At 73.6% G+C, this 56269-nt stretch carries 53 protein-coding genes, 2 pseudogenes and 1 riboswitch (2 of these 56 cut by a window edge); of the genes and pseudogenes, 26 read left to right on the top strand and 29 right to left on the bottom strand.

All coding sequences use genetic code 11. The features are described from left to right. From CRP29_RS17610 to CRP29_RS17600, 3 genes and pseudogenes are all read left to right on the top strand, one after another. Positions 1–2578, top strand: the 3' portion of a protein-coding gene (locus CRP29_RS17610) for a bifunctional [glutamine synthetase] adenylyltransferase/[glutamine synthetase]-adenylyl-L-tyrosine phosphorylase (RefSeq protein ID WP_217991645.1). 536 nt of this gene lie to the left of the window's left edge; the window shows 2578 of its 3114 coding nt (coding positions 537–3114); its start codon lies off the left edge, out of view; its stop codon occupies positions 2576–2578. A gap of 77 nt (positions 2579–2655) precedes the next feature. Beyond that, positions 2656–3392 (top strand): annotated as a pseudogene (locus CRP29_RS17605) (aquaporin). A 70-nt stretch (positions 3393–3462) separates the two neighbouring features. Continuing rightward, the gene (locus CRP29_RS17600; RefSeq protein WP_245852983.1) at positions 3463–3777 is read left to right on the top strand and encodes a CDGSH iron-sulfur domain-containing protein; all 315 of its coding nucleotides are present in this window, start codon (positions 3463–3465) and stop codon (positions 3775–3777) included. A 12-nt stretch (positions 3778–3789) separates the two neighbouring features. On the opposite strand, the gene CRP29_RS17595 is transcribed toward CRP29_RS17600, so the two are convergent. Then, on the bottom strand, positions 3790–4803 hold the full coding sequence (locus CRP29_RS17595; RefSeq protein ID WP_097196487.1) for an iron-containing redox enzyme family protein: 1014 nt from the start codon (positions 4801–4803) through the stop codon (positions 3790–3792). A 76-nt stretch (positions 4804–4879) separates the two neighbouring features. On the opposite strand from CRP29_RS17595, the gene CRP29_RS17590 reads away from it, so the two are divergent. The 5 genes from CRP29_RS17590 to CRP29_RS17570 all read left to right on the top strand — a co-directional run bounded on the left by CRP29_RS17590 (position 4880) and on the right by CRP29_RS17570 (position 8564). Next, positions 4880–5740: an SDR family NAD(P)-dependent oxidoreductase gene (locus CRP29_RS17590; protein WP_097196338.1), complete on the top strand. Its 861-nt coding sequence runs from the start codon at positions 4880–4882 to the stop codon at positions 5738–5740. A gap of 257 nt (positions 5741–5997) precedes the next feature. Beyond that, the gene (locus tag CRP29_RS17585; protein WP_141437161.1) at positions 5998–6411 is read left to right on the top strand and encodes a hypothetical protein; all 414 of its coding nucleotides are present in this window, start codon (positions 5998–6000) and stop codon (positions 6409–6411) included. Positions 6412–6434: 23 nt separating this feature from the next. Continuing rightward, positions 6435–7163, top strand: coding sequence for a glutamine amidotransferase (locus CRP29_RS17580; protein WP_097196336.1), 729 nt, complete (start codon positions 6435–6437; stop codon positions 7161–7163). 26 nt (positions 7164–7189) lie between these two features. Further along, the gene (locus CRP29_RS17575) at positions 7190–7528 is read left to right on the top strand and encodes a hypothetical protein (RefSeq protein WP_097196335.1); all 339 of its coding nucleotides are present in this window, start codon (positions 7190–7192) and stop codon (positions 7526–7528) included. Positions 7529–7913: 385 nt separating this feature from the next. Further along, on the top strand, positions 7914–8564 hold the full coding sequence (locus tag CRP29_RS17570; protein ID WP_097196486.1) for an SPFH domain-containing protein: 651 nt from the start codon (positions 7914–7916) through the stop codon (positions 8562–8564). A gap of 665 nt (positions 8565–9229) precedes the next feature. Here the strand turns inward: CRP29_RS17570 and CRP29_RS17565 are convergent. The 6 genes from CRP29_RS17565 to CRP29_RS17540 form a co-directional block, all read right to left on the bottom strand. Further along, entirely contained in the window at positions 9230–9805 is a 576-nt protein-coding gene (locus CRP29_RS17565; RefSeq protein WP_097196334.1) for a thiamine phosphate synthase, read from the bottom strand. Next, entirely contained in the window at positions 9802–10614 is an 813-nt protein-coding gene (locus tag CRP29_RS17560) for a thiazole synthase (RefSeq protein WP_245852981.1), read from the bottom strand. The genes CRP29_RS17565 and CRP29_RS17560 overlap by 4 nt, the downstream gene beginning before the upstream one ends. A 2-nt stretch (positions 10615–10616) precedes the next feature. Further along, positions 10617–10823, bottom strand: coding sequence for a sulfur carrier protein ThiS (thiS, locus tag CRP29_RS17555; protein WP_245852979.1), 207 nt, complete (start codon positions 10821–10823; stop codon positions 10617–10619). Continuing rightward, positions 10820–11932, bottom strand: a complete 1113-nt coding sequence (gene thiO / locus CRP29_RS17550) for a glycine oxidase ThiO (RefSeq protein WP_097196332.1) — start codon at positions 11930–11932, stop codon at positions 10820–10822. The genes thiS and thiO overlap by 4 nt, the downstream gene beginning before the upstream one ends. Beyond that, positions 11929–12561 (bottom strand): thiamine phosphate synthase, encoded by a 633-nt coding sequence (thiE, locus tag CRP29_RS17545; RefSeq protein WP_097196331.1) that lies wholly within the window; start codon positions 12559–12561, stop codon positions 11929–11931. The genes thiO and thiE overlap by 4 nt, the downstream gene beginning before the upstream one ends. Further along, on the bottom strand, positions 12558–13910 hold the full coding sequence (locus tag CRP29_RS17540) for a purine-cytosine permease family protein (protein ID WP_097196330.1): 1353 nt from the start codon (positions 13908–13910) through the stop codon (positions 12558–12560). Before CRP29_RS17540 ends, thiE begins: the two co-directional genes overlap by 4 nt. Then, positions 13900–14012: riboswitch (TPP riboswitch) on the bottom strand. Its footprint overlaps the gene before it by 11 nt. A gap of 43 nt (positions 14013–14055) precedes the next feature. On the opposite strand from CRP29_RS17540, the gene CRP29_RS17535 reads away from it, so the two are divergent. From CRP29_RS17535 to CRP29_RS17500, 8 genes and pseudogenes are all read left to right on the top strand, one after another. Beyond that, positions 14056–14652, top strand: a complete 597-nt coding sequence (locus tag CRP29_RS17535; protein WP_097196329.1) for a TenA family protein — start codon at positions 14056–14058, stop codon at positions 14650–14652. Continuing rightward, a complete protein-coding gene (locus CRP29_RS17530) occupies positions 14649–15290 on the top strand; it encodes a TenA family protein (RefSeq protein ID WP_097196328.1) in 642 nt (213 codons plus the stop codon). Before CRP29_RS17535 ends, CRP29_RS17530 begins: the two co-directional genes overlap by 4 nt. Then, positions 15287–16105, top strand: a complete 819-nt coding sequence (gene thiD / locus CRP29_RS17525) for a bifunctional hydroxymethylpyrimidine kinase/phosphomethylpyrimidine kinase (protein WP_097196327.1) — start codon at positions 15287–15289, stop codon at positions 16103–16105. The genes CRP29_RS17530 and thiD overlap by 4 nt, the downstream gene beginning before the upstream one ends. A gap of 891 nt (positions 16106–16996) precedes the next feature. Beyond that, positions 16997–19672, top strand: a pseudogene (mobF, locus tag CRP29_RS17520) (MobF family relaxase); the annotation flags it as partial. A 208-nt stretch (positions 19673–19880) separates the two neighbouring features. Next, positions 19881–20096: a helix-turn-helix transcriptional regulator gene (locus CRP29_RS17515; RefSeq protein WP_097196325.1), complete on the top strand. Its 216-nt coding sequence runs from the start codon at positions 19881–19883 to the stop codon at positions 20094–20096. 32 nt (positions 20097–20128) lie between these two features. Next, positions 20129–20383, top strand: coding sequence for a hypothetical protein (locus CRP29_RS17510; protein ID WP_097196324.1), 255 nt, complete (start codon positions 20129–20131; stop codon positions 20381–20383). Next, a complete protein-coding gene (locus CRP29_RS17505) occupies positions 20380–20703 on the top strand; it encodes a hypothetical protein (RefSeq protein WP_097196323.1) in 324 nt (107 codons plus the stop codon). The genes CRP29_RS17510 and CRP29_RS17505 overlap by 4 nt, the downstream gene beginning before the upstream one ends. 49 nt (positions 20704–20752) lie before the next feature. Next, on the top strand, positions 20753–21898 hold the full coding sequence (locus tag CRP29_RS17500; protein WP_097196322.1) for a site-specific integrase: 1146 nt from the start codon (positions 20753–20755) through the stop codon (positions 21896–21898). A gap of 21 nt (positions 21899–21919) precedes the next feature. On the opposite strand, the gene CRP29_RS17495 is transcribed toward CRP29_RS17500, so the two are convergent. Further along, positions 21920–23572, bottom strand: a complete 1653-nt coding sequence (locus CRP29_RS17495; RefSeq protein ID WP_097196321.1) for a DUF262 domain-containing protein — start codon at positions 23570–23572, stop codon at positions 21920–21922. A gap of 333 nt (positions 23573–23905) precedes the next feature. Next, positions 23906–25342, bottom strand: coding sequence for a type I glutamate--ammonia ligase (gene glnA, locus CRP29_RS17490; RefSeq protein WP_097196320.1), 1437 nt, complete (start codon positions 25340–25342; stop codon positions 23906–23908). 163 nt (positions 25343–25505) lie between these two features. On the opposite strand from glnA, the gene CRP29_RS17485 reads away from it, so the two are divergent. Both CRP29_RS17485 and CRP29_RS17480 read left to right on the top strand, forming a co-directional pair. Beyond that, entirely contained in the window at positions 25506–25925 is a 420-nt protein-coding gene (locus CRP29_RS17485; protein WP_097196319.1) for an RDD family protein, read from the top strand. A gap of 79 nt (positions 25926–26004) precedes the next feature. Next, positions 26005–26538 carry a GNAT family N-acetyltransferase gene (locus CRP29_RS17480; protein ID WP_097196318.1) on the top strand — a complete coding sequence of 178 codons (534 nt, stop codon included), beginning with the start codon at positions 26005–26007 and terminating at the stop codon, positions 26536–26538. 52 nt (positions 26539–26590) lie between these two features. Here the strand turns inward: CRP29_RS17480 and CRP29_RS17475 are convergent, their stop codons facing one another. The 3 genes from CRP29_RS17475 to CRP29_RS17465 form a co-directional block, all read right to left on the bottom strand. Then, complete coding sequence (locus CRP29_RS17475) at positions 26591–27358, bottom strand: DUF4191 domain-containing protein (protein ID WP_097196317.1); 768 nt, start codon at positions 27356–27358, stop codon at positions 26591–26593. Positions 27359–27429: 71 nt separating this feature from the next. Further along, a complete protein-coding gene (gene lipA, locus CRP29_RS17470; RefSeq protein ID WP_097196316.1) occupies positions 27430–28404 on the bottom strand; it encodes a lipoyl synthase in 975 nt (324 codons plus the stop codon). Between the two features lie 83 nt (positions 28405–28487). Then, positions 28488–29606 (bottom strand): hypothetical protein, encoded by a 1119-nt coding sequence (locus CRP29_RS17465; protein WP_141437160.1) that lies wholly within the window; start codon positions 29604–29606, stop codon positions 28488–28490. Between the two features lie 114 nt (positions 29607–29720). On the opposite strand from CRP29_RS17465, the gene CRP29_RS17460 reads away from it, so the two are divergent. Beyond that, positions 29721–30650, top strand: coding sequence for an LLM class F420-dependent oxidoreductase (locus CRP29_RS17460; RefSeq protein ID WP_097196314.1), 930 nt, complete (start codon positions 29721–29723; stop codon positions 30648–30650). Positions 30651–30659: 9 nt separating this feature from the next. Here CRP29_RS17460 and CRP29_RS17455 read toward each other — a convergent pair whose 3' ends face one another. Beyond that, complete coding sequence (locus CRP29_RS17455; protein WP_245852977.1) at positions 30660–32948, bottom strand: putative bifunctional diguanylate cyclase/phosphodiesterase; 2289 nt, start codon at positions 32946–32948, stop codon at positions 30660–30662. A gap of 270 nt (positions 32949–33218) precedes the next feature. Here CRP29_RS17455 and leuS point away from each other — a divergent pair, with 270 nt between their 5' ends. Further along, positions 33219–36134, top strand: coding sequence for a leucine--tRNA ligase (gene leuS, locus CRP29_RS17450; RefSeq protein ID WP_097196312.1), 2916 nt, complete (start codon positions 33219–33221; stop codon positions 36132–36134). Positions 36135–36166: 32 nt separating this feature from the next. Further along, complete coding sequence (locus CRP29_RS17445) at positions 36167–37198, top strand: GNAT family N-acetyltransferase (protein ID WP_097196311.1); 1032 nt, start codon at positions 36167–36169, stop codon at positions 37196–37198. A gap of 9 nt (positions 37199–37207) precedes the next feature. On the opposite strand, the gene lipB is transcribed toward CRP29_RS17445, so the two are convergent. Both lipB and CRP29_RS17435 read right to left on the bottom strand, forming a co-directional pair. Continuing rightward, positions 37208–37867 carry a lipoyl(octanoyl) transferase LipB gene (gene lipB / locus CRP29_RS17440; RefSeq protein WP_097196310.1) on the bottom strand — a complete coding sequence of 220 codons (660 nt, stop codon included), beginning with the start codon at positions 37865–37867 and terminating at the stop codon, positions 37208–37210. Next, positions 37864–39120 carry an NAD(P)/FAD-dependent oxidoreductase gene (locus CRP29_RS17435; RefSeq protein ID WP_097196309.1) on the bottom strand — a complete coding sequence of 419 codons (1257 nt, stop codon included), beginning with the start codon at positions 39118–39120 and terminating at the stop codon, positions 37864–37866. The genes lipB and CRP29_RS17435 overlap by 4 nt, the downstream gene beginning before the upstream one ends. An 83-nt stretch (positions 39121–39203) precedes the next feature. On the opposite strand from CRP29_RS17435, the gene CRP29_RS17430 reads away from it, so the two are divergent. Further along, the gene (locus tag CRP29_RS17430; RefSeq protein WP_097196484.1) at positions 39204–40757 is read left to right on the top strand and encodes a serine/threonine-protein kinase; all 1554 of its coding nucleotides are present in this window, start codon (positions 39204–39206) and stop codon (positions 40755–40757) included. A 10-nt stretch (positions 40758–40767) separates the two neighbouring features. Here the strand turns inward: CRP29_RS17430 and CRP29_RS17425 are convergent, their stop codons facing one another. The 3 genes from CRP29_RS17425 to lpdA all read right to left on the bottom strand — a co-directional run bounded on the left by CRP29_RS17425 (position 40768) and on the right by lpdA (position 45054). After that, positions 40768–41676 (bottom strand): TIGR01777 family oxidoreductase, encoded by a 909-nt coding sequence (locus CRP29_RS17425; RefSeq protein WP_097196308.1) that lies wholly within the window; start codon positions 41674–41676, stop codon positions 40768–40770. Between the two features lie 72 nt (positions 41677–41748). Further along, positions 41749–43629, bottom strand: coding sequence for a 2-oxoglutarate dehydrogenase, E2 component, dihydrolipoamide succinyltransferase (gene sucB / locus CRP29_RS17420; RefSeq protein ID WP_097196307.1), 1881 nt, complete (start codon positions 43627–43629; stop codon positions 41749–41751). 45 nt (positions 43630–43674) lie between these two features. Next, entirely contained in the window at positions 43675–45054 is a 1380-nt protein-coding gene (gene lpdA / locus CRP29_RS17415) for a dihydrolipoyl dehydrogenase (RefSeq protein WP_097196306.1), read from the bottom strand. 165 nt (positions 45055–45219) lie between these two features. Here lpdA and CRP29_RS17410 point away from each other — a divergent pair, with 165 nt between their 5' ends. Continuing rightward, on the top strand, positions 45220–45573 hold the full coding sequence (locus tag CRP29_RS17410) for an oxidoreductase (RefSeq protein ID WP_217991642.1): 354 nt from the start codon (positions 45220–45222) through the stop codon (positions 45571–45573). A 4-nt stretch (positions 45574–45577) separates the two neighbouring features. On the opposite strand, the gene CRP29_RS17405 is transcribed toward CRP29_RS17410, so the two are convergent. After that, on the bottom strand, positions 45578–47089 hold the full coding sequence (locus CRP29_RS17405) for a leucyl aminopeptidase (protein WP_097196305.1): 1512 nt from the start codon (positions 47087–47089) through the stop codon (positions 45578–45580). 35 nt (positions 47090–47124) lie between these two features. Between CRP29_RS17405 and gcvT the strand changes: the two genes are divergently transcribed. Then, positions 47125–48243 carry a glycine cleavage system aminomethyltransferase GcvT gene (gene gcvT, locus CRP29_RS17400; protein WP_097196482.1) on the top strand — a complete coding sequence of 373 codons (1119 nt, stop codon included), beginning with the start codon at positions 47125–47127 and terminating at the stop codon, positions 48241–48243. Positions 48244–48249: 6 nt separating this feature from the next. Here gcvT and CRP29_RS17395 read toward each other — a convergent pair whose 3' ends face one another. Genes CRP29_RS17395 through CRP29_RS17380 form a run of 4 tightly spaced genes read right to left on the bottom strand, consistent with a single transcriptional unit; the run spans position 48250 to position 50426 of the window. After that, positions 48250–49392, bottom strand: coding sequence for a YihY/virulence factor BrkB family protein (locus CRP29_RS17395; protein ID WP_097196304.1), 1143 nt, complete (start codon positions 49390–49392; stop codon positions 48250–48252). A 10-nt stretch (positions 49393–49402) separates the two neighbouring features. Beyond that, positions 49403–49705: a DUF4235 domain-containing protein gene (locus CRP29_RS17390; RefSeq protein WP_097196303.1), complete on the bottom strand. Its 303-nt coding sequence runs from the start codon at positions 49703–49705 to the stop codon at positions 49403–49405. Then, positions 49702–49977, bottom strand: a complete 276-nt coding sequence (locus CRP29_RS17385) for a DUF3618 domain-containing protein (protein WP_097196302.1) — start codon at positions 49975–49977, stop codon at positions 49702–49704. The genes CRP29_RS17390 and CRP29_RS17385 overlap by 4 nt, the downstream gene beginning before the upstream one ends. After that, positions 49974–50426 (bottom strand): phage holin family protein, encoded by a 453-nt coding sequence (locus CRP29_RS17380; protein WP_097196301.1) that lies wholly within the window; start codon positions 50424–50426, stop codon positions 49974–49976. The genes CRP29_RS17385 and CRP29_RS17380 overlap by 4 nt, the downstream gene beginning before the upstream one ends. A gap of 106 nt (positions 50427–50532) precedes the next feature. Here CRP29_RS17380 and CRP29_RS17375 point away from each other — a divergent pair, with 106 nt between their 5' ends. Beyond that, a complete protein-coding gene (locus CRP29_RS17375) occupies positions 50533–50745 on the top strand; it encodes a hypothetical protein (RefSeq protein WP_097196300.1) in 213 nt (70 codons plus the stop codon). Between the two features lie 38 nt (positions 50746–50783). On the opposite strand, the gene CRP29_RS17370 is transcribed toward CRP29_RS17375, so the two are convergent. From CRP29_RS17370 to CRP29_RS17360, 3 genes are read right to left on the bottom strand one after another with little or no spacing between them, the layout of a single operon-like run. Further along, entirely contained in the window at positions 50784–51773 is a 990-nt protein-coding gene (locus CRP29_RS17370; protein WP_097196299.1) for an aldo/keto reductase family protein, read from the bottom strand. Continuing rightward, positions 51740–52567: an MBL fold metallo-hydrolase gene (locus CRP29_RS17365; protein ID WP_097196298.1), complete on the bottom strand. Its 828-nt coding sequence runs from the start codon at positions 52565–52567 to the stop codon at positions 51740–51742. The genes CRP29_RS17370 and CRP29_RS17365 overlap by 34 nt, the downstream gene beginning before the upstream one ends. Before the next feature lie 12 nt (positions 52568–52579). Beyond that, complete coding sequence (locus tag CRP29_RS17360; RefSeq protein ID WP_097196297.1) at positions 52580–53197, bottom strand: DUF3043 domain-containing protein; 618 nt, start codon at positions 53195–53197, stop codon at positions 52580–52582. Between the two features lie 141 nt (positions 53198–53338). Here CRP29_RS17360 and CRP29_RS17355 point away from each other — a divergent pair, with 141 nt between their 5' ends. After that, on the top strand, positions 53339–53710 hold the full coding sequence (locus CRP29_RS17355) for a HesB/IscA family protein (protein WP_097196296.1): 372 nt from the start codon (positions 53339–53341) through the stop codon (positions 53708–53710). Between the two features lie 53 nt (positions 53711–53763). Here CRP29_RS17355 and asnB read toward each other — a convergent pair whose 3' ends face one another. The 3 genes in view from asnB to CRP29_RS17340 are tightly spaced (at most 49 nt apart) and all read right to left on the bottom strand, a layout consistent with a single transcriptional unit that may run on beyond the window. Further along, positions 53764–55695: an asparagine synthase (glutamine-hydrolyzing) gene (asnB, locus tag CRP29_RS17350; protein WP_097196295.1), complete on the bottom strand. Its 1932-nt coding sequence runs from the start codon at positions 55693–55695 to the stop codon at positions 53764–53766. A 49-nt stretch (positions 55696–55744) separates the two neighbouring features. Further along, positions 55745–56095: a DUF3817 domain-containing protein gene (locus CRP29_RS17345; RefSeq protein WP_097196294.1), complete on the bottom strand. Its 351-nt coding sequence runs from the start codon at positions 56093–56095 to the stop codon at positions 55745–55747. Further along, positions 56085–56269 carry the 3' portion of a metalloprotease gene (locus CRP29_RS17340; protein ID WP_097196293.1) on the bottom strand. It continues 181 nt past the right edge of the window, so 185 of the gene's 366 nt are visible here — the last part of the coding sequence; the start codon falls outside the window, past its right edge; it ends in the stop codon at positions 56085–56087. The genes CRP29_RS17345 and CRP29_RS17340 overlap by 11 nt, the downstream gene beginning before the upstream one ends.

Below are 56269 nucleotides of genomic sequence, written 5' to 3'. Positions count from 1 at the left end.
CCGGCTGGCCTACCGCCGGGCCATCCTCTCCCTGGCCGGCCGCGACCTGGGCGACAACCTGCCCGCCGAGGACGCCGCCGCCGAGCTGGCCGACATCGCCGCCGCGGTGCTCACCGCGGGGATGGCCCTCGCCGTCGCCGAGCAGCCGGCCGACGCCGCGGCCTGCCGGCTGTCGGTGATCGCGCTGGGCAAGACCGGCGGCCGCGAGCTGAACTACGTGAGCGACGTCGACGTCGTCTTCGTCGGCGAGCCGGTGGACCCCGAGGGCCGGGCGGTGGAAGGAAACGCAGAGAGCGCCGCCCTCGGCAGCGCCACGCGGGTCGCCGCGGCTCTCATGCGCATCTGCCGCGAGGCCGCCTGGGAGGTCGACGCCGCGCTGCGCCCCGAGGGCAAGGCCGGGGTGCTCGTGCGGACCGTCGCCGGGCACTCGGCCTACTACGAGCAGTGGGCCAGCACCTGGGAGTTCCAGGCGCTGCTGAAGATGCGCCCCGTCGCGGGCGACCCCGACCTCGGCCGGGCCTACGTCGACGCGTTGTGGCCGCTGGTGTGGCGGGCCGGGGACCGCCCCGGCTTCGTCGGCGAGGTGCAGGCGATGCGGCGGCGGGTGGAGGAGAACATCCCGCCGGCCCAGGCCGAGCGCGAGCTCAAGCTGGGCCGCGGCGGGCTGCGCGACGTCGAGTTCGCCGTCCAGCTGCTGCAGCTCGTGCACGGCCGCGCGGACGCCACGCTGCGCCAGGGCGGCACGCTCCCGGCCCTGCTGGCGCTGTCCTCCGGCGGCTACGTGGGCCGGGACGACGCCGCCACCCTCATCGCCTCCTACCGCTTCCTGCGCACCGTCGAGCACCGGCTGCAGCTGCTGCGGCTGCGGCGCACCCACCTGCTGCCGACCGACGAGCAGCAGCTGCGTTGGCTGGCGCGGTCGCTGGGCTACAAGCCCGACGCCCGCGGCGGCGCGGTGGACGTGCTCCAGGCCGAGCTGGCCCTGCACACCCGCGAGGTGCGCCGGCTGCACGAGAAGCTCTTCTACCGGCCGCTGCTGTCCGCGGTCGCCCGGGTGCCCGGGGAGCACCTCCACCTGGGCTCCAAGGCCGCCGGCGACTGGCTGCGCGCCCTCGGCTTCGGCGACCCCGAGGCCGCGCTGCGGCACCTCGCGGCGCTGACCGGAGGCGTGTCGCGCTCGGCGTCCATGCAGAAGTACCTGCTGCCGGTGCTGCTGCAGACCTTCGCCTCCTGCCCGAACCCCGACGCCGGCCTGCTCGCCTACCGGCAGGTCAGCGAGGCATTGGGCGGCAACCAGTGGTTCCTGCGGCTGCTGCGCGACGAGGGCCAGGTGGCCGAGCGGCTGGCGCAGCTGCTGGGCTCGAGCCAGTACGTCGCCGGGCTGCTGACCCGCACGCCCGAGGCGCTGCGGCTGCTGGCCGACGACGCCGAGCTGGAGCCGCGCGGCGTGGCGGTGCTGACCAGGTCGTGGGGGCTGGCGGCCGCGCGCGCCGGTGACCCGCAGGCCGGGATCCGGGTGCTGCGCGGGCTGCGCCGGCAGGAGCTGCTGCGGATCGCCTGCGCCGACCTGCTGGGCCGGCTGGACGTGCTGCGGGTCGGGGAGGCGCTCACCGACGTCGCCGTCGCCACGCTGCGAACCGGCCTGGACGTCGCCCTGCGCGCCCACGCGCTGGAGACCGGCGTCCAGGTCGCAGACCTGCCGATGGACATGGCGGTCATCGGCATGGGCCGGCTCGGCGGCGGCGAGATGGGCTACGGCTCCGACGCCGACGTCCTCTTCGTGCACCGCCCGCGGGTGGGCGCCGAGGAGGGCGCCGCGACGACGGCGGCGAACGCCGTCGCGCACACGCTGCGGCGGCTGCTCGCCGAGCCCGCGCCCGACCCGGCCTTCGAGATCGACGCGGACCTGCGGCCCGAGGGCCGGCAGGGGGCGATGGCCCGCAGCCTGTCCGCGTTCCGCGAGTACTACGAGCGGTGGGTCTCCCTCTGGGAGGTGCAGGCGCTGCTGCGGGCGACGCCGGTCGCGGGCGACGAGAAGCTCGGGGCGGCGTTCGTCGAGCTGATCGACCCCATCCGCTTCCCGGCGGGAGGGATCGCCGCCGACCAGGTCGCCGAGATCCGGCGGATCAAGGCACGGGTGGAGCGCGAGCGGCTGCCGCGCGGCGCCGACCCGGCGACGCACACGAAGCTCGGCCGCGGCGGGCTGTCCGACGTCGAGTGGACCGTCCAGCTGCTCCAGCTGCAGCACGCCGCCGAGGTGGCCGAGCTCCGCGTCCGGCCGACGGTGCAGGGGCTCGCTGCTGCGGCGGACGCCGGCCTGGTGAGCGCCGAGGACGCCACCGCCCTGCGCGCGGCCTGGGAGATCGCCACCAGGGCGCGCAACGCGGTCTTCCTCGTGCGCGGCCGCCCCAGCGACCAGCTGCCGAGGCCGGGACTGGAGCTGGAGGGCGTGGCCCGTGCCTGCGGCTACGGCCCGGACACCGAACCCGGCCAGTTCCTGGACGACTACCACCGCACCACCCGGCACGCCCGCGGCGTGGTCGAGCACGTCTTCTACGGGCAGCCCGTCGAGAACTGAGCCGCGAGGCCCTATCCAGCGCGCGCCGGGGAGGGCCATCCTGGCTCGGTCCGCACCAGCCGCGCCCGGAGGTTCCCGTGTCACCCACGCTCCCCCGCTCCCTCGTCGCCGAGTTCCTCGGGACGGCCCTGCTGGTCTTCCTCGCGGTCGGGGCGGCGGTGGGCGGCATCGACAGCATCGGGGCGCTCGGCGTCGCGCTGGCCTTCGGGCTCACGTTGCTGGCGCTGGCCTACGCGATCGGCCCGATCTCCGGCTGCCACGTCAACCGGCGGTCACCCTCGGGGTGCTGCTCTCCAAGGGCATGACGGCGACGGAGGCCGGCGCCTACTGGATCGCCCAGTTCGCCGGCGGCATCGCCGGCGCGGCGGTGCTGAAGCTGCTGACCAGCGACTTCGGCGACGTCACCGACCAGACCGGCGCGCTGGGCGCCAACGACTGGGGCGCGACCATCAGCGGCGGCGGCGCCTTCGTCGTCGAGGTGCTGCTGACGTTCGTGCTCGTCGCGGTGGTCCTGCTCGTGACCGGGAAGGCTGCGGCGCCGGGGTTCGCCGGGCTGGCCATCGGCCTCACCCTGGCCGCCGTGCACCTGGTCGGCATCCCGCTGACCGGCACCTCGGTGAACCCCGCGCGCTCCCTCGGCCCGGCGCTGTTCGCCGGCGGCGACCCGCTGGCGCACGTCTGGCTGTTCATCGTGGCCCCGCTGATCGGCGCGGTGATCGCGGTCCTCGTCGTCCGGCTCCTCGCGCTGCCGACGCTGACCCCCGAGCAGGACGAGATCGGCACGGACGAGACGGGCGCGCAGCTGCCCGCCTGAGCGTCGCCCGTGCGGGCCGCATCACGCCCTCGGGCGTGTGCCGGCCGGGGGCGCGGGGCAGAGTGGGAGGGTGTCGAGCCTTCCCTCTCCCGAGTCCGAGCTGCCCGACGACGTCGAAGCCGGCGCCGACGACGGCGAGGGCGCGACGATCACCCCCTACCGGGACGGCCCGCTCATCGTGCGCGGCGACTTCCGCCTGCTCGACCAGGACGGCGCCGAGATCGACCCGGGACGCCGGACGATCGCGCTGTGCCGGTGCGGCAAGTCCGGGATCAAGCCCTTCTGCGACGGCACGCACAAGCGCGCCGGCTTCTCCGCGCCCAGCGCGCCGAGCCGGCCCCGCCCGGCCGCGCAGCTCCGGCAGGAGCCACGCGTCCGGGACTGAGCGCGCCCCCGGTCAGGCGGCGAGCGAGGTCTCCCGGGTGAGGGCCGAGCGGCCCTCACCCCAGGCGCCCAGCAGGTGCCGCGCCGCGACGCCGTCCATCGCCAGGGAGCTGCGCGCCCCGAACAGGACGTCCTCGGCGAGCTCCGGGTTCTCCTGCACGAAGGCGCCGCACATGTCGACCGAGGCGATCTGCTCGTGCACCGCGTCGGCCTCGACGTGCTCGTCGTAGAAGACCGTCGTCGAGGAGTCGAAGCCGAGCCGGCGCAGGCCGGCGGAGTAGCGGCGGCTGGGCTCCGAGGAGGTCATCTCCACGGTGGCGAGGTGCCCGAGCGCGGCGCCCCGCCAGCGCCGGTGCAGCCCGAACAGCGACATCGTGTTCACGCTGGAGAACGCGGCGGCCGGGGCGTCGTCCCACAGCGCGCCGTAGGTGGAGTCCAGGTCCAGGTCGCGCATCAGGCCCGCGAACAGCTCGCTGTGCATCCGGGCGGCCGAGCCGCCGCCGTACTCGTCGGCCTGGATCTCGACCATGGCGGCCTTCGTCCGGCCGGACAGCCGCGGGATGGCGAACGTGTGCGGGTCGCCCTCCTTGAGGTGGTAGACCGACCGCAGGGTGAGGTACTCGCGCCACTGCTCGAGGCTGCCCTCCCGGGCCATGAACTTCGACAGCGACGGCCCGTCGTCCTCGGCGATGGCCGCGGCGAGCTGCACGTCGATGGGCTCGTCGGTCACCCGCACCGGGCCGACCAGGGCCCGCAGCGCGGACAGGTGCAGCCGCTCCAGGTCCGCGCGCAGCCCGATGAGCTGCGGATCCCACTCCCACGCGTCGTCGACCTCGTCGAAGCCGCGGTAGTGCAGCTCGTAGCAGACCGCCAGTGACAGCTGCAGGTCCTCGTTGGTGAGCACGGTGGCCGGCGCGTCGGCCAGGCGGGTGGCGGCCTCCAGGGTCCGGGCGGACAGCTCCGGACGGGTGGCCAGGTCACGGACGAGGAACTCGCTGAGCGGACCGCGGGCAGCAGGCAGGTGCATGACGTCCACCATGCCCAGGGCCAGAGATTTCGATGCCTGCGGGCATGTGATGTCCCCCGCGGGTAGGACGAACCGCATGTCGGAGCTGAGCCAACGCGTCGTCGTCGTCACCGGGGGGAGCGCCGGCATCGGCCGCGCCACCGTGGAGCGGCTGGTCTCCGATGGCGCGCGGGTGGTCACCTGCGCCCGGGACGGCGACCGGCTCGCCGACGCCGTCGGCGCGCTGCGGGGAGTCACCTGCGTGACCGCCGACATGGTCGACGCCGCCGATCGCGCCCGCCTGCTCGAGGGAACGCTGACCGAGCACGGCCGGCTCGACGGCGTCGTCCTCAACGCGGGGTTGGGCTGGGCCGGGCTGGTGGAGGACATGCCGGCCGACGCCGTCGCCGGCATCGTCGCGCTCAACCTGACCGGGGCCATCGAGCTGACCCGGCTGGCCCTGCCGCACCTGCTGGCCGCGGCCCGGGAGCGGGGGAGGGGGGACGTCGTCGCGGTCTCGTCCGTGGCGGCGTGGGCGCAGGTGCCGCCGCTGACGGTCTACTCGGCGACGAAGGCGGGGCTGGCGGGCTTCGTGAAGGGCCTGCGCCGGGAGGTGACCGCCCGGGGCGTGCGGGTGCACACGGTGAACCCGTTCTTCGTGGAGACCGAGTGGCTCGCTCGCGGCCACGGGCACGCACCGACCTCGGACGCGGACGCCGAGGGCCGCCTCTCCCGCGGCATCGCCCCGGAGCGGGTGGCCGACCGGATCGCCGGGTGCCTGCGCTCGCCGTGGTCGCGAACGGTCTCGGTGCCGCGGTGGGCCGGAGCGGCCCGGCTGGGCGAGGTGACGCCGGTCAACCGGCTGCTGGACCTCGCCTTCTCCCCGCAGGCGGACCGCATCCGGGCGGCTGCCCGCCGGGCCGTGGCTGCGCGCATCGGAGACCGGACGGTCGCATGACGATCGGATGGCGATCCGGTTCACCGGGTTCCACGACAGCGGTCCCCGGCTAGAGAGAGGACGTCACGCACCCACGGACGGAAGCAGGTACCCGCATGCGCCCGATGCTCGCCGGAGCGTGCGCGCTGCTCGTCCTCTGCGGGTGCACTGCGACCGGCAGCCCTGATCCGGCCGCCTCACCGACGCACGGGACGTCCCCGGCGGACACCGGCGGTGCGTCCGGCACCGGCGACTGCACCCACCCCGCGGGATTCCGCGTGAGCCACCCCGCCGACTGGTCGGTCAACCCGGGCACGACGTTGCCGGCCTGCAGCTGGTTCGCCGCCGAGTCCTTCGACGTCCCGGAGGCGACCGACGTGCGCATCGCCGACATCACGCTGAAGGTGGTCGAGGGGTCGCGACCACCCTCGGCGTGGCCGGACGTCACGGCGACCACGGCGGTCGAGGTGGGCGGGCGGCCCGGTCTGCGGCTGGAGCGGCTCACCGGGCCGGGGCTCCACCCGGTGGACACCCCCATCACCACGTACGTCGTCGACCTGCCGGGGAACTCCGACGGCGACACGCTGGTCGCCAGCACGGTGGGCCTGCCGCGGTTCGACTACGAGCGCAACGTCGCGGTGCTGGAATCCATGATGGCCTCGCTGGTGCTGGTCGCTCCGTCCGACGCCTGACCGAGCCTGCCTAGGCTCTGCCCGTGCGGCCCTTCCTCCTGCTCTCCACCCGCGCCGAGGACGTCGCCGCCGACGACGAGTACGCAGGCTTCCTCCGGGCGACCGGCCTGGGGGAGCAGGAGCTCCACCGGATCCGCGTCGAGGCCGGGCCGCTGCCGGAGCTCGACCTGGACGACTACGCCGGCGTCCTGCTCGGGGGCAGCCCGTTCAACTCCAGCGACCCGGACGAGCGGAAGACCGACGTCCAGCGCAGGGTGGAGCGCGATCTCGCGCGGCTGCTGGACCGCGTGGTCGCCCGCGACCTCCCGTTCCTCGGTGCCTGCTACGGCATCGGCACGCTGGGCACGCACCAGGGCGGCGTCGTCGACCGGACGTACGGGGAGCCGGTCTCGGCGGTTCGGGTGGAACTGACCGAGGCCGGCCGGAGCGACCCGTTGCTGACCGGCATGCCCGAGGCGTTCGATGCCTTCGTCGGGCACAAGGAGGCGTGCCGGGTGCTGCCGCCGTCGGCGACGCTGCTGGCCGGCTCGGCGGGTTGCCCGGTGCAGATGTTCCGGGTCGGGAGCAACGTCTACGCCACCCAGTTCCACCCCGAGCTCGACGTCCCAGGGTTGCTCACGCGGGTGCACGTCTACCAGCACGCGGGCTACTTCCCGCCGTCCGAGCTCGACGCCCTCGTCGCCCGCCTGACGCCCGCCGTCGTCACCGAGCCGGGCCGCCTGCTGCAGAACTTCGTCGTCCGCTACGCCTGATCGCCCGCGGCCTAGGGTGCCATCTCGTGTCCGGGACCGAGAGCGCCGACGTCGGGGCCTGCGATCTCTGCGGGGTGGCCATCGGCGACGTGGACTGGGGCGCGGACGAGCTCCGCGTGGAGGTGTCCCGCGAGGAGGACGGCGAACTGCGGTTCTGGGTGGCCGACTTCTGCACCCAGGAGCACGCGGCGGAGTGGCTCCGGCGGCCGCTGCCCGAGGCGGACGACCCGTCGCCGGGCCAGCAGCCGTCGCCCTGGCGCGACCGGCTGGAGACGAGCGGCTGCTTCGCCGTGTTCGCCGTGGTCCTGGTCCTCCTGGCGCTGGGCGGCTGGACGGCGGCGCGGCTGCTGCTCGACTGGTTCTGAGCGGCTCTTTCTGCCCCGGCAATGCGCGAGTGGGCGCTGAGCGTCGTCATGGGCGGTGCGCAACGACGTGTCGCGCGCACTCGCCGGCGCTGATCCGGGTCAGGCGGCCGCGGAAATCGGCGGACGAACGGCTGCGCCGTCGCTACAGTCCGTCCCGCCCGTGGTCAGCAGCCGGGCGGCATCGCCGCCGCAGGTCCTGCGCGTCGGCGGCGGGCGTCCATGTGGGCAAGCGTCTCAGGAACGCGCGGGTTCGACCCCCGATGCCGTTCGGCGGGCGGTCAACCCGGCTCCGGCGGTCTGCAGCGCTGCGCGCGCTCCCCGTCCGGTGCCCGACCGCCCGCCGGACGGTCCGCGTGCCGTGGACGACGGGAAGGAGGGCGGGAACGTGAAGATCGTGGTCCAGGAGTGGGAGCGGGTCCTGCTCTACCGGGACGGCCGCTTCGAGGAGGTCCTCGAGGCCGGCCGGCACCGCAGGTCGCGGCGCAGGCGCTCGGTGGTCCGGGTGCTCATCCGGCCGCGGCTGCTCGTCGTGCCGAGCCAGGAGGTGCTCACCGCCGACGGGTTGTCGGTGAAGGTGAGCCTCACGGCTGCCGTGCGGACGTCGGACCCCCGGCGCTGGCACGAGGCGGTCGAGCACTCCGACGGCTTCGTCTACGCGGCGCTGCAGATCGGGCTCCGCGAAGCGGTCGGCGCGCGCACGCTGGACGAGCTGCTCGCCGCCCGTGGCTCCCTCCCGGACGACGTGCTCGCGAGCGTGGGCGTGGCAGCGGAGGCCGTCGGTGTCGTCGTCGACAGCCTCGCCGTGCGCGACGTCATGGTCCCGGCGGAGCTCCGGCGGGCCGCGGCGGACGTCGCCGTGGCGCGGGCCCAGGGCCAGGCGGCGCTGGAGCGGGCCCGGTCGGAGGTGGCGGCGACGAGGGCGCTGGCCAACGCCGCGCGCATGGTCGCGGAGCAGCCCGCCCTGCTCCAGCTGCGCACGCTCCAGGCGGTCGAGGCCGGCGGCGCGACGGTCGTGCTGACGACGGTGCCCGGCTGAGTCGGCGAGTGCGCACTGTCCGTGGTCATCGGCGGTGCGAGACCCCGGACAGTGCGCACTCGCGGAGCCGGGACGCACCGCGGCCCCCGTCCTGACGTGCAGGACGGGGGCCGCGGTGGCGGTACGACTCAGCTGTCTCGCGACTCAGATGTCGTAGTACATCGCGAACTCGTCCCGCGTGATTGGTGACCTGCGGCTGTCGACGGGTAGCCCTGTTGACCTGCGCGTTTGCGTTGGTCAGCGTCGGCAGAGGATGGTCCGCGATGAGCGTCTTGGGGACTGGATGGGGACTGGCGGCAGGTCTCCAGGGGACGGCGCGGTGGCGATCCGCTGTCGTCCAGGCCGGCTGCGGGACAGGGCCCTCGGCCCGTGCGTCGTCACGCTCGAGGTGCTGCGATCCGCTCCCGAGCCCGATGAGCATGCCGGCTGCCTCGGTCGCCGGAAGGGCGCTTCGCGTCCCTGCGGGATCGGCCTCCGGCCGACCCTTCCCCCGACCAGCGGCAGCCGGATAGAGCGGGTTGTGGGAAGCGTCGGGGGAGTGTGGACAGTGGACGTCTGTCAGTGGGAGCAGGAACCGTTGGGAGCTCGATGCTCGGCCCTCCTGCGGACGGCGGGCGTATTGCCTCGGGGCGCGGTCCAGCGCGGAGGTCGCAGGCGGTCTTGGCCTAGTCGAACTCGGAGAGGTAGTTCGAGACGAGGCCGGGGTCACGCATGACCGGGCCCATCACGGCGACTCCGGATCCTCCGGTCGCCACCAGCGCCGGAACATGCTCAGGCCGCACACCGCCGAGCGCCCACGTCGGCAGTCCACCTGCCACCAGCCGGGCGAATCCGTCGACGCCCACGGCCGGCCCGTAGCCGGGCTTCGACGGCGTCGGGAACACCGGCGACAGGAAGGCGTAGTCGCAGCCCTCGTCGCGGGCGCGAGCTAGCTCGGCGGCGGAGTGGCAGGACCGTCCGACCAGCGCGGGCCGTCGCGGCGGGAACGGCTCGTGGGCCGAGAGGTGGACCGCGTCGTCGACCCCCGCGCCGGCTCCCCCGGCGCGGATCAGCAGGCCGTCGACGGGCTCGAGCAGCGCCCGCAGGTCGTCGGCCAGCCGGCCCCGTTCGTCGTCGGGCAGGTCCTTCTCGCGCAGGACGACGCCCCGCGCCCCGGCGTCCACCGCGGCGGCCACCACGTCGCGCAGCGGCCGGGAGCACTGCGACCGGTCGGTCAGGACGAGCAACGGCGGCGGGGTCACAGCTCCGGCAGGCCCTCCATGGGCGTGGACGCCTCGGCGTGCCACCGACGCGGGATCCGGCCGGCCCCACGGGCGAGCCGGCCGGCCTCGACCGCCTGGCGCATCGCGAGCGCCATCCGCTCCGGGCGCCGGGCCCGCGTGACCGCCGAGGCGAGCAGGACGGCGTCGCAGCCCAGCTCCATCGCCAGCGTGGCGTCCGACGCGGTGCCGATGCCGGCGTCGAGGACGAGCGGCACCGAGACGGCGTCGCGAAGGAGCGCGATGTTGTGCGGGTTGCGGATGCCCAGCCCGCTGCCGATCGGCGAACCGAGCGGCATCACCGCGGCGCACCCGGCGTCCTCCAGCCGGCGCCCCAGTACCGGGTCGTCGGTGGTGTAGGGCAGCACCGTGAACCCGTCGGCCACCAGCTGCTCGGCGGCGTCGATCAGCTCGACGGCGTCGGGCAGCAGGGTGTGCTCGTCGCCGATGACCTCGAGCTTCACCCAGGCCGTGCCGAACGCCTCCCGGGCCAGCTGTGCGGTCTTCACCGCCTCCCGCGCGGTCCGGCAGCCGGCGGTGTTCGGCAGCAGCCGCACCCCGCAGCGGTCCAGGACCTCCAGCATCGACGCACTGGAGGACGCCTCCACCCGGCGCAGCGCCACCGTCACCAGCTGCGTGCCGGAGGCACGGACGGCGCGCTCCAAGGCCTCCAGGCTCGGCGCCCCACCGGTGCCCAGCAGCAGCCGCGAGGTGAACGTCTCCCCGCCGAGCTCGAAGGGGTCGCCGGCCTCCTCGCGCTCCAGCGCGGGGGCCAGTTCCGAGGTCGTCATCGTCATCCTCCTGCGGTCGGGGCGAGAATCTCAAGGTCGTCACCGGGCGCCAGCCGGGTCGCGGCCCAGCCGCTGCGCGGCACGACGTCCCCGTTGCGCGCCACCGCGATGCGGTCGTGCCGCCCGCCCCGCTCGGCGACGAGCGCGGCGACGCTGGTGTCCTCGGCCACGTCGGTGGCCACGCCGTTGACGGTCACCTGCACGGTCATCGTCCTCCGAATCTATCGACGCTGAACGGAGCGGCGAGCTCGGGCAGCGTGCCGGTGCCCAGCAGCTCGCCGATCAGATCCCCGGTGATCGGCGTCAGCAGCACCCCGTTGCGGTGGTGCCCCGTGGCCAGCACGAGGCCGGGCAGCTCCGATGGTCCCAGCACCGGGGCGTTGTCGGCGGTGCCCGGGCGCCAGCGGGCCAGGGTCTCCACCAGTTCCAGTTCGGTTACGCCGGGCACGACCTCGATCGCGTCGTGCAGCAGGTCATGCACGCCGCCGGCGGTGACCGCCGCATCGAACCCGCGGTCCTCGACGGTGGCGCCCACGATCAGGCCGTCACCGGCGTAGGGCACCAGGTAGACGTGCCGGCCCCGGACCAGGGCCCGGACCGTGCCCTCGAGCAGGTCGGCGGCCCCGGCCATCCGCAGAATCTGACCCTTCACCGGGCGCACCGGCAGGGCGCCGACCGACGGCAGCGTCGCGCTCCAGGCGCCCATCGCCAGCACGACGACGTCCGCAGGCACCAGCGTGCCGGCCGTCGTCCACAGGCCGGCGGCCCGGCCGCCGCTCACCTCCACGTCGGCGATCCGCTCGCGCACGAACCGCACTCCGGCGGCCGCGGCGGCGGTGGAGAGGGCAGCGTGTAGGGCGCGGCCGTCGACCGAGTGGTCGCCGGAGACGGCCAGCCCGCCGCGCACCCGCGGGGTCAGCGAGGGCTCGCGGCGGCGGGTCTCCCGAGGTGTGAGCCGCTCGGCGGAGAGGCCGAGCTCCTGCTGGTAGCGGTGCAGCGCGTCGAGCTGGCGCATGTCGTCCTCGTCGAAGCCGACGACCAGGGTGCCGACGGTGCGCAGCTCCACGGGGACGCCGCCGGCCCGCTCCACCTCGGCGACGAAGGCGGGGTAGCGCTCCAGCGAGGCCAGGCACAGCCGCAGCAGCGCCTCCTCGCCGTAGGAGACCTCGGTGACCGGGGCGAGCATCCCGGCCGCCGCGGACGAGGCCCCGCTGCCGGGGGCGTCGTCCACCACGCTCACCGACAGGCCGCGCTGCGCTGCCCGCCAGGCGACGGAGAGCCCGATCAGCCCACCGCCGGCGACCGCGACGTCGGTCATCGGACGTGGGCGGCCAGGGCGCGAAGCAGCTGCCGTGTCGCCGCCGCCGGGTCGGCCGAGCCCGAGACGGCGCCCACCACGGCGACCCCCGCGGCACCGGCGGCGAGCAGCTCGGGCACTCGCTCGGCGGTGATCCCGCCGATGGCGATCACCGGTACTGCCACCGCCGCGGCCACCGCCCCGATGCGGGCGGGGCCGAGCGCATCGGGCAGACCGGTCTTGGTGGTGGTCGGGTACGCCGGTCCCACGCCCAGGTAGTCGGCGCCCTCGGCCACCAGCCGGCGCGCCAGCTCCGGGTCGCGGGCCGTGCCGCCGATCAGGTGGCCGGGGCCGGCCACCCGGCGGGCGGCCGCGACCGGCAGGTCGTCCGCGCCGAGGTGGGTGCCCGCGGCGCCGACGGCGAGCGCAATGTCCACCCGGTCGTTGACCAGGCAGGTGGCCCCGGCCGGCCGGCAGATGTCCACCACCTGGCCGGCGAACTCGTAGAGCACCCGGTCGGTGCAGTCCTTCGCGCGCACCTGGACGACCGGCGCGCCCGCTGCCACCGCCGCGGCCACCGCCGCCAGCGCCTGCGGGCCGCCGCGCGCGTCGGTGAGGACGTGCAGCGGTCCCAGGGGCGGCCGGTTCACGCGCTCACTCGACTGAGGCGCCGTCGGCGCCGGCCCGGCAGCACGATCAGCGCGGTGAGCGCGGTCGCGAGGGCGAGGCTGACCAGCGAGGCCGACCAGCCGTTGCCCGGGTCGATGCCGAGGTCGGCCTGCCGGGCGGTCCACCAGGCGGTCCAGCTCTGGCCCGGTCCGGTGAAATAGGTCGGCAGGGTCAGCTGGTAGGCGAGGAACCCGGCGATCCACGGCAGCAGGAGCAGCAGGCGGGCCGGTGCGCGGTCCGAGGTGTCCCACTGCCCGCGCGGCGTCGACCAGTAGGCCACCAGCAGCACCCCGACCAGCGGCACGAAGACCGCACCGATGAGGAAGAGGAACGGCTCGTAGGCGGCGATGTCGAAGGAGAGTGCCAGCAGGGTCGCCGCCGTCCCGACCCCCACGGCCAGCAGCCGCCGGTCGAGCCGGGCGACCAGGTTCTGCGCGGAGATCGCCGTCGAGTAGACGTTGGCGAAGGCCTCGTCGAGTTCGACGGTGATCAGGACAAGGACGGCGATCACGCCGAGCGGCACGGCCAGCAGCGCGTCGACTACGTCCAGGCCGGCGCTGCCGTAGGCCGCCAGGGCCAGCACACCCAGCGTGAACATCACGACGGTCGCCAGGCCGTAACCCACCGACGAGCCGATGAAGGCCGCCCGGCCGCTGCGCACGTGCCGGGTGTAGTCGGCGGCCAGCGGGAACCACGAGACGGGCAGCGCGATGACGATGTCCGTCGCCGTCCAGAAGGACGTCGCGCCACCGCCCTCCAGCGGCGGCAGCGGCTCGGCCAGCACCTGCACGTAGAGGTAGACGACGGCGGCCAGCGCGGCCCAGACCGCGTAGCGGGCCAGCACCCGAACCACGCCCAGCGGGCGCAGCGCCATCGCGGTGGCCAGGATCCCGGCGGCCAGCACGAAGGGCCAGCGCGGCGCGTCCAGCGCCCGGGAGGCGGCCTCGGCGATGATGACGATCTCGAAGGTGGCCCAGCCGACGCACTGCACCAGGTTGAGGACGGTGGGCGCGTAGGAGGTTCGCCGTCCCAGCAGGCCGCGGAGCAGCACCATGCCCGGGACGCTCTCGCGCGCGCCCGCGGCCGCGGCCAGGCCCAGGAGCACCGCACCGATGAACGAACCCAGGACGATGGCGCCGAGGGTCTCCGACAGCGGCCGCCCCGGGAGGACGACGAAGACGGCGGCCACCGGTAGCAGCAGGCTGATGCCGAGGTTGCCCCACAGGCCCAGGGCGTCGCGCAGGCCGAGGGTCCGTGGGGGTGGTTCGGTGAGGGTCAGTGGCGCGTCCGGGGTGGGGCCGGCCGTGCGGATGCTGCTCGACGTGCTCATGATCGCTCCCTACGCCGGCATTACCCGGTCAGGTTCGAGCGGTCGGCGGCGCGCTCAGCCGCCCTCTCAGCCCGGTTGCCCCGAGCTCCCGCACACGGCTCCGCCGTGTCGAATCCCACCCTAGCCACCTCGTAGAGTCGCCGCCGTGCCGGTCGCCGAGCTGCTGCAGCGCCACGCCGCCGTGTGGCGCCGTGCCGTGTGCCACCCGTTCCTGGACGCCGTCCGGGACGGGACCCTGCCGGCGGCCGCCTTCGACACCTGGCTGGTCCAGGACGCGCGCTTCGTCGCCGACCTGCTCCGCTTCCAGGCCCGGCTGCTGGCCCGGGCGCCCCGCCAGGCGCAGTCGGTGCTGGCCGGCAGCGTGACGGCGCTGGTCGAGGAGCTGGGCTGGTTCGAGCAGCAGGCGGCTGCCCGCAGCCTGGACCTGGCGGCGCCGGCGCTGCCGGCCACGGCGGGGTACGCGGAGCTGCTTGATCGCCTCGACTCGGTTGACGTGCCGAACGCTCTGGTCGCGCTGTGGACGATCGAGCGGACGTACCTCGACGCGTGGTCCGGTGCACGGCCGGGCGCGCCGGAATACCGGGAATTCGTCGAGCACTGGACCGTGCCGGTGTTCGCCGAGTACGTGGCTGGCCTGGAGGTGGCTGCTGACCGCGCCGGCCCGGTGGACGCCGATGCGGTGTTCCTTGAGGTGGTCGCCGCTGAGATCGCGTTCTGGGAGATGGCGGTGGAGGCTCGGTGACCTCGACGCCGTCCGGGCTCGCCGCGCGGCTGTGGGCCGATAACGCAGATCTTGCGGCGGTCTGCCTCGCGCACCCGTTCGTCACCGGCATCTCCGACGGGACGCTGCCGCGGGAGCGGTTCGCGAGCTATGTCGCGCAGGACGCCTTCTTCCTGGAGGCGTTCGCCCGCGCGTATGCGCTGGCTGTCGCGTACAGCCGGGATCGCGCCTCGCTCGAGGCGTTCGCCGACATGCTGGCCGGCGTCCGGGAGGAGTTGCGGCTGCACGACTCGTACGCGGCCCGGTGGGGGATCGACCTGGCGGCGGTCGAGCCGGTCGCGGCGACGCTGGCCTACACCGACTTCCTGATCGCCACCGCCTCGCTCGGCGACGTCGGGCTGACGTGCGCCGCGATGACCCCGTGCATGCGGCTGTACGCCTACCTTGGTCAGGCCCTGTCCGGGCGGTCGCAGGAGACCTACGGCGAGTGGATCACCACCTACGCCGCGCCGGAGTTCGACGCGCTGGCCGCGACCCTCGAGCGGCTGCTCGACCGACATGCGACCGCTACGCCCGCGGTGTGCCGAGCCTACCGTCGGGCCATGCAGCTCGAGCTCGCGTTCTTCGAGGGCGCCTATGGGCAGGATGGCGGCCGGTGACCGCCGTGGCCTTGACCGTCGCCGGCAGCGACCCGAGCGGGGGAGCCGGCATCCAGGCCGACCTGAAGACCTTCAGCGCCCTCGGCGTCTACGGGACGGCGGTGCTGACCGCGCTGACGGCGCAGAACACCCGCGGGGTCACCGGGGTGCACCCGGTGCCGGCCGAGTTCGTCGGCGCGCAGCTGCGAACGCTGCTCGACGACGTGCCGGTGCAGGCCACCAAGCTGGGCATGCTGGGCACCGCACCGGTCGTCCGGGAGGTTGCGGCCGTGCTGGCCGAGCGGCGTCCGGGACCCGTGGTCTGCGACCCGGTGATGGTGGCCACCAGCGGGGACCGGCTGGTCGACGAGGACGCGGTGCAGGCCGTGCGCATCGATCTGCTGCCCCTCGCCGACCTAATCACGCCCAACGTGCCCGAGGCCGCCGCGCTGCTGGACACCACCCCCGCGACGTCGGTCGCCGAGTTGACCGAGCAGGCGCTCGCGCTGCTGCGGCTCGGGCCCCGGGCGGTGCTGGTCAAGGGGGGTCACCTCGGCGGCGTCCTCAGCGTGGACGTCCTGGCCACCCCGGACGGCGTCCGGCTAACCTCGCGCCCGCGGCTGGATACCTCCGCCACGCACGGCACCGGTTGCACGCTGTCCTCCGCCGTGGCCGCGCTCGTCGCCCGCCAGGGCGGGCGACCCCCGGTGGACTGGCTGCCGGTCGTCGACGGCGCCCGCGACTACCTGCAGGCCGCCCTCGCCGCCGGCGAGTCGCTCGGTATCGGCTCCGGACACGGCCCGGTGCACCACTTCATCGGCTGGTGGAAGACCTGACCTACGGCCACCAACACGGCCGCACCGCGCCGGGGCCGCAGTGTGACTGTGTCAGTAGTCGCGCCGCCGCGTCGTCCGCAGACAGGCGAGCTGATGAAGTCATGAACGCGCCGCCCATCTGCAAGCTCGCTGTTCGCCGCCGCAACCGTGGTGGACAGGGACCGCTCGCGTAAGAGCGCCCCATGCCATCGGCTCCCTTCGTCCAAGTGGCCTATCGGCGCGGTGAGTGGGCCGGCTGCTGTTCTGCCACCCAGCGGTCCACGTCCGCGCCCCGGTAGAGGTCCCGTCGGCTGACACGGAAGCCACCCTCCGAGGACGTCTTCGCCCGCTACCTGCTACGAGCCAGCCAATCCATAGCTTCTGCCTGAAGTGTCACCATCAGCCCGAGGCTTCCGGCGCTGATGACGGTCCCGCAAGAGGAACGTCAACCGGGAACGTCGCAGGGGAGGGAAGAGTCCCCGGGACCGCACCCCGTAAGACCCGCCCGGTGACCTGTCCCGCAGCGGTGGGACAACCGGGACACCCTCATGACACTCCTCATGGCCGAGAGAGCTGCGTCGTCCGTCCGCTGCACGGCACCCAACACCCCACCGCCCGTGCGGAAGAACTGAGAGGCCCGTGAGTCGGTGCCACCCGCACAGCGGGACGTCATCGTCGCGAGGAACCGGCCAGTTGTCATCCTGTCTACGGTCAGCGACTATTGTTAATGGCCAATGAAATGACGCCTGCAATATAGCGGCCAACGCTCGTCGCTAACAAGCAGGTCTTTACTACAGAACGGCACGCATGCTACCAATAGGGGTAGTTCGGGCCCCGCCTTGCGGGGCCCACCGTCGTTTCTGGGGGTGACATGTTGGTCATTGTTGGGTGGCGCGGAAATTGCATGGCGGAATGAAGGTGTACGCCGGGTCGGCGGCGGCTGCGCGGGCGTATCTGGAGGCCGACCGAGGCCGCGCTGATGACTACTACCTGGCCGAGGGCACCGGCCTGGCCCGCCGCTTCACGGCCACCGCCGGGCGGGTGGAGGAGCTGGCGCCGTTGACGGGGGAGACCTACGAGAGCTGGGTGGCCGGCCGGGGCCCGGACACCGGCGCGCCACGCGGGCGGCTGCGTACCGACGAGCGGGCGGTGAGGTTCGTGGAGGTGGTGGTCAATGGTCCGAAGTCCTGGTCCCTGGCCGCCGCGGTGCACGACGACGTCGCAGCCGCCTACGACGCCGCCCAGGACCGTGCCGCGCCCGAGATCATCGGCTGGCTCGCCGCCCACGCGACCACCCGGGTCGGCCCGCGCGGCGGCCAGGCCCAGGTGCCGCTCGAGGCGTTGGAGGCGGTGACGGTGCGGCACTACACGTCCCGCGCGGGAGATCCGCACCGGCATCTTCACCTGCAGATCAACGCCCGAGTGTTCGCCGCCGACCAGTGGCGGGGGCTGCACACCGTCGGCGTGCGTGACTTCCTCGCTGCCATCAACGGCATCGGACACGCCGCGGTCGCCTGCGACCCGCAATTCCGTGCCGCGCTGGCCGCCCACGGCTACACCGTCGATGCGACTGGAGAAATACTGGAGCTCGCCGAGTACGTCGGTCCGTTCAGCGCCCGGGCGGCGCAGATCGGGCGCAATCTGGACCGCTACGAACGCGACTGGATGGCCGCGCACCCCGGCGAATCTCCGGGGCCGGCGCTGCGGCGGGCATGGGACGCCCGGGCATGGGCCGACGGCCGCCCGGACAAGGTCATCCCCCGCTCGGGGGCCGACCTCACCGCGCGGTGGAGGGCCGAGCTGGCCGCCCTCGGCTACCGCGATCCCGACCGACCGCTCCAGCTGCGGCCCACCCCGATCGGCGTCCTGGACCGCGACCGCGCAGCCGACCAGATCCTCACCCGGCTGGCCGCCGGCCGCTCCGCGTGGAACGCCGCCGACCTGCGCGGCGAGGCCGAACGGCTGCTCGCCGCCGCCGCCGGCGTCGTCGCTGCGGCAGCGGTGCGCGGCGAGCTGGCCGAGGACCTCACCGCCCGCGCCCAGGACCGCTGCCTTCCGCTGCTGGACCGCGACGGGGTACCCGAGCACATCCGGGCCTGGACCTCCCCGGCGGTGCTCGAGGTCGAGGCCGACCTGGCCGCCCGCCTCGCCGCCCGCGGCACCCACCACGGCGCAGATGCCGACCTACGGCCGGACCGAGTGACCGGCGGGGAGCAGCTGGATGCCGGGCAGGCCGGCACCGCGGCCGCGCTCGCCGGGCACCGGCCGCTGGTGGTGGTGGAAGGCGCGGCCGGAGCGGGCAAGACCACCACCCTGGCCGCGGCTCGAAGACGACTGGCCGAACAGGGGCGGCGGCTGGTGGTTGTCACCCCCACCCTGAAGGCGGCCAGGGTCGCTTCCGCCGAGGTTGGCGCCACCGCCGGCTCGGCAGCCTGGCTGGCCTTCCAGCACGGCTGGCGCTGGACCGACGACGGCACCTGGACCCGGCTCAACCTTGGCCAGGCTGACCCTGTCACCGGCGTCCCCTACGCCGGCCCGGGGGCCGCAGCCCACCTCGCTCCCGGGGACCTGCTGGTCGTCGACGAGGCCGGCATGCTCGACCAGGACACCGCCCGAGCCCTGCTGGTCGTCGCCGACGAGCACCACGTGCGGGTGGCGCTGCTCGGGGACCGGCACCAGCTCGCCGCCGTCGGCCGCGGCGGGGTACTGGACCTCGCCGTGCGCCGGGTCGACCCGGCGGCGCACATGACCCTCGACCGGGTGCACCGCTTCACCCGCACCAACCAGGCCGGGCAGACGGTGCCCGACACGGAGTACGCCAACCTGACCCTGGCCATGCGCGGCGGGAACGACTCAGGCCGGGTGTTCGACTCCCTTGCCGCCCGCGGCCAAATGCGTCTGCACCCCGATCATGCGAGCCTGTCCGTGGCGCTGGCCGCCCTCGCTGCTGAGCACCACCGCCGCGGCGAGCAGGCAGCGATCGTGGTGGACACCCGCGAGCAGGCCGCCGAACTGGGCGCCGCGATCCGGGAGAGGCGAGTCGCCGACGGGCTCGTCGATGACGTCCGGGTAGCGGTCACCGGGGCGGGGCAGCGGATCGGCGCCGGGGACCGGATCGCCACCCGCCGCAACGACCGAGCACTGCGCGTGGCCAACCGGGACATCTGGACCGTCACCGCCGTCGGTCCCTCCGGGGCGCTGGCCGTCGTCCCGGCCGACGTCACCCCGACCGGCGCGGTCCCGGCCGGTGTCACCCCGGGTGTCACCCCGGCGGGGGCGGGGGAGCGGCTGCTGCCCGCCGGTTACGTCACCGCCCACGTCGAGCTGGCCTACGCCAACACCGCGCACGGCGTGCAGGGCGACACCGTCACCTCTTCGCATGTGGTGATCGGCGAGCACACCGGCGCCGCGTCGGCCTACGTCGGCATGACCCGCGGCCGCACTGCGAACACCGCGCACCTGGTGGCCGCGGACCTGGCCGAGGCGCGGCAGCAGTGGATGGCGGTGTTCGGCCGCGACCGCGCCGACCTCGGCCCCGCCCACGCCGCCCAGCTCGCCGCCACCGAAGCCGCCCGCTACGCGCACCCCGACGTTCCGCGGCCGGAGTCCGAGCGCCGTGGTCCGTCCCTCACCCGGGGTGGCGCCGCCCCCGGCCTCGGGCGATGAGCCGCACCGGCGACTGCAGACCAACAGGAGAATCCCGGCAGGATCTGGCGGTCGGCTGTCACCAAGGGACCCCGATTGGCGCCTTCTGCAGGTGACGGGGCCCAGCCCACCGACTACACCGGAGCCGACCATGACTGACCACACCACCAGCCGCGAACCTGAGCTGCTCACCATCACCGAAGCCGCCGAGCTCCTGCGCGCCCCCGTCGCCACGCTGCGCTACTGGCGCCACCTCGGCACCGGCCCGCGCAGCTTCCGCCTCGGCCGCCGCGTCCTCTACCGTTCCGACGACGTGCGCGCCTGGGTCGACGCCCAGCACGGCCAGGACCGCGCAGGTCAATCTTGACGGATCATGTTGTGTCTGACAATACTGATGGCTTGGAGATCCGGTTCACCCAGTCGGCGCGCAAGCATCGCGTCGGCCGGACCTCCGCCCGCCACGTCCTGGCCGAGACCCGACCGACGCCGGTCACCGCGACCAGCGGGGCCGACGCCTGGCTCTACATCGGCCTCGACGAACGAGGCCGAGAACTGGAGATCATCGCCGTCGAGGTGCAGCCGGCCGACGGCGGCCAGCACTACCTGCTGGTCATCCACGTCATGCCGACCCGCCTCCGAGGAGAAAGCCCGTGACCGAGCGCACCCCGCCGCCCATCACCTCCAGCACGCCGATCGGACCTGATGTCGACCTCGACCGGGACGACGTCCGGCTAGCCGACGGGACCCGGCTGACCGAGCAGCAGGCCGCGGACATCGTCGACGAGGTCCGGCGCCGCGGCGGCCGCCCCTCCCTCACCGGCCGGGCCGCCGTCTCACCGCGCATCGCCTTCCGCGTCGATCCCCGCGTCCGGGACAGCGCCGCCCAGATCGCCGACCGCGAAGGCAAGACCATCTCCCAACTGGCCCGTGAGGCGCTCGAAGCGCGGGTCGCCGCCGAGCGATCGACCTCTTGATGCTGGGTCGGCATCCTCGCTCCGCCTGAGTTGCAGATCGGAGAAGCTCGTGCCTTTTCGCAGCATTCAGGACCGGTGGTACGTCACCGACCCGGCCACGGGGAAGCGCGTGCAGAGCCCCCGGTACGGGCGGGGCATGCGCTACCGGGCGCGCTACAAGGACGCCGCGGGCAAAGAGGTCACGCAGGCCTTCGCCGACAAGGAGAAGTCCAAGGCGCAGCGGTGGCTCGACGAGGTCACGACCAGCCAGGTGACCGGCACCTACGTTGACCCGAAGACCGCTCGGACGACTGTCTCCGAGTGGTGCGCGACCTGGCTGGCCGGCTACGCCACTCGCCGCCCCCGCACGGTGCGGCAGGCGCGGGTGCACATCGCCCAGATCACCGCCGCGTTCGGTCCGATGCCGCTCTCGGCGGTGCGGCCGTCCTCGGTCCGCTCGTGGACGGTTGAGCTCAAGGCCGCCGGCCTTGCCGACAGCTACGTCTATGCGCTGCACTCGCGGCTGTCCCAAGTCATGAGCGACGCCGTGCACGACGGGCTGCTGGCGCGCAACCCGTGCTCGCGCCGCACCTCACCAGGGGCCGGCGGTCAGCGCCCGTACGTCGCGACGACCGAGCAGGTGTGGGCGCTACACGACGCGGTCGCCGACCACCTGCGCCCGGCGATCCTGCTCGGGGCGTTCGTTGGGCTGCGCACCGCCGAGGTCGTGGGACTGCGGGTCTGGGACGTCGACTTCATGCGCGGCGTTGTGCGGCCGGTGCAGCAGGGCGACGGCGAGCCGCTCAAGAGTGAGACGTCCCGCACGCCGCTGCCCATCCCGCAGGAGCTGTCGGTGGAGCTCTCGGCGGCGGTGGCGCGATGGGGCGGGGACCACGTCGTCACCGACGGCGCTGGCCTGCGGACCTCAACATGGGCGATCGAGCGCGCGATCCGCTCGGCCCGGCCGACGGTCCCCGAGCTTCCCGACGCCTTCCGCTTCCACGACCTGCGGCATTACCTGGCGTCGCTGCTCATCGGCAGTGGGCTCGACGTCAAGGTCGTCCAGCACCGGCTCCGGCACGGCAGCGCCAAGACGACGCTGGACACCTACGGGCACCTGTGGCCAGACAGCGACGAGTCCGCACGGACCGCCGTTGGTGCTGTGCTGGCGGCCCGTTCGGACTCGCTGGGGGTCGCTAACCCCTCTGGGCGATGAACTGGTAGCAAGGCGGACAGTTCAGAGGGGCCAGGCAGCAGGCGCGAGAGCTGCAAGATCCATTGCGCGCTTGTCGACGTCGTCCTTGGTCCACGACTGCTGTTCCTTCAGGGCGGCGGTCACCCGGAAGGCCGACGTGCCGTAGGCGGAGATCTTTTCCGCGAACGGCTTGTCTTCCAGGCCCTTGTTCAGCTGCCTTTCGAGAAGAGCCATGTTGCCCAGGGTCTCCACGTAGGTCAGCTTCACCGCGTCGTTCTTCGCTTCGGCCCGCGGCATGAGGTGCTCGAGCGTGACAGTCCGGCTGCTCCAGTCGGGCAGCCCGTCCAGCGTCTCGCCGAGCTTGGAGCGATGTGCACGCTCGAGCATGGCCAGCAGGTACTTCGCCCGGGGAAGAGCGATGTTGCCGAACGCCCGGAAGTCGTCCGTGAACTCGCGGTCGCTCACGATGATGGTCAAGAGGGCATCGCGGACGTCGACCTGATTCTTCGCCGTGCCGTTGCTGACCATCTGTGCCGCCTTGCTGAACGCCTTCTCCGCCACGCTGCCGCCGAGGCGGCCGGCGAAGAGCGCACGGATCGACCAGTTGGTCACCTTGGTGAAGAGCCTGGCCGCCTTGACCTTGTCGTCGCCCCACCTGGCGAAGGCGGCCATGATCAGTGGATAGCTGCTCTCCAGGCCAAACCGCCTCATAGCGAGCACGGAGTCCCGCATGTCGAAATCGAGGGAGTCCCACAGCGCGCTGTCCACGTCCTTGAGCGCGAGGTAGGTGGCGCGGGCGCTGTCGAGCTGCTGGACGTACTGCTTGACCTTGGTGTGACCGGTGCCGATGTCGTCCTGGATCGCCTTGTACAGCTTCCGGGTGGTCACGTGCCCATGGCGGGACATGTAGTCGTAGCGCAGGAACTTGACGAACTCCTCGGGTTTGTCGAAGTCCCCGCTGATCTTCGTCCACGCCGCCTGGACGAACGTGAAGTTGTGCTTGGCCTGGCTGAACAGGTAGTTCTTCAGCAGGTCGGCGGTAGTGAGGTCGGCGCCCCGGTCGTTCAGGGTCTCGAAGATGACGTAGGCCTCGGGGAGGTCGTGCGCCACCGCGACGAGGACCTGAACCTCCTCGTCCAGCTGGGTCGTTATCTCGATGAGTCGCCGGTAGTCGCTCTCGCTCGGGGCGATCTCCTTGAGGTAGGCGGTGCACTGCCGGTACGCGTCAGCGATGGGGGAGTCGCCCTCGGCGGGCAGGGGCGCCCGTGCGAGAAGCAGGTCGTACACCGGCTGGTCATCGGGGTTCAAGACGATGCGCTCGACCAGCTCTTCCGAGTCCAGGTCGTACCCGCGCAGGTAGGTCTCGTCGATGTGGGTGGCGGACTTCTCCTTCTTGAAGTCGCGCAGCGCATCCCGGATCGCAACCAGAAGGATCGCCGTCGTCGCGAGCCGCTGCTGACCATCGACGATCTGCTGGCGGGCGCTGTCTGCGGAGTTGGCAAAGACGACGGTCCCAAGGAAGTAGCTCGTGCTCTTCTTGCGAGCGGTCTCCAGGTCGGACAAGAAGTCCGCGACGTTGCCCTCGTCCCACGAGTAGCTCCGCTGGAAGGCCGGCACCTCGAGGAGCCGGTCCGCCAGCAGGTGACTGATGCGGTCGTGGTCGAACTGTGTCGGATCTGCCATGACATCCCCCACGACGCGTTTCCTGCTCAACGCCAGCGTAGTTGGGCGTCTGCGCCCGGTAACGGCCCCTCGGTCACCGGTTAGGCCTGCGGTCGGCCAGTACGTCGCGCCTCGCCGCTCATCTGAGCGCAGCACGCCACCACCTTCGACGGCAGCCGTCGAAGGTGGTTCTGAACCGAGCCGCGCCACGCAGCGCACTGGAGCAAGAGCCTCCGGCGCACCTGTGGCCGGACAGCGACGAGACCGCACGGGCCGCCGTTGGTGCTGTGCTGGCCGCTCGTGGGGACTGGATGGGGACTGAGCGGGCTGACCTGCGGTAAACCGCAGGTCAGCCCGTTGTCAGACTCAGATGTCGTAGTACATCGCGAACTCGTGCGGGTGCGGGCGCAGGCGGATCGGGTCGATCTCGTTCGCCCGCTTGTAGTCGATCCACGTCTCGATCAGGTCGGGCGTGAAGACCCCGCCGTCGATCAGGTACTCGTGGTCGACCTCGAGCCGGTCGAGGACGGCGTCCAGCGACGCGGGCACCTTCTCGATGCCCAGGGCCTCCTCGGGCGGCAGCTCGTAGAGGTCCTTGTCGACCGGTGCCGGCGGCTCGATCTTGTTCTTGACGCCGTCGAGGCCGGCCATCAGCATCGCCGAGAAGGCGAGGTAGGGGTTGGCCGACGGGTCGGGGACGCGGAACTCGATGCGCTTGGCCTTGGGGTTGTCCCCGGAGATCGGGATGCGGGTGCAGGCCGAGCGGTTGCGGGCCGAGTAGACGAGGTTGATCGGCGCCTCGTAGCCGGGCACCAGGCGGTGGTAGCTGTTCACCGTCGGGTTGGTGAAGGCCAGCAGCGACGGCGCGTGCTTGAGCAGCCCACCGATGTAGTGGCGGGCCATGTCCGAGAGCCCGGCGTACCCGGTCTCGGCGTGGAAGAGCGGCGAGCCGTCCTTCCAGAGGCTCTGGTGGCAGTGCATGCCCGAGCCGTTGTCACCGAACAGCGGCTTCGGCATGAACGTGACGGTCTTGCCGGCGGCCCAGGCGGTGTTCTTGATGACGTACTTGAACAGCATCAGGCTGTCGGCCGAGCGCAGCAGGGTGTCGAACTTGTAGTTGATCTCGGCCTGACCGCCGGTGCCGACCTCGTGGTGGCCGCGCTCGAGCTCCAGCCCGGCGTTGGCCAGGTTGACCATCATCGTGGAGCGCAGGTCGCTCTGCTGGTCGTAGGGCTCGACCGGGAAGTAGCCGCCCTTGGCGCGGGTCTTGTAGCCCAGGTTCGGGCCGACGCCGTTCTCGCCGGTCAGGGAGCCGGTGTTCCAGGAGCCCTCGACCGCGTCGATGTGGTAGTAGCCCTCGTTGATGCCCGTGCCGTGCCGGATCGAGTCGAAGATGTAGAACTCCGCCTCGGCGCCGAAGTAGGCGGTGTCGGCGATGCCGCTGGCGGCGAGGTAGGCCTCGGCCTTCTTCGCCACGTTCCGCGGGTCGCGGCTGTAGGCCTCGCGCGTGATCGGGTCGTGGATGAAGAAGTTGATGTTCAGCGTCTTGTGGATGCGGAACGGGTCGACGTACGCGCTGCTGGCGTCGGGCAGCAGCAGCATGTCCGACTCGTTGATCGTCTGGAACCCGCGGATCGACGAACCGTCGAAGCCCAGGCCCTCGGAGAACGTGTCCTCGCCGAAGGTCGACGCCGGGATGGTGAAGTGCTGCATGACGCCGGGCAGGTCGCAGAAGCGCACGTCGACGAACTTGACGTCGTTGTCGCGGATGTAGGCGGCGACCTCGTCGGGACTGTTGAACATCGATCCTCCGGGATTGTGGACGGTCGAACGGAAAGCTACGAGCGGGGAGTTGCCCCCGGGTGTCCCGTGTGTTTCGGGGCGGTAACACCGCGGCCGGCGTGTCGCGAGGCACCGTTCCACGGGCCCGCCGGGTGCTCGCGAGCCAGGTTCTACCCTGGCGTTCATGGTCAGGGACGTGTCGTCACCCTCTCAGGAGCGCCCGCGGGGCGCCTCCCTGGGGCTCCCCGCCGAGGGCGCCGGCTCGCTGGCCGCGTTCAGCACGCGGATCGGCGCCTTCCTGATCGACTCGCTCGCCGCGGCCCTGATCGCCGGGCTGTTCACCGCTCCGGACCTGCCGGGCAACTGGAGCCTGCTGTCGTTCGCGGTGCTCACCGTCGCGTTCCTGGTGGTCGCCGGTCAGACCCCCGGCATGCGGGTGCTCGGCCTGCGCCTGGCCCACCCGCGGCCCGGCCAGCGGCTGGCCCCCTGGCGGGCCGTCGTCCGCACCGGGCTGCTGATCCTGCTGGTGCCGGCGCTGCTGGTGGACGCCGACGGCCGCGGTCTGCACGACCGGATCACCGGGACGGCGGTCGTCCGCGACTGAGCAGGCGAACGCCCGGGAGCCGCACTCCACGGGCCGAAGGCGGTGGACCAGCTCGCGGCTGGTGCCCGAGGCTCCACGGATGATCGTCCGACGCGAGCGCGCTTCCGACCACGACGCAGTCCGCACGCTGGTCCGTGCCGCCTTCGCCCGCGATCCGGCGACCGGGACCGAACGGGCTCCGGAGGACGTCGTCGAGGCCGGATTGCTCGACGAACTCCGCGAGGATCCCGGCTTCCTGCCGCACCTCTCGCTCGTGGCCGTGACGGACGACGAGATCTCCGGTCACGTGATCGCCACCCGCGGGTGGCTCGAGCCGACCGGAGAGCCGGTGCTGGGGCTCGGACCGCTCGGCGTGCTGCCCGGGGCGCAGCGGCGGGGGATCGGGACTGTCCTCGTGCACGCCGTGCTGGCGGTGGCCGAGGCCGCCGACGAGTCGCTCGTCGCGCTGGTCGGTGAGCCGGCGTACTACCGCAGATTCGACTTCCGGCCGGCCACCGAGCTGGGCATCGCGGCGCCCGACCCCGCCTGGGGCGGCTACTTCCAGGCCCGGTGGCTCGTGGAGCCGCGCACCGGCGGCACGTTCCGGTTCGCCGAGCCCTTCACCCGGCACTGAGACGCCGAGGGCCCCGTCCGGATCGGACGGGGCCCTGGTGGAGGTGCGGGCGTCAGCGGCGGCGGACCTGGCGCTGGCTGATCGACATCTGCCGGCCACCGGGCAGCGGGCCGCCGGGAACCGGCATCTTCGGCCCGCCCAGGGCGCTCAGCCGGCGGCCGAGGGTGTTGACCTCGGCCGCGCTCAGGTTGCGGGGCAGCTTCATGACGTGGGAGCTCAGCTTGGGCAGCGGCACCATGCCCTCGCCGTCGCCCACGAGGATGTCGTAGATCGGGGTGTCGCCGACGATCCGCGCGACCTTCTTCTTCTCCTGCGCGAGCAGGCTGCGCACCCGGGACGGCGCGCCCTCGGCGACCAGGATCACCCCGGGCCGGCCCAGCACGCGGTGCACGGCGTCGAGCTGGGTGGTGCCGGCCACGCCGGAGGAGACCCGCCAGTCGCCGCGCATGCCCTCGAGCACCCAGGCGGCGGCGCCCGGCTGCCCCTCCACCTGGCGGTAGGCCGACCCCTGCGCGCGACGCCCGAAGACGATCAGCGCGGCCAGCAGGCCGAACAGCAGGGCGAGCGGGATGAAGACCAACGGCAGGCTGAGCAGGATGCCGATCAGCTCGACCACGGCCGCGACGGCGACGAAGGTGATCAGCAGGATCCAGGGCAGCTTCGGGTCGTTCTTCGCGGTCAGCGAGTACGCCTGCTTGATCATGCGGGCGTTGTTGCCGAGCTTCTTGAGCCGGCCGACCTTCGGGTTGCCCTTCTTGTCCAGCTTCGGTGCCTTGACGGAAGCGGCGGTGGAGCCGGACGAGGGCTTGCTGCGTGCCATGCCCCCAGGATAGGGGCGAGCCGCCGATCACCCGCGCGCGCCGAGCGGGACGCCCGGCGCGCGACCCGGACTCAGGGCCGGACGGCGAACCCGCGGGCGGCTGCGGCCTGCTGGTAGAGCCGCCCGGCGCGGTACGAGCTGCGCACGAGCGGGCCGGCCAGCACACCCGGGAAACCGATCGCCTCGGCGTCGGCCTGGAAGCCCACGAACTCGTCCGGCTTGACCCATCGGACGACGGGGTGGTGCCGCGGGGAGGGGCGCAGGTACTGGGTGATCGTGAGCAGGTCGCAGCCGGCGTCGAACAGCGCCTGCATGGTCTCGCGAACCTCGTCGGGCTCCTCGCCCATGCCCAGGATCAGGTTGGACTTGGTGACCAGGCCGGCCTCGCGGGCCGCGGTGATCACCGCGAGCGAGCGCTCGAAGCGGAAGCCCGGGCGGATCCGCTTGAAGATCCGCGGCACCGTCTCGACGTTGTGCGCCAGCACCTCCGGCCGCGAGGAGAACACCTCGGCCAGCTGGGCGGGGTCGGCGTTGAAGTCGGGGATGAGCAGCTCGACGCCGCAGCCGGGGAGCTGGGCGTGGATCTGGCGGACCGTCTCGGCGTACAGCCACGCGCCGCCGTCGGGCAGGTCGTCGCGGGCGACGCCGGTGATCGTCGCGTACTTCAGCCCCATCGTGGCGACGCTCTCGGCGACCCGGCGCGGCTCGTCGGCGTCGAAGTCGGCCGGCTTGCCGGTGTCGATCTGGCAGAAGTCGCAGCGCCGGGTGCACTGGTCGCCACCGATGAGGAAGGTGGCCTCGCGGTCCTCCCAGCACTCGTAGATGTTGGGGCAGCCCGCCTCTTCGCAGACCGTGTGCAGGCCCTCGCGCTTGACCAGGGATTTCAGCTCGGTGTACTCCGGGCCGGTCTTGAGCCGGGTCTTGATCCACTCGGGCTTGCGCTCGATCGGCACCTGGCTGTTGCGGACCTCGAGCCGCAGCAGCTTGCGGCCGGCCGGCGCGATGGTGGAGTCCTGGGCGGGGACCGGGGGCGCCGTCTCGCTCATGATCTCCACGGTACGCCCGCCGCATGCCGCAGCCCCCGTCGCGGAGGCGACGGGGGCTGCGGCGTGGAGCACAGGCGAGCGGGTCAGACGGGGTTGCCCTTCGGGCCGGCGGTCGGGCCCTCGTCGGCGTTGCCACCGCTGGTGAACGGCTGCGGTGCGTCCGTGCCGTTCACCGTCTCGCCGTCCGGACCGTCTCCCTCGACGAGCTGCGCGTCCCGGACGCCCATGTCGGACTCGTTCGGGGCGGAGTCGCCGGACTGGTCGGCGGTGGAGACGGTCTTGTCGGAGTTCTCGGGGAAGCTGGGCACGGGGTCCTCTCGGTAGCTGGGCACCGGGCCGTCGCCGGCAGGCGCGGGGGTCCAGTCGTCGGTCTTCCTGCGGCGGAGGACGACGAACGCCGCCGTACCCAGCAGCAGAGCGCCGAACACCCACGTCCACCGACGGCGCGGCTCCGGCTCGACGCCGGCCTTCCGCTTGACCGTCGCGACCGTGGCCACCGCCGCCTTCTCGAACTCCCGGTGCTTCTTCCCGGCGTTCTTGCGCGCCTTCTTGGCCGCCTTGCGCGCCTTGCGGCCGGACTCCGCGGCAGCCGCCGCGAGCTCGGCCCGCCGCGCGTCGAGCTCGCTGCGGGCGCTGTCGACACCGGCAGCCAGCGTCTCGCGAGCGCTCTCCAGGGCGGGCGCCACGGCGCCGCGGGCGGCGGCCACCCGGGGGGTGGCGTACGCGAGCGCGGCCACCTGGGCGGCCTCGAGCCGCGGGACGACGTCGTCCTTGAGCGACTTCTGCGCCGCCTCGACCCGGGGGCCGAGGTCGGCGGCGGCGCGGGCCGCCGCCAGCTGGGCGGCGCTCACCGCCGAGGCGACCCGGGGTGCGGCCGCGTCGCGGGCCGCCTCCACGCGGGGCGCCAGGTCGGCCGCTGCCTTCGCGGCGGCCGCCTGGGCGGCCTCCACCTTCGGCGCGATGCTGTCGCGGGCGCTCGCCACGGCCGGAGCCGCGGCGGCGACCGCGGCTGCCACCTTGGGGGCGACGGCCTCACGGGCCGCCTCGTATGCGGGTGTGGCTGCCTCGCGGGCCGCCGCCACCCGGGGGCTCATCTGCTCTGCGGCGTACCGACCTGCCTGGGTGGCCGCCACCCCGAGGTGGGTGAAGCCCTCCTGCAGTTCGGCGCCGATGACCTGACCGCGCGTCTTCTTGCGGAACACGAGCTGCACCTCCGAATTGATCGCTTGGCGATCATCCTGCCCGGTCGGGCGGCTGAGCACACCCTCACCCTAGGCCGGAGGGCGCAGCGGCTCCGGTGTGGCTAGCGTCGCATCGTGCAACTCCGCATCTTCACCGAACCGCAGATGGGCGCCACCTACGACGACCTGCTCGCCGTGGCCCGGCGCACCGAGGAGACCGGCTTCGACGCCTTCTTCCGGTCCGACCACTACCTGACCATGGGCGGCGACGGCCTTCCCGGCCCGACCGACGCCTGGCTCACCCTCGCCGGCCTGGCGCGGGAGACCAGCCGCATCCGGCTCGGCACGCTCATGACGGCGGGCACGTTCCGGCTGCCCGGCCCGCTGGCGATCTCCGTCGCCCAGGTCGACCAGATGAGCGGCGGACGCGTCGAGCTCGGCATCGGCTCGGGCTGGTTCGAGAAGGAGCACACCGCCTACGGCATCCCGTTCCCGTCGCTGGGGGAGCGGTTCGACCGGTACGAGGAGCAGCTGGCGATCATCAGCGGGCTGTGGAGCACGCCGCCGGGGGAGACCTTCGACTTCGTCGGCGAGCACTACCGGTTGACGGACTCGCCGGCGCTGCCCAAGCCCGTGCAGGCCGGCGGCATCCCCCTCCTCGTCGGCGGCGGGGGGAAGAAGCGCACGCCTCGGCTGGCTGCCCGGTACGCCGCGGAGTTCAACGTGCCGTTCATGTCCGCGGAGGACAACGCGCGGCTGTTCGCCGGGGTCCGCGCGGCGTGCGACGAGGCCGGCCGCGACCCGTCGTCCCTCGTCTACAGCTCGGCGCTGGTGCTGTGCGTGGGCAGGGACGACGCCGAGCTCGCCCGCCGCGCGGCCGCCATCGGCCGGGACGTCGACGAGCTGCGAGCGCACGGCGTCGCCGGGACGCCCGCCGAGGCGGTCGACATCCTGGGCCGCTACGCCGAGGCGGGTGCTCAGCGGGTGTACCTGCAGGTGCTGGACCTCTCCGACCTCGACCACCTGGACCTGGTGGCGGGCGAGGTGGCGCCGCAGCTGGGCTGAGCGGCCGGTTCAGACGTGCGCTCGCGCCGCCCGGGACGCCCGGCGCGCCGCGAGCCAGGTGAGGAAGTCCGGCACCGGCATCGGCCGGGCGATGCCGTACCCCTGGGCGATGTCGCAGCGCAGGGCTCGCAGCACGTCAGCGGTGCGCTCGTCCTCGACCCCCTCGGCCACGAGCCGCAGCCCGAGGGCGTGGGCGAGGGCGACGGTGTGCTCGACGATCGCGGCGGCACGGGGGTCGTCGGCGACGTCGCTGGTGAGGCTGCGGTCGAGCTTGAGCTCGTCGGCAGGCAGGTGCCGCAGGTAGGCCAGGGAGCTGTACCCCGTGCCGTAGTCGTCGATCGAGGTGCGCACCCCCAGGGTGCGCAGCTCGGACAGCACCACTCGGCCGCGGTCCGGATCGGCCATGAGCGTGTCCTCGACCAGCTCGAGGGTCAGGGCGCCGGCCGGCAGGCCGTGCCGCGCCAGGGCCGCGGTCACCGTGGCAGGCAGGTCCAGGTCGGTGACGTTGGCGGCGGAGAGGTTCACCGACACCGGGACGGCGTGCTCGGGCCACCAGCGGGCGGTCGCGGCGAGGGCCAGCCGCAGCACCTGGTCGGTGAGCGGGCGGAGCAGACCGGCCTGCTCCGCGGCGGGGAGGAACGCCGCCGGGGCGAGGAGCCCCCGCGTCGGGTGCTGCCAGCGGACCAGCGCCTCCGCGCCCACGGTGGTGCCGTCGGCGAAGGAGACCTGGGGCTGCAGGTGGATGACCAGCTCGTCGCCCTCGATCGCCGTCCGCAGCTCCTCCATGGTGCGCAACCGGTCGCCCGTGCCGCTGAGCGGATCCGGGACGTGGACGTGCACCCCGGTGCCGGCCCGCTTCGCCGCGTACATGGCGATGTCGGCGCAGCGCAGGAGCTCCTGGACGGTGGCCGCGGGGACGGGCGCGGTCGCGATGCCGACGCTGACGCCGACGTGCAGCCGGATGCCCTCGATCCGGAACGGGCGCAGGATCTGGGCGCGGAGTTGCTCGGCCCGCTCCTGCGCACGCTCCAGGGCGGCATCGGGGAGCAGGACGGCGAACTCGTCGCCGCCGAGCCGGGCGAGCGTCTCGCCGGGTGCCAGGGCAGGGAGCAGGCGGGCACCGATCCGGCGCAGCAGCTCGTCCCCGGCACCGTGACCGAGGCTGTCGTTGACCTCTTTGAACCCGTCGAGGTCCAGCAGCAACAGGGCGGCCGGTCGCCCGGCCGTGGCGGCCGCCAGCGTCCGTTCGGCCACCTCGAGCAGCGCCCGGCGGTTGGGCAGGCCGGTGAGCTCGTCGGTGCGGGCCTCCTGCCGGACCTCGTCGAAGGACCTGACCTCCCGGAGGGTCAGGGCGGTGCGCGCGAGCGCGGCCACCACGGTCCCGGTCGCCAGCCACGCGGCGGCGACCGGCAGGTCGGTGCCCCACCCGATCGCGAGGACGACGAGCCCGCCCACGGTGGCGCCGAGGGGCAGGACGAGCAGCTGCCAGCCGAGGCGGGCGCGAGAGCCGTCGGGGTCCTCGCGCGGCGCCGGCCGCGGGATGGCCCGCCGGGCCGCGGTGGCGGCCAGCACGATGCCGGCCAGCCACGCCAGGTCCGGCCAGCCGTCCCCGACCTGGGCGCCGGCCGGCGTGCGGGCGAACAGCACGAGGTCGCCGACCAGGACGCAGCCCAGCGACGCCGTCATGAGGACCACCGTCGGGTCCAGCCGCAGGCCGAGGACCGATCCGATCGCGATCAGCAGCGCGAACAGCAGGACATCGGTGGCCGGCAGTACGAGCTGCACGAGGGGCAGCGGCTCGCTGCCGTCGGACGCGGTGAGGTGCGGCCCGAGGAGGAAGGCGAGCCCGACCGCGGTGGTGCCCAGCGCTCCGATCAGGCCGTCCAGCCACATGCTCGGGTGGAAGCGGGGGACCCGCGCCCGGACGAGCCCGAGCAGCGTGACCCACAGCGTCAGGTAGGAGACCAGGGCCAGGCCGTCCACGACGGTCACCCCCCAGGGGCCGAGGAGGTCGGTGCGGGCGGTGAACGTCCGGCCCGAGTTGGCCAGGGCGCTGATACCCAGGCAGACGGCCAGCGCCCGCCAGGGCAGCCGCTCCCGCGGGACCCGTCGCGCGGCCGCCCAGGAGAAGGCGGCCGCCGGGAGGTAGACCGCGTTGCGCAGCAGTGTGTCGGCGACCAGGTCCCAGCCCGCACCGGTGGGCCGCACCAGGAGGCTGCCGGCGTAGGCCAGGACGAGCGCAGCGGGGAGGAGGGCCACCGGACCCGGCCGGGGCAGGCGGCGGTGCGGGACCGTCACTCGCGTCGTCCGCTCCACCCCGAGGGCATCGACCCGTCTCCGGGCCGGCTGCACCTCCCCGGCGGACGGTGCGACCCGGAAGGGGGAGCCGCGCCCACCGGCGGGGACGCCGGAGCTCCGGGACCGCGGGAGTACCATGCACGCGTGACCAGGCGGCTCCTGCTTGCCAGGCCGTGTTGACCTCCAGACCTCCTGTCAGCACGGCGACCCCTCCTGCGTGAGGGGTTTTTTGATGTCCGCCGCCGGTACCAGTCCCCGGGAGCACGAACGATGAGCCAGACGGCCGACCAGCCCAGCGTCGAGCAGGCAGCGGGTGACCTACCCCCGCACCGCTACACGCCCGCGCTGGCCCAGCAGATCGAGCTCTCCTGGCAGGACCGCTGGGAGGCCGAGGGCACCACGAACACGCCCAACCCGACCGGGCGGCTGAGCGCGGGCTTCGAGCGGGTCGCCGACCGGCCGAAGTTCTTCGCGATGGACATGTTCCCGTACCCCTCGGGTGCCGGCCTGCACGTCGGGCACCCGCTGGGCTACCTGGGCACGGACGTCACCAGCCGGTTCCGCCGCATGGACGGCGACAACGTGCTGCACCCCATGGGCTACGACGCGTTCGGCCTGCCCGCCGAGCAGTTCGCCGTCCAGACCGGGCAGCACCCCCGGGTGACCACCGAGGCCAACATCGCCGCGATCAGCACGCAGCTGCGGCGGCTGGGCGTCGACCACGACCAGCGGCGCACCTTCGCCACGATCGACCCGGGCTACTACAAGTGGACCCAGTGGATCTTCCTGCAGATCTTCGGTTCCTGGTTCGACGAGGACGCGAACAAGGCCCGCCCGATCGATGAGCTGGTCGCCGAGCTGGACGCCGGCACCCGCGAGCCGGCCGCCGGCGCCAACCCCACGGGCCGGCCCTGGGCGGAGCTGGCCGACCGCGAGAAGAAGGCCGTCGTCGACGGGCACCGGCTGGCCTACCTGAACGAGGCGCCGGTGAACTGGTGCCCCGGCCTGGGCACGGTGCTCTCCAACGAGGAGGTCACCGCCGACGGGCGCTCCGAGCGGGGCAACTTCCCGGTGTTCCGGCGCCCGCTCAAGCAGTGGATGATGCGGATCACCGCCTACGCCGACCGGCTGCTCGCCGACCTGGACCGGCTGGACTGGTCGGACTCCCTCAAGCACATGCAGCGCAACTGGATCGGCCGGTCGACCGGTGCGAAGGTCCGGTTCGCCGTCGGGGCGGGGGGCGGGACAGCCGGAGCTTCCGAGGCGATCGAGGTCTTCACGACCCGGCCGGACACCCTGTTCGGCGCGACCTACGTCGTCCTGGCTCCGGAGCACCCGCTGGTCGGCGCGCTGACCGCCGACGCGTGGCCCGACGGCGCCGACCCGCGCTGGACCGGCGGCGCGGCCACCCCGGCCGAGGCCGTGCGCGAGTACCAGCGGCAGGCCTCCCGCCGCTCGGAGCTGGACCGCCAGGACGCCGGCCGCGAGAAGACCGGCGTCTGGCTGGGCGTCACGGCGGTCAACCCGGTGAACGGCCGCGAGCTGCCGGTGTTCATCGCCGACTACGTGCTCACCGGCTACGGCACCGGCGCGATCATGGCGGTGCCCGGCGAGGACACCCGTGACTTCGAGTTCGCCGAGGCCTTCGGGCTGCCCGTCGTCCGCACGGTGCAGCCGCCGGCCGACTTCGAGGGCGGCGCCTGGACCGGCTCCGGCCGGATGATCAACTCGGCGAACGACGAGATCTCGCTGGACGGCCTGGAGAAGGCCGAGGCGATTGCGCGGATCACCGCGTGGCTGGTCGAGCGGGGCGCCGGCGAGGCGACGACCACCTACAAGCTGCGCGACTGGCTGTTCAGCCGGCAGCGCTACTGGGGCGAGCCGTTCCCGATCGTCTACGACGAGGACGACCGCCCGGTCGCCGTCCCGACCTCGATGCTGCCGGTGCTGCTGCCCGAGGTCGACGACTACTCGCCCAAGACCTTCGCCGACGACGACGCCGACTCCGCGCCCGAGCCGCCGCTGTCCCGCGCCACCGAGTGGACGACGGTCACCCTCGACCTGGGCGACGGGCCGAAGGAGTACCGCCGCGAGACCAACACGATGCCCAACTGGGCCGGGTCGTGCTGGTACTACCTGCGCTACCTGGACCCGGGCGACGACGAGCGGATGGTCGACCCCGAGCTCGAGCGCTACTGGATGGGCCCGCGTCACGACGGCGACACCGGTGGCGTGGACCTGTACGTCGGCGGCGTCGAGCACGCGGTGCTGCACCTGCTCTACGCCCGCTTCTGGCACAAGGTCCTGCACGACCTGGGCCACGTGTCCAGCGAGGAGCCGTTCCGCCGGCTGGTCAACCAGGGCTACATCTCGGCCTACGCCTACACCGACGAGCGGGGCTTCTACGTGCCCGCCGCCGAGGTCGTCGAGAAGGACGGCCGGTTCCTCTACGAGGGCAAGCCGGTCAACCGCGAGTACGGGAAGATCGGCAAGAGCCTCAAGAACATGGTCACGCCGGACGAGATGATCGGCGCCTACGGGGCCGACACCTTCCGCGTGTACGAGATGTCGACCGGTCCGCTCGAGCAGTCCCGGCCCTGGGAGACCAAGGCCGTCGTCGGCTCCCAGCGGCTGCTGCAGCGGATCTGGCGGGTCGTCGTCGACGAGCAGACCGGTGCGGTCCGCGCGGCCGACGACGTCGAGCCCGCCGAGTCGACCCTGCGTGCTCTGCACCAGGCCATCGACGGCGTCCGCGACGGCTACACGACCCTGCGGTTCAACATCGCCATCGCGCGGATCACCGAGCTGACCAACCACCTGACCCAGGCCTACGGCGCGTCGTCGCCGGTGCCGCGGGCGGTGGCCGAGCAGCTGGTGCTGCTGGTGGCGCCGCTCGCCCCGCACCTGGGCGAGGAGCTGTGGTCGCGGCTCGGCGGCGAGGGGTCGGTGGCCTGGGCCCCGTTCCCGACCGCGGATCCACGCTGGCTGGTCGAGGACACCGTGCAGGTCGCGGTGCAGGTCAACGGCAAGGTCCGCTCGCAGGTCACCGTGCCGGCCGACGCCGACGCCGCTGCGCTCGAGGCCGCCGCCCGCGCCGACGACAAGGTCGCCGGCTACCTGGACGGCGCGACGATCCGCCGCGTGATCGCCGTCCCGGGCCGGCTGGTCAACTTCGTGGTGGCCTGAAAAGCCGTTGCGTCCGGCGGTAGAACGGACGGGTGACGACCACCGCGCTCCGGCTGCTCGAGCTCGGCCCTGACGACGACGCCTTCGCGCCCTGGTGCGACGTCTGGGCCGCCGCCGAGCTCGCCGACCGGCCGGACGAGGCGCCGCGCCCGACCGCCGAGCACGTCGTCCTCGGCCGGCAGCTGCTCGAACCGGGGAGCTCGCGCGACGGCACGCACCGCGCCGCCGTGCTCGGGGACGACGTCGTCGGCGCGCTGCGGCTGATCCACCCCCTGCGGGACAACACCACGGTGACGTTCGTCGACCTCGCCGTGCACCCGGCGCACCGTCGGCGGGGGATCGGTACCGCCCTCCTGGCCGAGGCACGGGCGCTGGCCGCGGCCGCGGGGCGGACCGAGCTGATCTCCGAGGTCGACGAGCCGGGCCCGGACGGCGCCGGACGCCGGTTCGCGCTGCGCTCCGGCTGGGCGTGCGACCTGCTGGAGACCCGCCGCGACCTGGTCCTCCCGGCCGACGAGGCCCGCCTGGCCGCCGTCGAGGCGGAGGCGCGGTGGGCATCGCGCGGCTACGACCTGGTCACCTGGCGGGACCGGACGCCGGACGCCCTCGTGGCCGACCGCGCGCTCCTGGAGGAGCGGATGAGCACCGACGCCCCGCACGGGGACATGCCGGTGGAGGCCGAGCGCTGGGACGTCGACCGGATCCGCGAGGTCGAGGACCTCAACGTGGCTCGCGGCCGGACGGTGCTCTCCGCCGGCGCGGTGCGGAACGGGCGGCTGATCGCCTTCACCGACCTGCACGTGTCGCTGGCCCGGGCCGAGCACGCGCGCCAGGGCGCGACGCTGGTGCTGCACGAGCACCGGGGCCACCGGCTGGGTGCGCTGGTCAAGGCGGCGGCGCTCCGCGACCTGGCGGCGGCGTTCCCGCAGACGCGGCGGATCACCACCTACAACCTGGAGGGCAACGCCCCGATGGTGGCGGTCAACACCGCACTCGGGTTCGAGCCGGCCGGGCAGCTGTCCACGTGGTCCACGCGGCTGCCCGCGGGGGGCCCGGCGGCGTGACCGGGCAGGTCAGGCGGCGGACGCGGGCACGCCGGCCAGCACGGCCCGCATCGCTGCCTCGACCGGGTCGATCGCCTCGGCCACCGGGACGTCGCGGCCGAGCTCGGCCGCGAGCGAGGTGACTCCGGCGTCCGGGATGCCGCAGGGCACGATCGCGCCGAACGCGCCGAGGTCGGGATCGCAGTTGAGCGCGAAACCGTGCATCGTGACGCCGCGGGCGACGCGGATGCCGATCGCCGCGACCTTCCGTTCGGGCCGGAAGCCGGACCCCGGCTCGTCGGCGGGCAGCCAGACGCCGCTGCGGCCCTCGACCCGGCCGGCGGTCACGCCCAGTCCGGCGCAGACGTCGATGAGCGCGCCCTCGAGCCGCCGCACGTAGGCGACGACGTCGACGGGGTCGGACAGCGCGACGATCGGGTAGCCGACCAGCTGGCCCGGTCCGTGCCAGGTGATCTTCCCGCCGCGGTCGACGTCCACCACGGGGGTGCCGTCCACCGGCCGCTCGGAGGCCTCGGTGCGCTTGCCCGCGGTGTAGACCGACGGGTGCTCGAGCAGCAGCAGGGTGTCGGGGCCGTCGCCGGCCACCCGCCGCGCGTGCAGCTCGCGCTGCATCTCCCAGGCCTGCTCGTACGGGACGACGCCTGCCCGGATCACCTGCAGCTCGCTCACGGGCCCAGCGTAGGCCCGCTACCGGCTGAGGGGCGGAGCCGGCGCAGCACCGCCCGCGCGGTTCGGGCGCCGCCGGCCATCGCACCCTGGATGGACGGGGTGTCGCGGTGGTCGCCGCAGACGAACAACCCGTCCCCGAGGTCGACGCCGCGCCGCAGCTGCAGCGGCGGCACGGCTGCGGGCTGGGCGTGCGGGACCGTGACGCTGGTCAGGTGGGCCAGGTCGGCGGGGGCGACGCCGTGGGCCCGCGCGATCTCCTCGCGGACGTCGGCCTCCCAGGTCGGGGCCAGGGTGGAGCTGGCGACCAGCGCCCGGCCGTCGGGGCCGTAGCGGGGCTGGGCGTCGGTCAGGACGGCGCTGTTCACGAGCTGCCCGCCGGGCCGGCCGAGGACCAGGAGCGCCTCGTCCCACGGTGAGCCGGGCAGCACGTGCAGGTGCGTGGTGACCTGGCGCGGTGCCGAGGCGGTCAGCCCGGGCACCAGGCCGGCCGCCGTCGTCGGGTCCGTGGCGACGACGACGGCGTCGGCGGCGATGCGGCCGGCGCCGGTCTGCACGCCCGCGCCCGTGACCGCCGTGACGGGGCAGTCCAGGTGCAGGGCCCCGGCCGGCAGCCGACCGGCCAGCTGCTCGCCCACCGACTGCATGCCGCGGGTCGGAAGCCCGATGCGTCCTCTCACGAAGCTCCGCCACAGCAGGTCCAGGTAGCGGCTGGAGGTCTCCAGCCGGTCCTCGAGGAGCACACCCGCGAGGAACGGCCGGAGGAACCGGTCGAGCACGGTCCCGCCGAGGCCGGCCCGCTGGAGCGCCTCGGCCGCGGTGCGTTCCGGAGCGGCCAGGAGCCGCGGCACCGGCAGGTAGCCGGCGCGCAGGGAGAAGGCGACCAGTGCGGCCTTCTCGCGCAGCGAGCCGATCGGCGCGGTCGCCGTCCTCGGCAGGGACGCCGGCCGGCTGCGCGGATCGACGACGGCGGAGGACCGCCCGTCGACCCAGATCCGCGCACCGGTGAGGAACCAGCCCAGCTCCAGGGCGTCGAGGTCGAGGTCGGCGACGCGGGGATAGCCGGTGTTCAGCACCTGGAAGCCGCGGTCGACGACGAAGCCGTCGATCCGCTCGGTGGCCAGCCGGCCCCCGGCGTGCCCCGCGGCCTCCACGACGTGGACATCGCACCCGGCGTCCGCCAGGCGGGTGGCGGCGGAGAGGCCTGCCAGGCCCGCGCCGACCACCACGACCTCAGCCCGCACCGGAACCGTCACCGACCCAACGTAGCCAGCGGACCGGCCGTCCACCTGTGGACGACGGGAACGGCGACACCGCGGAACTGCCTACGGTGCCGGGCATGTCCGCAGCCGAGCCGGTCGCCCCGCCCGTCGTCCCCGGCTACACCCTTCAGGAGCCGCTGGGCCGTGGTGCCTCCGGCGAGGTGTGGCGGGCAGTCCCCCGGCGCGGCGGGCCGGCGGTGGCGATCAAGGTGCTGGTCGGGGGGGAGCCGCAGCGGCAGGCGCGGGAGGCCGCGCTGCTCGGGGAGCTCGACCACCCCCATCTGGTGCGGCTGGTCGAGGTGGTCCACCAGCCCCGCCGCGGCGGGGCGCCCCGGGTGGCGCTCGTCCTCGACCTGCTCGAGGGCGGCAGCCTGGCGGCGCTGCTGGCGGTGCGCGGGCGGCTGACCCCCGGGGAGGTCGTGACGGTCTGCGCGCCGGTCGCCGCCGCCCTGGCGCACGTGCACGGGCACGGGGTCGTCCACGGCGATCTCTCGCCCGGCAACATCGTGTTCACGGCAGAGGGCCGGCCGGTGCTCACCGATCTCGGCGTCGGGCGGATCGTCGGCGAGACCGCTGCCGCGGAGGTCACCCCCGCCTACGTCGATCCCGCCGTGGCGCGCGGCGCGGCACCCGGGCCGGCCTCCGACGTCTTCGGCGTCGCAGCCGCGGCGTTCCACGCACTCACCGGGATCGCGCCGTGGAACGCGGCCACACCCGCCGACACGCTCGTCGTCGCCGCGCACGGGCACCTGCCCGACCTCGCCGAGCTGGCCCCGGAGGCCCCACCCGCCCTGCTGGAGGTCATCGGCCGGGGGCTGGCGGTGGATCCGCACGAGCGGGGGTCGGCGGCCGCCTTCGCCCTCGACCTCCGGCACGCCTGCCGGCCCGAGCCGGTGGCGCTCACGCCGGGCGCCGCCGCGCAGCGCGGAGCGGGCCCGCGGACCGAGCTGACCCACGTCGTGCCCGGGCGCCGGCCGCGCCCGGCACCGGTCGTCGTCCCACCGGCCGGCCGGGCGGCGCGCTGGCGGGAGCTGCTCGGTGCGGCCGTCCCGAGCCGGCCGCCACGTGCGGCGGCCGCCACCGCGGTCCTCGTCCTCGTCCTGGCGCTCACCGGCTGGCTCGCGGTCCGGGGAGGCAGCGGTGGAGGCCCCGGGACGTCGGTCGCGGCGGCGACGGTCCCGGCCGTCCCCCGGAGCAGCACCCCCGCACCGGCGCCCGCGGCCGCCGAGCCGGTCTCGGCACCGGAGTGGGCCGATCTCGTCGGCCGGTTGTACGGGCAACGGGCGGAGGCGTTCGCGTCCGCCTCGGTCGAGACCCTCGCCGGGGTCTGGGTCGGCGGCAGCCCGCAGGGGGCGGCCGACGCTGCGCACGCCCGCGCCCTCGCCGCGGCGGGGGAGCGGTTGCGGGGCTTCGCGCCGACGGTGACCGACGTGCAGGTCGCCTCCCTCGCCCCCGACCGGGCCGAGCTGCTGCTCATCGACGGCTGGGCCGGCTACGACGTCGTGCCCGCCCGCGATCCGGCCGGGCCCGCCCTGCGCAGCGAGCCCGCGCGGGCGCCCGCGCCGGCGCGCGTCGTCCTGGTCCGCTCGCCGGAGGGCTGGCGGATCGAGCGCGCCGAGCGGCTCGGCTGACCGTGCCGGGTCAGCCGCGGCCGAGGGCCGAGCGCAGCGTCTTCTCCAGGTCGGTGTCGGCGAAGGCGTACCCGGAGTCCAGGAGCTTCGCGGGCACCGCGCGCTGGCCCCCGATGACGCTGGACCGGCCGAACTCGCCGAGCCCCGCGGAGACGGCGAACGCCGGCACCGGCAGCGGGGTGGGCCGGGAGAGCACCCGGCCCATGACGCGGGTGAACTCGGCGTTGGTGGCCGGCGCGGGCGCAGCGAGGTTGACCGGTCCGGAGACGTCCGCGGTGAGCAGGTGCCGCATCGCGCCGATCTCGTCGTCCAGGCTGATCCACGGCCAGTACTGCTGCCCGGAGCCCAGCCGGCCGCCGAGACCCAGCCGGAAGACCAGGCCGAGGACCTTGATCAGCATTGCGTCCGCGGCCAGCACGAGCCCGGTGCGGAGCAGCACCACCCGCACGCCGGCGTCGGCGGCCGCGGCGGTGGCGCCTTCCCACCGGACGCACAGCTGCGCGAGGAAGTCCTCACCCGGAGGCGCGTCCTCCCGGATCTCCGCCGGCCCCGTGTCGCCGTAGTAGCCGATGCCCGAGGCGTTGAGCAGCACCCGCGGGCGGGACGGGTCGTCCGCCGCGGCGGCGGCCAGCGCCTGGCTGATCGTCGCGGTGGCGTCCAGCCGGCTGTTCACCAGCTCGTGGCGGTACCCGCGGGTCCAGGGGCGCGGCCGGATCGGGGCGCCGGCCAGGTTGATCACCGCGTCGACGTCGCGGAGCACCGACTCGTCGATGCGGCGGTGCTGGGGATCCCACCGGTGCTCGTCGACGGTGCGCGGGGTGCGGCGCACGAGCTGCCGCACCTCGTGACCGTCGGCGCGCAGGGCGGGCACGAGCGCGCCCCCGATGAGGCCGGAGGCTCCGGCCACGGCGATCTTCACGAGCTACCTCCTTCGGTCCCCCCGGACGCGGTCAGGGCCCCGGCTGCTGCCGAGGCCCTGATCGAGGTGCTGTCAGGCGAGACCGAGCTCGCCCTGGAACTGTCCGGACTCCAGCCGCTCCTTCACCGTGGTGAGGAAGCGGGCGGCGTCGGCGCCGTCGACGATGCGGTGGTCGTAGGTCAGCGCCAGGTAGACCATCGACCGGACGGCGATGACCTCCCCGAGCTCCTCGTCCTCCATGACGACGGGCCGCTTGACGACCGAGCCGACGCCGAGGATCGCGACCTGCGGCTGGTTGATGATCGGCGTGTCGAACAGGGCGCCCCGGCTGCCGGTGTTGGTCAGCGTGAAGGTGCCGCCGCCCAGCTCGTCGGGGGTGACCTTGTTGGAGCGGGTGCGCTCCGCGAGGTCGGCGATCTTGCGGGCGATGCCGCCGAGGCTCAGGTCGCCGGCGTCGTGGATGACCGGCACCAGCAGGCCGCGCTCGGTGTCCACCGCGACGCCGAGGTTCTCGGCGTCGTGGTAGGTGACCGTCCCGGCCTCCTGGTCGATCGAGGAGTTGACCGACGGGTGCACCTTGAGCGCCTCGACCGAGGCCTTGGCGAAGAACGGCAGGAACGAGAGCTTGACGCCCTCGCGGGCCTCGAAGTCGCCCTTGGCCTGCTGGCGCAGGTGCGCGATCCGGGTGACATCGACCTCGACGACCGTCGTCAGCTGGGCGCTGACCTGCAGGGACTCGACCATGCGCTTGGCGATGACCGTGCGGAGGCGGGACATCTTCTCCGTGCGGCCGCGCAGCGAGGTGTCCGGCGTCGCGGCAGGCGAGGGGGTGCGCGGCCCACCGGAGGCGGCGGCCGGGGCCGACGCCGGCGCGGAAGCCTTCTCCGCGGCGGCGAGGACGTCCTGCTTGCGGATGCGTCCACCGACACCGCTGCCGGTGACCGAGGACAGCTCCACCCCGCGCTCGGCGGCCAGTCGGCGCACCAACGGCGTCACGTAGCTGCCGCCGCCGTCGCCACCCGAGGACTGGCCGGCGGGGGCCTGCGGGGCCACCTGGGGAGCCGGGGCGGAGGTCGGCGAGGTGGCCGGCTGAGCGCCGCTGGCGCCGTAGTCGCCACCGGGCTGCGTCGTCGCGGTCGCGGCGGGCTTGGCCTCGGGGGCGGCCTGCGGCTCCTCCTCGGCCGGCGCCTCCTGCTTCGGCGCCTCCTGCTTCGGGGCCTCCTGCTTCGGGGCCTCCTGGGCGGGGGCCGAACCGCCGGCGGAGCCGGTGCCGATGACGGCCAGCTGGGCGCCGACGTCGACGGTCTCGTCCTCGTTCACGGTGATCTCGAGCAGCGTGCCGCTGACCGGGGCCGGGATCTCGGTGTCGACCTTGTCGGTGGACACCTCCAGCAGCGGCTCGTCGGCGGTGATCTCGTCGCCCACGGCCTTGAGCCAGCGGGTGACGGTGCCCTCGGTGACGCTCTCGCCGAGCGCCGGCATGGTCACCGGCGTGCCCTCGCCGCCGGAGCCGCCGCCGGAGCCGCCCTCGGCGGGAGCAGCCGGGGCCTCCTCCTGCTGGGCGGCGGGCTGCTCTGCGGGCTGCTCGGGCTGCTCGGCCGGCGTCTCGGGTGCGGCGTCCTCGACCTGCTGGTCGGGCGTCTGCGGGGTCTCGGCGTCCTCGGCCGACGCCGGTGCGGCGGCCGCACCGCCGCCGTCGCCACCGTTGCCGTCGGCGTCGCCACCGATGACGGCCAGCTCGGCGCCGACGTCGACGGTCTCGTCCTCGGCGACCAGGATCTTGGTCAGGATGCCGGCAGCCGGCGAGGGGATCTCGGTGTCGACCTTGTCGGTCGACACCTCGAGGAGGGGCTCGTCGACCTCGACCTGCTCACCCTCCTGCTTGAGCCATCGGGTGACCGTGCCCTCGGTGACGCTCTCGCCCAGGGCGGGCATGGTGACGGACGTCGGCATCGGGGCAGGACTCCTTCGTGGCGCTGGGCAGGTGGGGTGTGCGGGTCAGCCGTGGACGTGCAGCGGCTTGCCGGCGAGGGCCAGGTGGGCCTCGCCCAGCGCCTCGCTCTGGGTGGGGTGCGGGTGGATGAGGCTGGCGACGTCGTCGGCCTCGGCCTCCCAGTTGTAGATGAGCTGGGCCTCGGCGATGAGCTCGCCGACCCGGCTGCCGACCATGTGGATGCCGACGACGGGACCGTCGGGCGCCTGGATCAGCTTGACCGCGCCGGTGGTCTTGAGGATCTGGCTCTTGCCGTTGCCCGCGAGGTCGTAGGTGAGCGTCTTGACCTCGCCGTAGCGCTCCTTGGCCTGTGCCTCGGTGAGGCCGACCGAGGCGACCTCGGGGTCGGAGTAGGTGATCCGCGGGACGCCGGCGTAGTCGATCGGGGCCGGGTTCAGCCCGGCGACCTTCTCGGCGACGAGGATCCCCTCGCCGAAGCCGACGTGGGCCAGCTGCAGGGTGGGGATGAGGTCGCCGACGGCGGAGACGGTCGGGACGTTGGTCGAGCAGTACTCGTCGACGAGGACGTAACCGCGGTCCATCTGCACGCCGGCCTCCTCGTAGCCGAGGCCCTGGCTCACCGGGCCGCGGCCGACGGCGACCAGCAGCAGCTCGGCCTCGATCTCCTTGCCGTTCTCCAGCGAGACCTTGACGCCGTTGTCGGTGGTCTGGACGCCGGAGAAGCGGCTGCCCAGCTCGAAGGCGATCTTGCGACGCCGGAAGGCGCGCTCGAGCAGCTTGGAGGAGGACTCGTCCTCGAGCGGGACGAGGTGGGGGAGCGCCTCGACGATGGTGACGTCGACGCCGAAGGACTTCCACGCGCTGGCGAACTCGCAGCCGATGACGCCGCCGCCGAGGATGATCGCCGAGGCGGGCACCCGGTCCAGGTTCAGGGCGTGGTCGCTGGTGATGACCTTGGTGCCGTCGATGTCGAGCCCGGGCAGGCTGCGGGCGTAGGAGCCGGTGGCCAGCAGGATGTGCTTGCCCTCGTAGCTCTGGCCGTTCACCTCGACGGTGGTGGGGGAGGTGAGCCGGCCCTCGCCCTCGACGTAGGTGATCTTGCGGGCCTTCACCAGGCCCTGGAGGCCCTTGTAGAGCTTGGAGACGACGCCGTTCTTGTAGTTGTTGACGCCGTCCATGTCGATGCCGGCCAGCGACGTCTTCACGCCGAACTGCTCGCCGTCGCGCGCCATGTCGGCCACCTCGCCGGCGTGCAGCAGGGCCTTGGTCGGGATGCAGCCGCGGTGCAGGCAGGTGCCGCCGACCTTGTCCTTCTCGATGAGGACGACGTTCAGGCCGAGCTCGGAAGCCCGGAACGCCGCGGCGTAACCACCCGAGCCACCGCCGAGGATGACCAGGTCGGCGGGGGACGTGGGTGCGCTCACGAGTTCTGCTCCTCAGGTGCGGTGTCTGGCCCCGCTCGAGCGGGCGGGGCCTCGGGCCCATCCTGCCACTCCGGGAACGACCCGGCCCGGAGCGCCGTTGCCTTCCCGAGCGTGCCGATGATCACGAGGGTCGGTCGGCGCGCGACGGAGGACGGGAGAGGCGCCATGGGGCTCATCGATCGGCTGCGCGGCCGGGGGCGTCGTCGCCCCGGCCGGGCCAGGGACGACGGGCGGCGGGGCACCCTGGACCGCGGCTCGCACCGCACCGACCTGACCCATCTCGAGCAGTTCGTCGCCTCGCGCCGCGGCGTCGAGGGGTACGTCGAGCCCCGCACGACGGTCACCGAGACAACGATCGTGCTGGTGGCCGCCGACGGCGAGTGGACCCGGCGACGCATCGACGGCCCCGACGTCGCCCGGAAGCTCTCCCGCGACCTGTCCATCCCGGTCTACGACGCGCAGGTCACCGGCTACCCCCAGCGGATGCGCGACTGGAGCTCCCGCCAGAAGGGGTTGTGAGGGCTCACTCGGCGATGAGGGCCTCGATGGTGGCCAGCAGCGTGCGCACGGGGACGCCGGTGCCGCCCTTGGGCGTGTAGCCCCACGGCCCGCCGGTGTTGTAGCTCGGGCCGGCGATGTCGATGTGCGCCCACGGCAGGTCGGCGGGCACGAACTCCTTGAGGAAGTGGCCGCCCACCAGCATCCCGCCCAGGCGGTCGGTGTTCGCGTTGACGAAGTCGGCCACCGACGAGTCCAGCCCGCGCCGGAGCTCGGGGGGCAGCGGCATCGGCCACATCGACTCGCCGGCGCGCTGCGAGGCGGTGATCACGGCGTCGCGCAGGTCGTCGCTGCCCATGACACCGGCCGTGCGGCCGCCGAGCGCGACGGTCTGGGCGCCGGTGAGCGTCGAGGTCTCCAGCAGGGCGTCGGGGCGGTCCTCGGCGGCGCGGGCGATGGCGTCGGCGAGGACGACCCGGCCCTCCGCGTCGGTGTTGGTGATCTCGGCCTTCTTGCCGTTGCGGAAGGTCACGACGTCGGCCGGGCGGTAGGCGGTGCCGCTGGGCAGGTTCTCGGCGATCGGGACCGTCGCGGTGACCTCGACCGGCAGCCCGAGCTGGGCGACCAGGCACACGGTGGCGATCACGGCCGCGGCGCCGGCCATGTCGCTCTTCATGTCCTCCATCTTCGCGGCGGGCTTGATCGAGATACCGCCGCTGTCGAAGGTGATGCCCTTGCCGACCAGCGCGATCTTCTTGCGTGCGCCCGTGCCCCGGTAGGTCAGGCGGAGCAGCCGCGGCTTGCGGGTGGAGCCGCCGCCGACGGCGAGGATGCCGCCGTAGCCGCCGGCAGCCAGGGCGTCCTCGTCGAGGATCTCGGAGGTGAGCCCGAGCTTCTCGCCGGCGGCGGCACCACGGGCGGCCAGCTCGGCGGGGAAGAGGTCGTTGGGCGGGGTGTTCACCAGGTCGCGCACGAGGACGACGGCCTCGGCGACGGCGCGGGCCCGGCGCAGCGCGGTCTCGGCCTCACCGGCACCCGGGACGACGACGGTGATCTCCTGGGGCGGCAGCGGCCGGTTCGCGGGGAGGTCGGACTTGTAGGTGGTGAACTCGTACGCGCCGAGCAGCGAGCCCTCGCCGACGGCGTGCAGCCGCTCGGCGTCGGGGGCGCCACCCACGGCGGCGAGCAGGCTGACCAGGGTCCGGCGCCCGGTCAGGGCACGGCTGGCGGCACCGGCGGCGCGGCGCACCGCCTCGGCGGAGTACCCGCCGTCGGCGTCGGGTGCGCCGAGGCCCGTGACGGCGACGACCGGGAAGGGACCCTGGCCGAAGGAGGCCAGGCGGGTGACCTCGTCCTCGCCACCGCGGGCGCCGAGGTCGGCCAGCGCCGCGAACAGCCGGCCGCCGAGCAGCCGGTCGACGGCCTCGGCGCCGGGAGTGGGCAGCGGCCCGTCGGGCCCCCTGCCGACCGCGACGACGACCGCGTCGGCGGTGAGCTTCTCGAGGGGCTGGTCGGTGGCAGTGATCGTCGGCGGCACGGTCCGATCGTAGGGCTCCCGATAGCGTGACCCCCGTGAGCCCGCTGACCTCCCCGCTGCACGACCGGCACGTCGCTGCCGGTGCCAAGCTCGCCGACTTCGGCGGCTGGTCGATGCCGATCGAGTACGCCGGCGGGGGAGTGCTCGCCGAGCACGCCGCGGTCCGGGAGGGCGTGGGCCTGTTCGACGTCTCCCACCTGGGCACCGGGACGGTGCGCGGACCGGGCGCGGCGGCGTTCCTCGACGCCTGCCTCACCAACGACCTCGGGCGGATCGGCCCCCGTCAAGCGCAGTACACCCTGTGCTGCCTGCCCGACGGCGACCCGCGGGCCGGGGGAGTGATCGACGACCTCATCGTCTACCTGCACGGGCCCGACGAGGTGCTGCTGGTGCCCAACGCCGCCAACGCCGCCGAGGTGCTGGGCCGGCTGGCCGCCGAGGCGCCGGCGGGCGTGACGGTCGAGAACCGGCACGAGCAGGTCGCCGTCCTGGCGGTGCAGGGTCCGCGCTCGTTGCAGGTGCTCGAGCTGCTGGGCCTGCCCGGCGAGCTCTCCTACATGTCGTTCGTGACCGGTACGGGCGCCGGCGGCGCCGAGGTGACGGTCTGCCGCACCGGCTACACCGGGGAGCACGGTTACGAGGTGCTCGTGGACGCCGACCGGGTCGGCGAGCTGTGGGACGCGCTGCTCGAGGCCGGCCAGGATCTCGGCATCCGGCCCTGCGGCCTCGGCGCCCGCGACACGCTGCGCACCGAGATGGGCTATCCGCTGCACGGCCACGAGCTGTCGCCCGACATCACCCCCGTGCAGGCGCGCGCCGGATGGGCCGTGGGCTGGAAGAAGCCGGCCTTCTGGGGGCGCGAGGCGCTGCTGGCCGAGCGCGAGGCGGGTCCCCGCCGCCTGCTCTGGGGGCTGCGGGCGAGCGGCCGGGGCATCCCCCGCGCGGGCATGGCGGTGCTCGACGCCGCCGGCACCCAGGTGGGGCTGACCACCAGCGGCACCTTCTCCCCGACGCTGAAGACCGGCATCGCCCTGGCCCTGCTGGACTCGTCGGCGGGCGTCGAGGCCGGCGCCGAACTGGCCGTCGACGTCCGCGGCCGGCCGCAGCCGGTCGAGGTCGTCAAGCCGCCGTTCGTGCCCTCGCACGTGCGCTGAGGCCGGTCAGGGCGCGTTCTTGCGGGTCGGGTCGCCGTCGCCCTTCTCCGGCTCGGCCTTCTCGGGCAGCGTGTCCGCCTTCACGGCGTTGCGCTGGCCCATCGGCACGGGCTCGCCGTCGGTGGTGTCGTGGCCCGTCTGGTGCTCGGCCTCGGAGTTGATCTCGGCCCCGAGCAGGATCAGGTAGCAGGTCAGGTACAGCCACAGCATCAGGACGATGACGCCGGCGATCGCCCCGTAGGTCTTGTCGTAGCTCCCGAAGTTGTTCACGTACAGCGAGAACCCGAGGCTGACCAGCGCCCAGACCACGGTCACGACGATCGAGCCGAGGCTGACCCAGCGGAAGCGCGGCGCGTCGCGGTCGGGGGCCACGCGGTAGAGCACCGCCAGTGAACCGGCGACGACGGCGAGCAGCGCGACCCAGCGGCCGATCTCCGCCAGCACGGTCCCGACGGCACCGAGCGGGAGCGCGTCGAGCACCAGGGGGAGGACGGCGACCAGCCCGATCGTCAGGACCACGAACACGACCGCGCCCAGCGTGAGCACCAGTGACAGCGCCCGCAGCTTGACGAAGTTGCGGGTCTCGGCCTCGTCGTAGGCGATGTTCACCGCCTTGACGACGTTGTTGACACCCCCGGACGCGCTCCACAGGGCCGCGAGGATGGAGACGATCAGGCTGACCGTGAGCGCCCCTCCGGCGTTCTCGGTGACCGCGGTGACCTGCTCGGCGATCAGCTCCCGCGCGGCCTCGGGCAGGCCGGACGTGAACGACTCGACCTGCTCGGCGGCCTGCTCCGGGGAGGCCACGAGCCCGTAGATGGAGATCAGGGCGATCAGGGCGGGGAAGATCGCCAGGAAGCCGAAGAACGCCACCCCGCCGGCGATGATCGGCATGTTGTCGGCGTTGTTCTCCGCCCAGGCGCGCTTGAGGACCTGCTTCCACCCGCGCGCCGGGATCCCCAGTGGCGAGGACGCGTGGATGCCGGGGAGCTGCTCCGGGCGCGGGGCGTCGGCGGGCAGCCTGTCGGGATCACCCGTGGCGCGGCCCTCGGCCGCGGCCTTCGCCGCGGCGGCGCGGCGCGCTGCCTTCTCCTCGACCCGTTCGCGGATCCGGTCGACGGCGCTCTCGCGTTGCCGCGTGCCGGTCATCGGGTGCTCCTCAGTCGCCGGGCCACGCGCCGGTGACCTGCTTGAACCCGCGGGCCCCGGCGCGGTCGACGGCCGCCTTGGTCGCGGCGAAGATCGCGCCCTGGATGGCGGCCGCCAGGACGACCTCCCGCATCCGGTACTCGCTCTGCAGGGCGGAGGGTGCCTCCTCCTCCTGGGCGACGAGCTTCCAGACCTGCTTGAACACGATGCCGCTCAGCGAACCGGCCACCAGGCCGGCGACCAGGCCGATCGGCCGGTAGGCGAGCTTCGCGCCGGTGTTCTTCTTCGCCTCGCCCTTGGTGCGCTTGCTCAACGGTTCCTCCTCGCAGTGGCGCGCCGACGGCGCAGCACGATCAGTCCGACCACGAGCCCGACGAGGGCGACGCCGGCGCCGATCACGGCGGGCGGGCTCTCCCGATAGGTCTCGACGGCAGTGTCCTTGGTGCGGGCCATCCGCTCGCGCGCACGTGCCGGCACGTCGAGCCGGTTGCTCAGTGCGTCGACCGTGCGGCCCAGCTCCTCGCGGGTCGCGTCGATCTCCGCCCGGAGCGCCTCGACGTCGCCGGTGCCGTCGGGGGAGGTCACCGCGACAGCCCCTGCTTGACGGCGGCGATGTCGGCCTGGACGCCGGCGATGGCCTGCGTGGGCACCGGTGGGCTGGCCTTCTCGACGTCCTTCTTGCCGATCAGCGCCAGCACGCCGGCGATGGCCAGGAGGACGACGGCGACGACGAGCGCGGCAAGCCAGGCGGGCAGGACCAGGTCGAGGGCGAGCACGGCGGTGGCGACGAGCACGGCCAGGCCCAGGAAGGCGAACAGGCCGGCGCCGCCGAACAGCCCGGCGCCGATGCCGAGCCGCTTCGCCTTCTGCGCGACCTCGGCCTGGGCCAGCCGGGCCTCGTCGCGGACCAGCCGGCTGACCTGCTCGGTGAGCTGGGTGATCAGCTGGCCGGTGGTGGCGTCGGCGGGGTCTGCAGGGGAGCCGGCGGCGCGGGTGGCACCGGTCGCCGACGGCGGGGGTGGAGCTGCGGTCATGGATCCTCCGCTCGGACGCAGTCGGTGGACTGCCATGCCCGGTCGACGACGCGAGTAACCCGGATGATGATCACGTTCCCGCCCCGGGGGGCACTAGCCTGCGGGGATGAGCTGGTACTGGCGCCTGGAGGATCCGTCCGGGGCGACCGTCGAACCGTCGTCCATCGGGGTCGAGATCCCGCCCTCGGACAACCAGGGGGATGCGGAGTCCTGGCTGGGGGAGAACTGGCGCGACCTGCTCGAGCGGGGCGTCGCCACCGTGACCCTGTTCGAGGACGACCGGGAGGTCTACGGCCCGATGGGCCTGGCGGCCTCCTGACCCTCTCCCTCAGGGTGAGGGTCAGGAGACCTCGACGATCAGGCGCCGCGCGAGACCTTGCCCGGGTCGCGTTCCACGGCGCCGCCGAGCACCTCGTCGATGCGCGCGAGGACGTCGGCGTCGAGCCGCACGCCGGCGGCCTTGACGTTGTCCTGCACCTGTTCCGGGCGGCTCGCCCCGATGATCGCGGCGGCGACGTTCGGGTTCTGCAGCACCCAGGCGACCGCCAGCTGGGCCATCGAGAGACCGAGGTCGGCCGCGATCGGCTTCAGGTCCTGCACGCGGGTGAGGAGTTCCTCGTTCCTGAGGAACTGCTGCATCGACCCGCCGGCCTCGGCGTGGCCGCCGCGGGAGTCCGTCGGCGGCTGCTGACCCGGCAGGTACTTGCCGGTGAGGATGCCCTGCGCCAGCGGTGACCAGACGATCTGCGACAGGCCGTGCTTCTCGGACGTGGGTACGACCTCGTCCTCGATCACCCGCCACAGCATCGAGTACTGCGGCTGGTTGCTGATCAGCTGGATGCCCAGCTCGCGGGCGAGCCCGGCGCCGGCGGCGATCTCCTCGGCGTTCCACTCCGAGACGCCGATGTAGAGCACCTTGCCCTGCCGCACGAGGTCGGCGAAGGCCGTCATCGTCTCCTCCAGCGGCACCGAGGAGTCGTAGCGGTGCGCCTGGTAGAGGTCGACGTAGTCGGTCTGCAGCCGCTTCAGCGAGGCGGTGCAGCTCTCCATGATGTGCTTGCGGGACAGCCCGCGGTCGTTGCGGCCGGGACCGGTGGGCCAGTAGACCTTCGTGAAGATCTCCAGCCCCTCGCGGCGCTGACCGGCCAGCGCCCGGCCGAGCACGGACTCGGCCTTCGTGCCGGCGTACACGTCGGCGGTGTCGAAGGTCGTGATGCCCTCGTCGAGGGCGGCGCGCACGCACGCGTGCGCGGCGTCCTCCTCGACCTGGCTGCCGTGCGTGAGCCAGTTGCCGTAGGCGATCTCGGAGATGGTCAGGCCGGAGCGGCCGAGGCGTCGGAATTCCACGGACGCCGACGGTAGGCCCCCACCTGCAGTTCCGCTCCGTCGGGGAGCACGCGGGCACCGTGCCCGGCGAGCCGGGCGGCCAGCTCCGCGGCGGGCGGGTTGTGGTGGCTCAGGTGCACGGCGACGACGTCGGTGCCCGGGGTGACCGCGCCGGCGGCGCGCAGCCGGGCGAGCTCGACCGGGAAGCTGCCGAGGTCGAGGTGACGGGTGCCGTGGTCGCGCTTGTCGCCGAACGTCTGCTCGAGCAGGACGACGTCGAACGCCGCGCCCTCGACCGCCGCGAGCGCGGCGTCCGGCAGCGGGCCGGTGTCCGTGGCGTACAGCAGCCGCGCGCCGTCGGGGCCGGTGACGTCGTAGAGCACCGCCGGCACCTCGTGGTCGGCCGGCAGCACGCGGACGTCGTAGCCGCGCACGCGCAGCGTCGCTCCCGGCTCGACGGCCACCAGCTCGACCGGGGCGCCGGGCGCCAGCCACGGCCGGCAGGTCTCGAGCACCTCGGCCGGCCCGGCGATCGTGAGGTGCTCGCCGGGCAGCACCCAGTGCCGCCACAGCAGGGCGAAGGGCGCGCAGTGGTCGGGGTGGGCGTGGGTCACCAGGACCGTGTGCACGCCGGCCAGCGAGACGCCGTCGGGGGGCAGGGCGGGGGAGAGGTCCAGCAGGACCCCGCCGTCGAGGAGCACCGACGTCTGCCGCCGGGACTCACCGCGGGCGCGGGCGTCCGCGCAGGACGCGCACGAGCACCACGGGTTGGGCCAGCCGTCGGCCGCGCCGGTGCCGAGCAGCCGGACGTGCACGGAGGGCGCGGGTCAGACGTCGGCGCCGAGCGGGACCTCGGGCTTGGGGAACCGCCAGCGGCGGATCATCGTCGCGCGGCTGATGCCGTACCAGGAGGCGCCCCGGGTCTTGGTGTCGGCCGGGAAGCGCTCGGCCAGCGTCTTCTTGATCTTCCGGTTCAGCACGACCGAGTCGACGATGAGCAGCAGGAAGAAGCCGAACAGCAGGAAGCTGGCGTAGCCCCGGATCGTGGCGCTCGGCACGAACGTGCCGATCAGCGCGACGCCGGCGATGGCCAGGAACCAGCTGCCGACGTTGCGGCGGGCGTCGACCAGGTCGCGGACGGTCTTGCGGACCGGTCCGCGGTCGCGCGCCGGGAGGAAGGCGTCGTCGCCGCGGGCGGCCGCCAGGCGGGCGTCACCGCGTCGGGCCGCCTGCTGCTCGCGCGCGCGGCGGTAGGCCTCCTTGCGCGTGGTCGGCGGGGGCGGCGGGGGACCCGGCCGGCGACCCTGCGCCTCGTTGCGCCGGGGGGTGGGCCGCCCCTTGCCCGAGGTCTTCACCAGGTGCGCGGTGTGCTCGCCGGAGTCGGCCGAGGTGTCGGTGGCGGTCGTCTCGGCGGCGTTGCGGCGGCCGGGCAGGCGGAGCTTCACAGAGCGGGAGTCTACGTGGACTCCCTCGACCGCTCGGGAAACGCGGGGAAGCGCCGTACAGTGGAAGAAGCTCCGCCCCGGCGGCGTTGATCCGCCACAGACGGTGCGCAGCGGACACCTCGATTGCAGGAGGACACGGACATGACGGTGCAGGACACCACGACTCTCGACGGTGGCACGACCGGATCCACGGGCGTGCTGCTCAGCGACCCGGCGGCCAGCAAGGTCAAGGCACTGCTGGACCAGGAGGGCCGCGACGACCTGCGTCTGCGCATCGCCGTCCAGCCCGGTGGGTGCTCGGGCCTGCGGTACCAGCTCTTCTTCGACGAGCGGTACCTCGACGGGGACCAGACCTACGAGTTCGGTGGCGTCGAGGTCATCGTCGACCGGATGAGCGGGCCCTACCTCGGTGGCGCCACGATCGACTTCGTCGACTCGATCGAGAAGCAGGGCTTCACGATCGACAACCCGAACGCCGGCAGCTCCTGCGCGTGCGGGGACAGCTTCAGCTGACCTAGCGCTTCCAGGGCCCGGCACCTCTCGCGAGGTGCCGGGCCCTGCTGCGTTCAGAGGCGGACGGGGTAGACCGTCTGCGGGATCTCGGGCCGGATCCGTCCCTCGACGAAGATGCCGTGCCAGATCATGAACACCAGCAGCGTCCAGAGCTTGCGGGAGTAGTCCACCGCCGAGCCGCTCCGCTGGTTCGCCCGGTGGGCGGCCAGCATCGCCAGCACCTGGGCCTTGTCCAGCCACTCGTCGGTGCCGCTGGCCTCGATGACCGAGCGGGCCCAGTCGTGCAGGTCCTCGGCCAGCCAGTGGCGGGTCGGGACGGGGAAGCCGAGCTTGCGGCGGTTCAGCACGTGCGGCGGCACGATCTGCTCCAGCGCCCGGCGCAGGGCGTACTTCGTCGTCTCCTTGGTCACCCGCTGGTCCACCGGCAGCGTGCTCGCGACCGCGAACACCTCGGGGTCCAGGAAGGGCACCCGCAGCTCGAGCGAATTGGCCATGGTCATCTTGTCGGCCTTGACCAGGATGTCGCCGCGCAGCCAGGTGAAGAGGTCCACGTACTGCATCGCGGTGACGTCGTCGTAGCCGGCCGCGCGGGTGCGCTCGTACAGCTCGCGGGTCACGGTGACGTGCGACTGGTCGGGGTCGCGGGTGCGCAGGAAGCCCAGCTCGTCGTCGCGGAAGAGCCGGGCGTTGCCGTAGTAGCGCTCCTCGAGCGGGATCGACCCGCGGCGCAGCAGGTCCTTGCCGCGCATCCCGTCGGGGAGCCTGGCCGACAGTGCCCCCAGCGCCCGCAGGACGCCGCGCGGCAGCTTCTCGAACGCGGCCAGCGACAGCGGCTCGCGGTAGATGTTGTAGCCGCCGAACAGCTCGTCGGCGCCCTCGCCGGAGAGCACGACCTTCACGTGCTTCCGGGCCTCGCGGGCGATGAAGTACAGCGGCACGAGCGCCGGGTCGGCCACCGGGTCGTCGAGGTACCAGACCACCAGCGGGATGGCGTCGGCGAACTCCTCGGGCGTGACGACCTTGGTGATGTGCTCGACGCCGATCGCCGCGGCCGACTCGGCGGCGACGTCGATCTCGGAGAAGCCCTGGCGCTCGAACCCGGTGGTGAAGGTGAGCAGCTTCGGGTTGTAGCGCTTGGCGAGCGCGGCGATGGCGGTCGAGTCGATGCCCCCGGAGAGGAACGACCCCACCGTCACGTCGGCGCGCATGTGCACCCGCACCGAGTCGTCGAGCACGTCGGCGATGCGGTCGTAGAGGGCCTGCTGCTCGTCCTTCGCCACCGGCCGGATCGGGAAGGTGGGGTGGAAGTAGCGCGTGGTCGTCAGCTCGCCGCCGGAGACGGTGAAGCTGGTGCCGCTCTCGATCCGCCGGATGCCGCGGTGCAGGGTCGCGGGCTCGGGGACGTACTGCAGGGTCAGGTAGTGCTGCAGGGATGCCGGGTCGACCCCGCCGGCGGCCGCGCTGCCGCCGAGCAGCTCCAGCAGCGCCTTCTTCTCCGAGGAGAAGGCGACGGCGCCGTCGGCCAGGCGGGTCACGAACAGCGGCTTGATGCCGAACGGGTCGCGGGCACCGAAGACCGTGCGGGTCTCGGTGTCCCAGATGAGGAAGGCGAACATGCCCCGCAGCCGGTGGACGACGTCCTCGCCCCACAGGTGGTAGCCCGCGACGATCGCCTCGGTGTCGCCCTCGGTGGCGAAGGTGGCGCCGGCGGCCTTCAGCTCCTCGCGGAGCTCCAGGTAGTTGTAGATCTCGCCGTTGAAGACGATCCGGTAGCGGCCGTCGGCGTAGGGCATCGGCTGGTGGCTGTGCTCGATGTCGATGAACGACAGCCGGTTGAAGCCGAACACGGCGGAGCCGTCCCACCACTGCTCGGTCTCGTCGGGGCCGCGGTGGCGCAGGCAGTGCTGGGCCGAGCGCACCGCCGCGACCGTGCCGTCGTCGACGCGGTCGGCGTCGGTGGAGAAGTAGGCGAGCAGGCCGCACATCAGGCGCAGGTCTCCCGGGGATCGCAGGGGAAGGGCGGGGCCGGTGGCGTCAGACCTGCTGGCCGGCGCGCATCTTCGCCGTCGCGCGGCGCTCGGCGACGAAGGAGAGCACCGGCACCGTGCCGGCGATCACCGTCAGCAGGAAGCCCTTGAGGGTCCACTTCGCGCGCAGCGCGAGGTCGACCGCCGACAGGAAGAACAGACCGTAGAGCCAGCCGTGCGCGGTGCCCAGGACCGTCGAGGGCCCGGGGACGTCGGCCAGGTGGTTCAGCGGCACGGCGACGAAGATCAGCGCGATGAGCAGGACGCCGACGACGGTCGCCATGACCCGGTAGCGGAGCAGGGCCTGGGCGATGGCCTCGTCCGAGGTGCGGGACGAGGCCGTGCGCTCACCGACCATGATCGGCCCGCTGCCCGAGGGCCTTCTCGTTGAGCTCGGCGAGGTAGGCGTTGTAGGCGGCCAGTTCGGGGTCGCCGGTGGCGTCGATGCGCGGCCGCTGGTAGAGCACCACGGCGTTGCCCGGGACGTCGTCGTCCGGGTTCCGGTGCAGCTCCTCGCGGGCCATGCGCACGT

This window comes from Blastococcus aggregatus (assembly GCF_900221005.1).
GTDB classification, from domain to species: Bacteria; Actinomycetota; Actinomycetes; order Mycobacteriales; family Geodermatophilaceae; genus Blastococcus; species Blastococcus aggregatus.
The sequence above is the reverse complement of the archived record's forward strand: the minus strand, read 5'-3'. Positions and strand labels throughout refer to the sequence as shown.

What these genes read in the sequence shown, in the direction of transcription:
- CRP29_RS17345 (WP_097196294.1), bottom strand. Translation starts at nt 56,095, where the DNA reads ATGGTCGGTGAGCGCACGGCCTCGTCCCGCACCTCGGACGAGGCCATC.
- CRP29_RS17560 (WP_245852981.1), bottom strand. Translation starts at nt 10,614, where the DNA reads ATGACGACCTCGGAACTGGCCCCCGCGCTGGAGCGCGAGGAGGCCGGC.
- lipA (WP_097196316.1), bottom strand. Translation starts at nt 28,404, where the DNA reads ATGAGCGAGACGGCGCCCCCGGTCCCCGCCCAGGACTCCACCATCGCG.
- CRP29_RS17540 (WP_097196330.1), bottom strand. Translation starts at nt 13,910, where the DNA reads ATGAGCACGTCGAGCAGCATCCGCACGGCCGGCCCCACCCCGGACGCG.
- leuS (WP_097196312.1), top strand. Translation starts at nt 33,219, where the DNA reads ATGAGCCAGACGGCCGACCAGCCCAGCGTCGAGCAGGCAGCGGGTGAC.
- CRP29_RS17355 (WP_097196296.1), top strand. Translation starts at nt 53,339, where the DNA reads ATGACGGTGCAGGACACCACGACTCTCGACGGTGGCACGACCGGATCC.
- CRP29_RS17475 (WP_097196317.1), bottom strand. Translation starts at nt 27,358, where the DNA reads ATGGCACGCAGCAAGCCCTCGTCCGGCTCCACCGCCGCTTCCGTCAAG.
- thiO (WP_097196332.1), bottom strand. Translation starts at nt 11,932, where the DNA reads ATGACCGACGTCGCGGTCGCCGGCGGTGGGCTGATCGGGCTCTCCGTC.
- sucB (WP_097196307.1), bottom strand. Translation starts at nt 43,629, where the DNA reads ATGCCGACGTCCGTCACCATGCCCGCCCTGGGCGAGAGCGTCACCGAG.
- CRP29_RS17430 (WP_097196484.1), top strand. Translation starts at nt 39,204, where the DNA reads ATGTCCGCAGCCGAGCCGGTCGCCCCGCCCGTCGTCCCCGGCTACACC.
- CRP29_RS17590 (WP_097196338.1), top strand. Translation starts at nt 4,880, where the DNA reads ATGTCGGAGCTGAGCCAACGCGTCGTCGTCGTCACCGGGGGGAGCGCC.
- CRP29_RS17515 (WP_097196325.1), top strand. Translation starts at nt 19,881, where the DNA reads ATGACTGACCACACCACCAGCCGCGAACCTGAGCTGCTCACCATCACC.
- CRP29_RS17380 (WP_097196301.1), bottom strand. Translation starts at nt 50,426, where the DNA reads ATGACCGCAGCTCCACCCCCGCCGTCGGCGACCGGTGCCACCCGCGCC.
- CRP29_RS17480 (WP_097196318.1), top strand. Translation starts at nt 26,005, where the DNA reads ATGATCGTCCGACGCGAGCGCGCTTCCGACCACGACGCAGTCCGCACG.
- asnB (WP_097196295.1), bottom strand. Translation starts at nt 55,695, where the DNA reads ATGTGCGGCCTGCTCGCCTACTTCTCCACCGACGCCGACCGCGTCGAC.
- CRP29_RS17410 (WP_217991642.1), top strand. Translation starts at nt 45,220, where the DNA reads ATGGGGCTCATCGATCGGCTGCGCGGCCGGGGGCGTCGTCGCCCCGGC.
- glnA (WP_097196320.1), bottom strand. Translation starts at nt 25,342, where the DNA reads ATGTTCAACAGTCCCGACGAGGTCGCCGCCTACATCCGCGACAACGAC.
- CRP29_RS17485 (WP_097196319.1), top strand. Translation starts at nt 25,506, where the DNA reads ATGGTCAGGGACGTGTCGTCACCCTCTCAGGAGCGCCCGCGGGGCGCC.
- CRP29_RS17595 (WP_097196487.1), bottom strand. Translation starts at nt 4,803, where the DNA reads ATGCACCTGCCTGCTGCCCGCGGTCCGCTCAGCGAGTTCCTCGTCCGT.
- thiS (WP_245852979.1), bottom strand. Translation starts at nt 10,823, where the DNA reads ATGACCGTGCAGGTGACCGTCAACGGCGTGGCCACCGACGTGGCCGAG.
- CRP29_RS17375 (WP_097196300.1), top strand. Translation starts at nt 50,533, where the DNA reads ATGAGCTGGTACTGGCGCCTGGAGGATCCGTCCGGGGCGACCGTCGAA.
- CRP29_RS17395 (WP_097196304.1), bottom strand. Translation starts at nt 49,392, where the DNA reads ATGACCGGCACGCGGCAACGCGAGAGCGCCGTCGACCGGATCCGCGAA.